This window comes from Pseudonocardia lutea (assembly GCF_042658055.1).
Classification (GTDB): Bacteria; Actinomycetota; Actinomycetes; order Mycobacteriales; family Pseudonocardiaceae; genus Pseudonocardia; species Pseudonocardia lutea.
Window position 1 is genome coordinate 1 of record NZ_JBHSQK010000073.1, and the last position, 42,150, is coordinate 42,150.

The 42,150-nt window shown below is 72.1% G+C and carries 36 protein-coding genes and 3 tRNA genes; 8 read left to right on the forward strand and 31 right to left on the reverse strand.

Annotated elements, in window-relative coordinates; genetic code table 11:
* Nucleotides 1-1,095: 1,095 nt before the first annotated feature.
* Both ACFQH9_RS24715 and rpoB read right to left on the reverse strand, forming a co-directional pair.
* The gene (locus ACFQH9_RS24715; RefSeq protein WP_379569462.1) at nucleotides 1,096-4,998 is read right to left on the reverse strand and encodes a DNA-directed RNA polymerase subunit beta'; all 3,903 of its coding nucleotides are present in this window, start codon (nucleotides 4,996-4,998) and stop codon (nucleotides 1,096-1,098) included.
* Nucleotides 4,999-5,082: 84 nt separating this feature from the next.
* Nucleotides 5,083-8,601: a DNA-directed RNA polymerase subunit beta gene (gene rpoB, locus ACFQH9_RS24720; protein WP_379569464.1), complete on the reverse strand. Its 3,519-nt coding sequence runs from the start codon at nucleotides 8,599-8,601 to the stop codon at nucleotides 5,083-5,085.
* 664 nt (nucleotides 8,602-9,265) lie between these two features.
* Between rpoB and ACFQH9_RS24725 the strand changes: the two genes are divergently transcribed.
* Nucleotides 9,266-10,240: a cyclase family protein gene (locus ACFQH9_RS24725; RefSeq protein ID WP_379569466.1), complete on the forward strand. Its 975-nt coding sequence runs from the start codon at nucleotides 9,266-9,268 to the stop codon at nucleotides 10,238-10,240.
* A gap of 9 nt (nucleotides 10,241-10,249) precedes the next feature.
* Complete coding sequence (locus ACFQH9_RS24730) at nucleotides 10,250-11,914, forward strand: class I adenylate-forming enzyme family protein (protein WP_379569468.1); 1,665 nt, start codon at nucleotides 10,250-10,252, stop codon at nucleotides 11,912-11,914.
* Between the two features lie 110 nt (nucleotides 11,915-12,024).
* Here the strand turns inward: ACFQH9_RS24730 and rplL are convergent, their stop codons facing one another.
* From rplL to ACFQH9_RS24815, 17 genes are all read right to left on the reverse strand, one after another.
* On the reverse strand, nucleotides 12,025-12,420 hold the full coding sequence (gene rplL, locus ACFQH9_RS24735; RefSeq protein WP_358203617.1) for a 50S ribosomal protein L7/L12: 396 nt from the start codon (nucleotides 12,418-12,420) through the stop codon (nucleotides 12,025-12,027).
* Between the two features lie 47 nt (nucleotides 12,421-12,467).
* Complete coding sequence (gene rplJ, locus ACFQH9_RS24740; RefSeq protein ID WP_379569471.1) at nucleotides 12,468-13,037, reverse strand: 50S ribosomal protein L10; 570 nt, start codon at nucleotides 13,035-13,037, stop codon at nucleotides 12,468-12,470.
* Nucleotides 13,038-13,398: 361 nt separating this feature from the next.
* Entirely contained in the window at nucleotides 13,399-13,842 is a 444-nt protein-coding gene (locus ACFQH9_RS24745) for a hypothetical protein (RefSeq protein ID WP_379569473.1), read from the reverse strand.
* Nucleotides 13,843-14,421: 579 nt separating this feature from the next.
* Nucleotides 14,422-15,027, reverse strand: coding sequence for a hypothetical protein (locus tag ACFQH9_RS24750; protein WP_379569475.1), 606 nt, complete (start codon nucleotides 15,025-15,027; stop codon nucleotides 14,422-14,424).
* Nucleotides 15,028-15,093: 66 nt separating this feature from the next.
* Entirely contained in the window at nucleotides 15,094-16,335 is a 1,242-nt protein-coding gene (locus ACFQH9_RS24755; protein ID WP_379569477.1) for an MCE family protein, read from the reverse strand.
* Nucleotides 16,332-17,651, reverse strand: a complete 1,320-nt coding sequence (locus ACFQH9_RS24760) for an MCE family protein (RefSeq protein WP_379569479.1) — start codon at nucleotides 17,649-17,651, stop codon at nucleotides 16,332-16,334. The genes ACFQH9_RS24755 and ACFQH9_RS24760 overlap by 4 nt, the downstream gene beginning before the upstream one ends.
* Entirely contained in the window at nucleotides 17,648-18,991 is a 1,344-nt protein-coding gene (locus ACFQH9_RS24765; protein WP_379569481.1) for an MCE family protein, read from the reverse strand. Before ACFQH9_RS24765 ends, ACFQH9_RS24760 begins: the two co-directional genes overlap by 4 nt.
* Nucleotides 18,991-19,962 carry an MCE family protein gene (locus ACFQH9_RS24770; RefSeq protein ID WP_379569483.1) on the reverse strand — a complete coding sequence of 324 codons (972 nt, stop codon included), beginning with the start codon at nucleotides 19,960-19,962 and terminating at the stop codon, nucleotides 18,991-18,993. Before ACFQH9_RS24770 ends, ACFQH9_RS24765 begins: the two co-directional genes overlap by 1 nt.
* Nucleotides 19,962-21,143, reverse strand: a complete 1,182-nt coding sequence (locus tag ACFQH9_RS24775) for an MCE family protein (RefSeq protein WP_379569485.1) — start codon at nucleotides 21,141-21,143, stop codon at nucleotides 19,962-19,964. Before ACFQH9_RS24775 ends, ACFQH9_RS24770 begins: the two co-directional genes overlap by 1 nt.
* Nucleotides 21,140-22,534, reverse strand: coding sequence for an MCE family protein (locus tag ACFQH9_RS24780; RefSeq protein WP_379569487.1), 1,395 nt, complete (start codon nucleotides 22,532-22,534; stop codon nucleotides 21,140-21,142). The genes ACFQH9_RS24775 and ACFQH9_RS24780 overlap by 4 nt, the downstream gene beginning before the upstream one ends.
* Nucleotides 22,531-23,358, reverse strand: a complete 828-nt coding sequence (locus tag ACFQH9_RS24785; protein WP_379569489.1) for an MlaE family ABC transporter permease — start codon at nucleotides 23,356-23,358, stop codon at nucleotides 22,531-22,533. Before ACFQH9_RS24785 ends, ACFQH9_RS24780 begins: the two co-directional genes overlap by 4 nt.
* 1 nt (nucleotide 23,359) lies before the next feature.
* The gene (locus ACFQH9_RS24790) at nucleotides 23,360-24,151 is read right to left on the reverse strand and encodes an MlaE family ABC transporter permease (protein WP_379569491.1); all 792 of its coding nucleotides are present in this window, start codon (nucleotides 24,149-24,151) and stop codon (nucleotides 23,360-23,362) included.
* Nucleotides 24,152-24,261: 110 nt separating this feature from the next.
* A complete protein-coding gene (locus tag ACFQH9_RS24795) occupies nucleotides 24,262-25,539 on the reverse strand; it encodes an ABC transporter ATP-binding protein (protein WP_379569493.1) in 1,278 nt (425 codons plus the stop codon).
* Between the two features lie 257 nt (nucleotides 25,540-25,796).
* Nucleotides 25,797-26,744: an oxygenase MpaB family protein gene (locus ACFQH9_RS24800; protein WP_379569495.1), complete on the reverse strand. Its 948-nt coding sequence runs from the start codon at nucleotides 26,742-26,744 to the stop codon at nucleotides 25,797-25,799.
* Complete coding sequence (locus ACFQH9_RS24805; protein WP_379569497.1) at nucleotides 26,741-27,697, reverse strand: R2-like ligand-binding oxidase; 957 nt, start codon at nucleotides 27,695-27,697, stop codon at nucleotides 26,741-26,743. Before ACFQH9_RS24805 ends, ACFQH9_RS24800 begins: the two co-directional genes overlap by 4 nt.
* A gap of 42 nt (nucleotides 27,698-27,739) precedes the next feature.
* A complete protein-coding gene (locus ACFQH9_RS24810; RefSeq protein ID WP_379569499.1) occupies nucleotides 27,740-28,846 on the reverse strand; it encodes an NDMA-dependent alcohol dehydrogenase in 1,107 nt (368 codons plus the stop codon).
* Between the two features lie 173 nt (nucleotides 28,847-29,019).
* Nucleotides 29,020-30,366, reverse strand: a complete 1,347-nt coding sequence (locus tag ACFQH9_RS24815) for a sensor histidine kinase (protein WP_379569501.1) — start codon at nucleotides 30,364-30,366, stop codon at nucleotides 29,020-29,022.
* A gap of 68 nt (nucleotides 30,367-30,434) precedes the next feature.
* On the opposite strand from ACFQH9_RS24815, the gene ACFQH9_RS24820 reads away from it, so the two are divergent.
* The 3 genes from ACFQH9_RS24820 (at nucleotide 30,435) to ACFQH9_RS24830 (ending at nucleotide 32,025) form a co-directional block, all read left to right on the forward strand.
* Nucleotides 30,435-31,094 (forward strand): response regulator, encoded by a 660-nt coding sequence (locus tag ACFQH9_RS24820; protein ID WP_379569503.1) that lies wholly within the window; start codon nucleotides 30,435-30,437, stop codon nucleotides 31,092-31,094.
* Nucleotides 31,095-31,193: 99 nt separating this feature from the next.
* Nucleotides 31,194-31,604: a sterol carrier protein gene (locus ACFQH9_RS24825; protein ID WP_379569505.1), complete on the forward strand. Its 411-nt coding sequence runs from the start codon at nucleotides 31,194-31,196 to the stop codon at nucleotides 31,602-31,604.
* A 109-nt stretch (nucleotides 31,605-31,713) separates the two neighbouring features.
* Entirely contained in the window at nucleotides 31,714-32,025 is a 312-nt protein-coding gene (locus ACFQH9_RS24830) for a hypothetical protein (RefSeq protein ID WP_379569507.1), read from the forward strand.
* Here ACFQH9_RS24830 and ACFQH9_RS24835 read toward each other — a convergent pair.
* Nucleotides 31,994-32,218 (reverse strand): hypothetical protein, encoded by a 225-nt coding sequence (locus ACFQH9_RS24835; RefSeq protein ID WP_379569509.1) that lies wholly within the window; start codon nucleotides 32,216-32,218, stop codon nucleotides 31,994-31,996. The two genes, ACFQH9_RS24830 and ACFQH9_RS24835, sit on opposite strands and share 32 nt — an antisense overlap.
* A 60-nt stretch (nucleotides 32,219-32,278) precedes the next feature.
* On the opposite strand from ACFQH9_RS24835, the gene yczR reads away from it, so the two are divergent.
* Entirely contained in the window at nucleotides 32,279-33,757 is a 1,479-nt protein-coding gene (yczR, locus tag ACFQH9_RS24840; protein ID WP_379569511.1) for a MocR-like transcription factor YczR, read from the forward strand.
* Nucleotides 33,758-33,846: 89 nt separating this feature from the next.
* Nucleotides 33,847-34,941, forward strand: a complete 1,095-nt coding sequence (locus ACFQH9_RS24845) for a CaiB/BaiF CoA transferase family protein (protein WP_379569513.1) — start codon at nucleotides 33,847-33,849, stop codon at nucleotides 34,939-34,941.
* A 78-nt stretch (nucleotides 34,942-35,019) separates the two neighbouring features.
* On the opposite strand, the gene rplA is transcribed toward ACFQH9_RS24845, so the two are convergent.
* The 5 genes from rplA to ACFQH9_RS24870 all read right to left on the reverse strand — a co-directional run bounded on the left by rplA (nucleotide 35,020) and on the right by ACFQH9_RS24870 (nucleotide 37,785).
* Nucleotides 35,020-35,736 (reverse strand): 50S ribosomal protein L1, encoded by a 717-nt coding sequence (gene rplA / locus ACFQH9_RS24850; protein WP_379569515.1) that lies wholly within the window; start codon nucleotides 35,734-35,736, stop codon nucleotides 35,020-35,022.
* A gap of 68 nt (nucleotides 35,737-35,804) precedes the next feature.
* Entirely contained in the window at nucleotides 35,805-36,236 is a 432-nt protein-coding gene (rplK, locus tag ACFQH9_RS24855) for a 50S ribosomal protein L11 (protein WP_345383506.1), read from the reverse strand.
* Between the two features lie 65 nt (nucleotides 36,237-36,301).
* A complete protein-coding gene (gene nusG / locus ACFQH9_RS24860) occupies nucleotides 36,302-37,240 on the reverse strand; it encodes a transcription termination/antitermination protein NusG (RefSeq protein WP_379569518.1) in 939 nt (312 codons plus the stop codon).
* 55 nt (nucleotides 37,241-37,295) lie between these two features.
* On the reverse strand, nucleotides 37,296-37,649 hold the full coding sequence (secE, locus tag ACFQH9_RS24865) for a preprotein translocase subunit SecE (RefSeq protein ID WP_379569520.1): 354 nt from the start codon (nucleotides 37,647-37,649) through the stop codon (nucleotides 37,296-37,298).
* A gap of 60 nt (nucleotides 37,650-37,709) precedes the next feature.
* Nucleotides 37,710-37,785, reverse strand: a tRNA-Trp gene (locus ACFQH9_RS24870).
* A gap of 199 nt (nucleotides 37,786-37,984) precedes the next feature.
* On the opposite strand from ACFQH9_RS24870, the gene ACFQH9_RS24875 reads away from it, so the two are divergent.
* Nucleotides 37,985-39,217, forward strand: coding sequence for a pyridoxal phosphate-dependent aminotransferase (locus tag ACFQH9_RS24875; protein ID WP_379569522.1), 1,233 nt, complete (start codon nucleotides 37,985-37,987; stop codon nucleotides 39,215-39,217).
* 66 nt (nucleotides 39,218-39,283) lie between these two features.
* On the opposite strand, the gene ACFQH9_RS24880 is transcribed toward ACFQH9_RS24875, so the two are convergent.
* From ACFQH9_RS24880 to ACFQH9_RS24905, 6 genes are all read right to left on the reverse strand, one after another.
* Entirely contained in the window at nucleotides 39,284-39,493 is a 210-nt protein-coding gene (locus ACFQH9_RS24880; protein WP_379569524.1) for a hypothetical protein, read from the reverse strand.
* Nucleotides 39,494-39,592: 99 nt separating this feature from the next.
* Nucleotides 39,593-40,033 carry a MaoC/PaaZ C-terminal domain-containing protein gene (locus ACFQH9_RS24885; protein WP_379569526.1) on the reverse strand — a complete coding sequence of 147 codons (441 nt, stop codon included), beginning with the start codon at nucleotides 40,031-40,033 and terminating at the stop codon, nucleotides 39,593-39,595.
* Complete coding sequence (locus ACFQH9_RS24890) at nucleotides 40,030-40,467, reverse strand: FAS1-like dehydratase domain-containing protein (protein WP_379569528.1); 438 nt, start codon at nucleotides 40,465-40,467, stop codon at nucleotides 40,030-40,032. Before ACFQH9_RS24890 ends, ACFQH9_RS24885 begins: the two co-directional genes overlap by 4 nt.
* Nucleotides 40,468-40,472: 5 nt before the next feature.
* Nucleotides 40,473-40,640, reverse strand: a complete 168-nt coding sequence (rpmG, locus tag ACFQH9_RS24895; RefSeq protein ID WP_232869006.1) for a 50S ribosomal protein L33 — start codon at nucleotides 40,638-40,640, stop codon at nucleotides 40,473-40,475.
* 48 nt (nucleotides 40,641-40,688) lie between these two features.
* A tRNA-Met gene (locus ACFQH9_RS24900) sits at nucleotides 40,689-40,761 on the reverse strand.
* A 27-nt stretch (nucleotides 40,762-40,788) separates the two neighbouring features.
* A tRNA-Thr gene (locus ACFQH9_RS24905) sits at nucleotides 40,789-40,864 on the reverse strand.
* Nucleotides 40,865-42,150 lie beyond the last annotated feature (1,286 nt).

Sequence of the window (42,150 nt, forward strand, 5' to 3'; positions counted from 1 at the left end):
GTGCGCGAGGCACGGCCCGGTGCGCGAGGCACGGCCCGGGCGCGAGGCGTCGAGACCGACGTCGCACACCTCTCCGGGCGCCCCACAACCCGTGGAACCCACCGGCACACCCACGAGGGCGCTCGCACAGCCCGTCGACCGGGTGTGGCGCGCCCAATCGGGTGTGCCGCGCCCGGCGAGGTGCAGCACGCCCGGCGAGGTGCAGCACGCCCGGCGAGGTGCAGCACGCCCGGCGAGGTGCAGCACGCCCGGCGAGGTGCAGCACGCCCGGCGAGGTGCAGCACGCCCGGCGAGGTGCAGCACGCCCGGCGAGGTGCAGCACGCCCGGCGAGGTGCAGCACGCCCGGCGAGGTGCAGCACGCCCGGCGAGGTGCAGCACGCCCGGCGAGGTGCAGCACGCCCGGCGAGGTGCAGCACGCCCGGCGAGGTGCAGCACGCCCGGCGAGGTGCAGCACGCCCGGCGAGGTGCAGCACGCCCGGCGAGGTGCAGCACGCCCGGCGAGGTGCAGCACGCCCGGCGAGGTGCAGCACGCCCGGCGAGGTGCAGCACGCCCGGCGAGGTGCAGCACGCCCGGCGAGGTGCAGCACGCCCGGCGAGGTGCAGCACGCCCGGCGAGGTGCAGCACGCCCGGCGAGGTGCAGCACGCCCGGCGAGGTGCAGCACGCCCGGCGAGGTGCAGCACGCCCGGCGAGGTGCAGCACGCCCGGCGAGGTGCAGTACGCCCGGCGAGGTGCGGCGCGCCCGGCGAGGTGCGGCGCGCCGAGCGGGGTGTGCCAGCTCGGATCACGACGGCAGCTGGGCCGGCCGAGGCCGTGCTCCCGCGAGCACTCGTGGCCTCGGCACAACCGGAAGAGCTGGCCACACCCGGTCGACGGGGTGTGCGACTGATCTTGCGGGTGTGCCGCCGGGCCAGATCGGGTGTGCGAGGCACTACCCGGTGTGCGGCGACCTGTTAGGTGCGCGGCGCGGTCAGACCGGTGCCCGGGGCGCGGCCGAGGGAGAGGCAAGTCCCCGACCGGAGGGGTTGCCCGGCCGAGTACGGCGACGGGGCCGGCGCCCGAAGGCGCCGGCCCCGTCACTGACCGCGGTGGCGACTAGCGGTAGTCGCGGCCGAAGTCGTAGTCGTCCAGCGGGACCGCGGCACCGGTGCCCGTGCCGAACACGTCGGGGCTGTAGTAGCCGTCGTCGTAGCTCGGCAGCGCGTAGGCGGCCGCGCGGGCCTCCTCCGTGGGCTGCACCTGGATGTTGCGGTACCGGCTGATCCCCGTACCGGCCGGGATCAGCTTGCCGATGATCACGTTCTCCTTCAGCCCGACGAGCTTGTCGCGCTTCCCGTTGATCGCGGCGTCGGTGAGGATCCGGGTGGTCTCCTGGAACGAGGCCGCGGACAGCCACGACTCCGTCGCCAGCGAGGCCTTCGTGATCCCCATGAGCACCGGGCGGCCGGAGGCCGGCTCGTTGCCCTCGGCGACCACGCGCCGGTTCTCCGACTCGAACTCGCCCCGCTCGGCGAGCGCGCCGGGCAGGAACTCGGTGGCACCCGAGTCGATGATCGTGACCCGGCGGAGCATCTGCCGGACGATCACCTCGATGTGCTTGTCGTGGATGTCCACGCTCTGCGTGCGGTATACCTTCTGCACCTCACGCACCAGGTGCAGCTGCACCTCGCGCGGGCCCATGACGCGCAGCACCTCGTGCGGGTCCGCCGTGCCCTCGAGGAGCAGCTGGCCGACCTCGACGTGGTCGCCGTCCCGGAGCGGGCGCTCCTCGCCGTCGACCACCGTCATGGCGAGCCACTGCCGCTTCGACAGCTTCTCGTAGACGATCTCCTCGCCCCCGTCGTCCGGGATGAGGGTGATCTTCCAGAAGCGGTCGCCGTCCTCGATGCGGATGCGGCCGTCGACGTCCGCGATCGGCGCCTTGCCGCGCGGGACCCGGGCCTCGAAGAGCTCCGTGACACGCGGCAGACCGGTCGTGATGTCGTCGCCCGCGACACCGCCCTGGTGGAAGGTACGCATCGTCAGCTGCGTGCCGGGCTCACCGATGGACTGGGCCGCGACGATGCCGACCGCCTCGCCGACGTCGACCAGCTTGCCGGTCGCCATCGAACGGCCGTAGCACATCGCGCAGATGCCGGTGGCCGACTCGCAGGTCAGCGCGCTGCGCACGCGGATCTGCCGGACGCCGGCCGCGACCAGCGCGTCGAGCGCCGGGTCGCCGAGGTCGCCGCCCTTGGCCACGATCACCTGGCCGTCCGGCCCGGTGACCTCCTCCGCCGAGCACCGCGCGTACACCGACGTGCGGATGTAGCGGTGCGGGATGAGGCGCCCGTCCGCGGTCTCCTCCGTGACCGGCATGGTGACCGCCCGGGAGGTGCCGCAGTCGACCTCGCGCACGATGACGTCCTGCGAGACGTCGACCAGACGACGGGTCAGGTACCCCGAGTCCGCGGTCCGCAGCGCGGTGTCCGCCAGACCCTTCCGGGTGCCGTGCGTGGAGATGAAGTACTCCAGCACGGACAGGCCCTCGCGGAAGTTGGCCTTGATCGGGCGGGGGATGTACTCACCCTTGGGGTTGGCGACCAGACCACGCATACCGGCCAGCTGCCGGACCTGCGTCATGTTGCCCGCCGCCCCGGACTTCACGATCGTGGGGATCGGGTTGTCCTCGGGGAAGTTGTCCTCCATGGCCTTGGCGACCTCCTCGGACGCCTGGGTCCAGATCTTGACCATCTCGTCGTTGCGCTCCTGGTGGGAGAGCGCACCGCGCTGGTACCGCTTGTTGACCTGGTCGGCCTTGGCCTCGTAGCCGTCGAGGATCTCCTGCTTGTTCGGCGGGACCACGACGTCGTCGATCGCCAGCGTGACGCCGGACCGGGTGGCCCAGTAGAAGCCGGCGTCCTTGAGGCGGTCGAGCACCTGCGCGACCTCGGTCATCGAGTAGCGCTCGGCCAGGTCGTTGATGATCGCGGCCTGGCGCTTCTTCGGCAGCGGCTCGTTGACGAACGGGTAGTCCGCCGGGAGCAGCTCGTTGAACATGACCCGGCCGAGGGTGGTCTCGGCGCGCCAGACCTCCCCCTCCTCGAGCTCGGTGCCCGGGGTCGGCGTGACGCCGGGGAGCCGGATCTTGATCGGGGCCTGCAGGTGCAGCGTCTTGCGGTCGTAGGCCATGACGGCCTCGGCCTCGGAGCTGAACGACTGGCCCGCACCCGGCGCGTCGGGACGCTCGCGGGTCAGGTGGAACAGACCCGTGACCATGTCCAGACGCGGCATGGCGAGCGGGCGGCCGGACGCCGGCGACAGGATGTTGTTGCTCGAGAGCATCAGCACCCGGGCCTCGGCCTGGGCCTCGGCCGACAGCGGCAGGTGGACCGCCATCTGGTCACCGTCGAAGTCCGCGTTGAACGCCTCGCAGACCAGCGGGTGCAGCTGGATGGCCTTGCCCTCCACCAGCTGCGGCTCGAAGGCCTGGATGCCGAGGCGGTGCAGCGTCGGCGCGCGGTTGAGCAGCACGGGGTGCTCGGAGATGACCTCCTCGAGCACGTCCCACACCTGCGAGCGGCCGCGCTCGACCATCCGCTTGGCGGACTTGATGTTCTGCGCGTGGTTCAGGTCGACCAGGCGCTTCATCACGAACGGCTTGAACAGTTCCAGCGCCATCTGCTTGGGCAGACCGCACTGGTGCAGCTTCAGCTGCGGGCCGACGACGATGACCGAACGGCCCGAGTAGTCGACGCGCTTGCCGAGCAGGTTCTGGCGGAACCGGCCCTGCTTGCCCTTGAGCAGGTCGGACAACGACTTCAGCGGCCGGTTGCCCGGGCCGGTCACCGGACGGCCGCGGCGGCCGTTGTCGAACAGCGCGTCGACGGCCTCCTGCAGCATCCGCTTCTCGTTGTTGACGATGATCTCGGGCGCGCCGAGGTCGATCAGTCGCTTGAGGCGGTTGTTCCGGTTGATGACCCGGCGGTACAGGTCGTTCAGGTCCGACGTGGCGAAGCGGCCACCGTCGAGCTGCACCATCGGGCGCAGGTCCGGCGGGATGACCGGGACGCAGTCGAGCACCATGCCCATCGGCGAGTTGCCGGTGGACTGGAACGCGGCGACGACCTTGAGGCGCTTGAGGGCGCGGAGCTTCTTCTGCCCCTTGCCGCTGCGGATGATCTCGCGCAGCTTCTCGGCCTCGGCGTCGATGTCGAAGTTCTCCAGCAGCTTCTGGATCGCCTCGGCACCCATGGCGCCGGTGAAGTAGTCGCCGTACCGGTCGTAGAGCTCGCGGTAGAGCCCCTCGTCCGGGATCAGCTGCTGGACCTCGAGCTTGGCGAAGGTCGTCCAGATCTCGTCGAGCCGGTCGAGCTCGCGCTGGGCGCGGTCGCGGAGCTGGCGCATCTCGCGCTCGCCGCCCTCCTTGACCTTCCGGCGGACGTCGCTCTTGGCGCCCTCGGCCTCGAGCTCGGCCAGGTCGGACTCGAGCTTCTGGGCCCGGGCCTCGAGGTCCTGGTCGCGGCGCTGCTCGACCCGCTTGCGCTCCACGCTCATCTCGTTCTCGAGCGTGGACAGGTCCTGGTGGCGCAGCTCGCCGTTGACCGACGTGATCACGTAGGCGGCGAAGTAGATGATCTTCTCGAGATCCTTCGGCGCCAGGTCGAGCAGGTAGCCCAGCCGGCTCGGCACACCCTTGAAGTACCAGATGTGCGTGACCGGGGCGGCCAGCTCGATGTGGCCCATGCGCTCACGCCGCACCTTGGCGCGGGTGACCTCCACGCCGCAGCGCTCGCAGATGATGCCCTTGAACCGGACGCGCTTGTACTTGCCGCAGTAGCACTCCCAGTCCCGGGTCGGGCCGAAGATCTTCTCGCAGAAGAGGCCGTCCTTCTCGGGCTTGAGGGTGCGGTAGTTGATGGTCTCCGGCTTCTTGACCTCGCCGTGCGACCACTGGCGGATGTCCTCGGCGGTGGCCAGGCCGATGCGCAGCTCGTCGAAGAAGTTGACGTCGAGCAAGATGTGTCCTCAATCGTCGTTATGGCACTAGCGCTGCAGTTGGGGGGCGCCGGGGGGCCCTGTCGAGCAGGGCCCCCGGACGCCTCAGTTCACGACGTCGTCGACGGACATCGAGTCCGAGCCCGGGCGGCTGGACAGGTTGATGCCCAGGTTCGCCGCCGCGCGCTCGAGGTCCTCGTCGTCCGTGTCGCGCATCTCGATCGCGGCACCGTCGCTGGAGAGCACCTCCACGTTCAGGCACAGCGACTGGAGCTCCTTCAGCAACACCTTGAAGGACTCCGGAATGCCCGGCTCGGGGATGTTCTCGCCCTTGACGATGGCCTCGTAGACCTTGACCCGGCCCACCACGTCGTCCGACTTGATGGTGAGCAGCTCCTGCAGCGTGTAGGCCGCGCCGTACGCCTGCATCGCCCAGCACTCCATCTCGCCGAAGCGCTGGCCGCCGAACTGGGCCTTACCGCCGAGCGGCTGCTGGGTGATCATCGAGTACGGGCCGGTCGACCGCGCGTGGATCTTGTCGTCCACCAGGTGCGCCAGCTTCAGGATGTACATGTAGCCGACGGCCACCGGGAACGGGTACGGCTCGCCCGAGCGCCCGTCGAAGAGCTGCGCCTTGCCGTCCGGGCCGACCATGCGGTCGCCGTCCCGGTTCGGCCGGGTCGAGCCCAGCAGCCCGGTGATCTCGTGCTCCTTCGCGCCGTCGAACACCGGCACCGCGGTGTTCGTGTTCGGCGGCACGGAGTAGAGCTCCTCGGGCAGCATCTTCGCCCAGTCGGGGTTGCCCTCGACCTCCCAGCCGGACTTGGCGATCCACCCGAGGTGCGTCTCCAGGACCTGGCCGATGTTCATCCGTCGCGGCACGCCGTGCGTGTTCAGGATGATGTCGACCGGCGTGCCGTCCGGCAGGAACGGCATGTCCTCGGCCGGCAGGATCTTGCCGATGACGCCCTTGTTGCCGTGCCGGCCGGCGAGCTTGTCGCCGTCCGAGATCTTGCGCTTCTGGGCCACGTACACGCGGACCAGCTCGTTGACGCCGGGCGGGAGCTCGTCGTCGTCGTCCCGGGAGAAGACCCGGATGCCGATGACCTTGCCGTTCTCGCCGTGCGGCACCTTCAGCGAGGTGTCGCGGACCTCGCGCGCCTTCTCGCCGAAGATCGCGCGGAGCAGCCGCTCCTCCGGGGTCAGCTCGGTCTCGCCCTTCGGGGTGACCTTGCCGACCAGGATGTCGCCGGGCTGGACCTCGGCGCCGATCCGGATGATGCCGCGCTCGTCCAGGTCCGCGAGGACCTCCTCGGAGACGTTCGGGATGTCCCGGGTGATCTCCTCGGCGCCGAGCTTGGTGTCCCGGGCGTCGATCTCGTGCTCCTCGATGTGGATCGAGGTGAGCACGTCGTCCTGCACGAGGCGCTGCGACAGGATGATCGCGTCCTCGTAGTTGTGGCCCTCCCACGGCATGATCGCCACGAGCAGGTTCTTGCCCAGCGCCATCTCGCCGTTCTCGGTGCACGGCCCGTCGGCGAGCACCTGGCCCACCTCGACCCGCTGGCCCTCGTCGACGATCGGCTTCTGGTTGTTGCAGGTGCCCTGGTTGGAGCGCCGGAACTTGTTCAGCCGGTACGTCTGGCGGGTGCCGTCGTCCGCCATGACGGTGATGTAGTCGGCGCAGAGCTCCTCGACCACACCCGCCTTCTCGGTGACGACGACGTCGCCGGCGTCGACCGCGGCGCGCAGCTCCATGCCGGTGCCGACCAGCGGCGCCTCGGAGCGGAGCAGCGGCACGGACTGGCGCTGCATGTTCGCGCCCATCAGGGCGCGGTTCGCGTCGTCGTGCTCGAGGAACGGGATGAGCGCGGTCGCGACCGACACCATCTGCCGCGGCGAGACGTCGATGTACTCGACGCCCGTCGGCGGGATCAGGTCGACCTCGCCGCCCTTCCGCCGGACCAGGACGCGGTCCTCGGTGAAGGTGCCGTCGGAGTTCAGCGGCGCGTTCGCCTGCGCGATGACGAAGCGGTCCTCCTCGTCCGCGGTCAGGTAGTCGATCTGCTCGGTGACCCGGCCCTCGACGACCTTGCGGTACGGCGTCTGGATGAAGCCGAACGGGTTGACCTGCGCGAACGTCGACAGCGAGCCGATCAGGCCGATGTTCGGACCCTCGGGGGTCTCGATCGGGCACATGCGGCCGTAATGCGACGGGTGCACGTCCCGGACCTCGAAGCCCGCGCGCTCGCGCGACAGACCGCCCGGGCCCAGCGCGGACAGGCGCCGCTTGTGGGTCAGGCCGGCCAGCGGGTTGTGCTGGTCCATGAACTGCGACAGCTGCGAGGTGCCGAAGAACTCCTTGATCGCGGCCACGACGGGCCGGATGTTGATCAGGGTCTGCGGCGTGATGGCCTCGACGTCCTGCGTGGTCATCCGCTCGCGGACGACGCGCTCCATCCGGGACAGGCCCACGCGGACCTGGTTCTGGATGAGCTCGCCGACCGTGCGCAGGCGCCGGTTGCCGAAGTGGTCGATGTCGTCCGTCTCGACGGGGACGGTCGTCTCGCCGGACGGGTCGGACGCGGCCTTCATCGAGGTCTCACCGGCGTGCAGGCGGACGAGGTACTCGATGGTGGTGGCGATGTCCTCCTCGGTCAGCGTGCCGACCTCGGTGGGGACGTCCAGGCCCAGCTTCTTGTTGACCTTGTAGCGGCCGACCTTGGCCAGGTCGTAGCGCTTGTCCTTGAAGAACAGGTTCTCGAGCAGCGTCTGCGCGCTCTCGCGCGTCGGCGGCTCGCCCGGGCGCAGCTTGCGGTAGATGTCGAGCAGCGCCTCGTCCTGGCCGGCGGTGTGGTCCTTCTCCAGGGTGGCGAGGATCGTCTCGGAGAACCCGAAGCGCTCCCGGATCTGCTCGGCGGTCCAGCCCAGCGCCTTGAGCAGCACGGTGACCGGCTGGCGGCGCTTGCGGTCGATGCGGACGCCGACCGTGTCGCGCTTGTCGACGTCGAACTCCAGCCACGCGCCCCGGCTGGGGATGACCTTGACGGAGTAGACGTCCTTCTCGGTCGTCTTGTCGATGGCGTGGTCGAAGTACACGCCCGGCGACCGGACGAGCTGCGACACGACGACGCGCTCGGTCCCGTTGATGATGAACGTGCCCTTGTCGGTCATCACGGGGAAGTCGCCCATGAACACCGTCTGGCTCTTGATCTCGCCGGTGGTGTTGTTGGTGAACTCCGCGGTGACGAACAGCGGGGCGCCGTAGGTCATGTCCTTGTCCCGGCACTCCTCGACCGAGGCCTTGACCTCGTCGAAGCGCGGGTCCGAGAAGGACAGCGACATGGACCCCGAGAAGTCCTCGATCGGGGAGATCTCCGCGAGGATCTCCTCCAGACCGCCGACCGGGTTCTCGTCCCCCGCGTCGATGCGTCGCTGGAACCACGCCTCGTCCCCGACCAGCCACTGGAAGGACTGGATCTGCAGGTCGAGGAGGTCCGGCACCTCGAGCGGCTCGGCGATCTTCGCGAACGAGACTCGGGTGGGTGCGCCAGGGAAGTTCGGGTTCGCCGAGACGGCGCTCCCAGGGGTCGCAGTGGTCACGGTGGCGCGGGAGACAGCCAAGATGCGTCCTTCCGAGAACTACGCTCTCGTCTGGCGGGCACCGCCCCCGAGGCGCTACCGTTCCCGTCACCGCACCGGTTCCGGTGCTTGCGGCCGATCTGGCGACGTGTCGGGTGTGGCCGGGGAGCTGAACTCGCCGTTCGTTGTCAGAACGCCACGCTCCGACCAGGTCCGCCGAGCACCCTGGCGGACCTTCCGGTGTCCGGTCTCGACGACCGGCGGACTTCCGACAGCGTGCACGCCGAACCTGGGCGGAGGCAGCGCAAAGAGTCAGTCTAGCCGCGAAGGCAGCCGCTGTCGAGACACGTCGCTCAGCTCACCACCGGAGCCAAGCACCGTGACGTAAGAGTGACCCGGCAGGCGCACCGAGTCAAGACCGTACGCGTCGGTAAGTGGTCCCTCCCGGAGGACGACCGGCAGCTCAGGGCTGCCGGACCCCCGGTGGACCGTCGGTCGGCGGGACCCGCGGACCCCCCTTGCCGTCCGCCGCGCCGGACAGAATTCACTCGTCCGGAGGAACGGAAGGCGGGTTCGGACCCCGAGCCTACGCCCCATCCTCCTGACGGGGACGCGCGGCCACCGGCCTTGACTGCCGGGAACGGGCGCGACGACGATCGACGGCGATCATGCACCTGTCTCAGGACGCCGACGAAGGGGTCGACGCATGGCCGAGAACACTGTGCCGACAATGGGCGAGCTGCTGGGCGAGGACGCCCCGAAGAACTGGGGGAAGTGGGGTCCCGACGACGAGCTGGGCTGCCTGAACTACCTCGACGCCGGTGAGGTGCTGCGGGGCATCCGGCACGTGCGGTCGGGCGAGGTGTTCACCCTGCAGATCCACATGGGCCGCACCGAGAGCCCCGGGGACCCGATCTGGCCCGGCCGCAAGGGCATGTCGCGCAAGAACGAGCTCGACGAGTCCACCTGGGACGGCGAGGACGCCCCGGCGTTCCCCGGTGGGCTGCACTACGCCGACGACACCGCGCAGATCTTCCTGCAGGGCTCCACGCAGTACGACGCGCTCGGCCACGTCTGGTACGACGGGCAGCTGTGGAACGGCTACGACGCCCGCACCACGATCGGGGCGATGGAGAAGGCCTCGGTGCTGCCGATCGCGGAGAAGGGCGTGGTCGGGCGCGGGGTGCTCATCGACATGGCGCGCCACCGCGGCAAGCCGTGGCTGGAGAAGGGCGAGACCTTCGACCACACCGACCTCGAGGCCGCCGCGAAGAACCAGGGCGTGGACATCGAGCCGCACGACATCCTGGTGATCCGTACCGGGTGGATGAAGTACTGGTACGAGCTCGACGACCCGCAGAGCTTCTACGACGGGTTCGTCGAGCCCGGGCTGACCTACTCCCGCGAGCTGGTGGAGTGGTTCCAGCAGCGCGAGATCCCCAACCTGGTCACCGACACCATCGCCAACGAGGTCACCGCCGACCCCAACTCCGGGGTGGCGCTGCCGCTGCACTGCGCGCTGATGCGCAACCTCGGCGTCACCCTCACCGAGATCGCCTGGCTCGACGACCTGGCCGAGGCCTGCGCCGCCGACAACCGCTGGTCGTTCCTCTACGCCGCCGCCCCGCTCAAGGTCGTGCACGGAACGGGCGCGCCGGTCAACCCCATCGCCATCCGCTAGGAGACCCCGGTGTCCGTCTACGACGAGAAGCCCTGGCTCGCCCGCTACGACGAGGGCCAGCCCACCTCGATCACCCCCGAGTTCCCGGACATGCTGGCCCTGTTCCGGGCCACGCTCGAGCGGCACGGCGACCGCGACGCGATCCGCTACTTCGACGGCCGCATCACCTACCGTGAGCTCGACGAGCTGTCCGACGCCGTCGCCGCCGGCCTGCTGGACTCCGGCTTCTCGGCCGGCGAGCGGGTGGCGCTGTTCCTGCAGAACGACCCGCAGTACGTGATCGCGCTGCTCGGCACGTGGAAGGCCGGCGGCATCGCCGTCAACGTCAACCCGATGAACCGCGAGCGCGAGCTGCACCTGCTGCTCACCGACTCCGGGGCGAGCGTGCTGGTCACGCTGGAGAACCTGTACCGGGACGTCGCGTCGAAGGTGGTCGGCGACACCGCCGTGCGCACCGTGCTCACCACGAGCGAGCTCGACCACCAGACGCGGAACGACGAGCGCATCCTCGGCGGGGTCGAGCGGATCGGCGCGGTCGAGGGCACCGTGGACCTCGGCGAGCTCGTCGAGCGGTTCCGCGGGCAGCGGCCGCCGGCGGTGTCCTTCGACCCGCAGGACACGGCGGTGCTCACCTACACCTCGGGCACCACCGGGCCGCCCAAGGGCGCCATGAACACGCACGCGAACCTGGTGTTCAACTCGCAGACCTACCGCGGCTTCTGCGAGCTCGGGCCGGACGACGTCGTCCTCGGCGTCGCGCCGCTGTTCCACATCACCGGGCTGATCGGGCACGTCACGATCGCCATGCTGCTCGGCGCGCCGCTGGTGCTGTTCCACCGCTTCGAGCCGTCCGCGGCGATCGACATCATCCGCGAGGAGCGGCCGACCTTCACCGTCGGCTCGATCACCGTGTTCATCGCGCTGATGAACGCCCCGAACGCCGACCACGACGCGCTGAGCTCGCTCGGCAAGATCTGGTCCGGCGGGGCGCCGATCCCGCCCTCCACGGTCAAGGCCTTCCAGCAGGCCTTCGGCCAGTACATCCACAACATCTACGGGCTCACCGAGACCACCTCGCCCAGCCACTGCACCCCGGCGCACGCCGAGGCGCCGGTCGACGAGGCCTCCGGGGCGCTGTCGGTGGGCGTGCCCGTCTACGACACGGTCGTGCGGATCGTCGGCGAGGACGGCACGGACCTCCCGCCGGGCGAGGTCGGCGAGATCGTCACGACGGGCCCGCAGGTGGTCAAGGGCTACTGGAACAAGCCCGAGGAGACCGAGCGGGCGCTGCCGGGCGGGTCCCTGCACACCGGCGACGTCGGCTACATGGACGAGCGCGGCTGGTTCTACATCGTCGACCGCAAGAAGGACCAGATCAACGCGGGCGGCTACAAGGTCTGGCCGCGTGAGGTCGAGGACGTGCTCTACGAGCACGAGGCGGTGCGCGAGGCGGCCGTGGTCGGGGTGCCCGACGAGTACCGCGGCGAGACGGTCAAGGCCTTCGTCAGCCTGCGGGCGGGCAAGGAGGTCACCGCCGAGGAGCTGATCGCCTTCGCCAAGGCGCGGATGGCGGCCTACAAGTACCCGCGGCAGATCGAGTTCCTCGACGAGATCCCGAAGACGGTCAGCGGCAAGCTGCTCCGCCGCGAGCTGCGCGAGCGCGAGCAGTCCTGAGAAACGCACGAACGGCACTTCCGCAGCCGCGGAAGTGCCGTTCGTGACCCGCCGGTGCCGCCCCGTGGGCGGCGTGGCGGCGGGGATCAGGCGGCGCGATCAGGCGCTGGTCAGGCCAGCGAGACCTTCGCGCCCGCCTCCTCCAGCTTCGCCTTGGCGGCGTCGGCCGCGTCCTTGGCGACACCCTCGAGGATCGGCTTCGGGGCCGACTCGACGAGGTCCTTGGCCTCCTTCAGGCCGAGGCCCGAGACGAGCTCGCGGACGACCTTGATGACCTGGATCTTCTTGTCGCCGGCGGCCTCGAGGACCACGTTGAACTCGTCCTTCTCGGCCTCGGCCGGAGCGGCCTCGCCACCGGCGGCGGGCGCACCCGCGGCGGCGACGGCGACCGGGGCGGCCGCGGTGACCTCGAAGGTCTCCTCGAACTTCTTCACGAACTCGGCGAGCTCGATGAGGGTGAGCTCCTTGAACGCGTCGAGCAGCTCGTCGCTGGACAGCTTCGCCATGTCTGGCTCCTTCTGTGTGTCTGGGGTGGATCGGGTGGTGGAGCCGGTCAGCTCTCGGTGGGGGCGGCGGTGTCGTCCTGGCCGCCCTCGGCGGACGCGCCCTCGGCGGCCCGCTTGTCGGCCAGGGCCTGGGCCAGGCGGGCGACCTGCGAGGCCGGGGCGTTGAACAGGCCGGCGGCCTTGGCCAGGTTGCCCTTCATGGCGCCGGCCAGCTTGGCCAGCAGGACCTCGCGGGACTCGAGATCGGCGAGCCGCTCGACCTCCGCGCCCGAGAGGGCGCGGCCGTCCATGTAGCCGCCCTTGATCACCAGGCCCTTGTTGTCCCTGGCGAAGTTCTTCAGCGCCTTGGCGGCGTCGACCGCCTCGCCTGTGACGAACGCGATCGCCGTCGGGCCGGCCAGGAGCTCGTCCAGGCCGTCGAGGCCGGCGTCGGCCGCCGCCCGCTTCACCAGGGTGTTCTTGGCGACGCGGAAGCTGGCGTTCTCGCCCAGTGCGCGGCGCAGCTGGCTCAGCTGAGCCACCGTGAGGCCGCTGTACTCCGTGACCACCGAGGCGGACGCGCCCCGGAACCGGTCGGCGATCTCCTCGACCGCCGCCGCCTTGTCGGGTCGTGCCATGTGATGCCTCCTCTCGGGTGTCGGTGTGCCACCGCGTCCCGAGACCCCTGGAGACGACGAACGCCCCGTGCGCAGGGCACGGGGCGTGGAGTGCGGGCGCGTGTGCGCACCCGGGCTGCTTGCCTCGTCCTCCTGCGCGGGCCGCCCGCGGCTGCGGGGCCTTCGTGGGCACCGGCGGGGCCGGTGACCAGACCTGCGGTCTTCGGTGGAACCGTCGACAAGCATACGCACCCCGGCGACGCCCTCGCCGCCGGGGTGCCCGCCGCTCCGCGACGGTGCCCATGCGCCGCTACGCGACAGTGCCCATGCGCCGCTACGCGACAGTGCCGATGCGCCGCTACGCGACAGTGCCGATGCGCCGCTACGCGACGGCGACGTCCGCGATCTTCCAGGTGCCGTCGACGAGCTGCCCGGTCACCGTGAGCCGGCCCGCGGCGGCGACCTGCTGGCCCGCCTGGTCGCCCGCGGCGGCCCGGGTGGCCTGCTGGTCGAGGAAGACCACCAGCACGGCGCGGTCGCCCGTGATCGACTCGACGGCCGACTGCGAGATCGTCGCGGTGACCACCGCCTGCTGCTGCGGCGCGAGTGTGCGCACCTCGCCGAAGAGCTGGTCGAACTGCCGGCCGAACTCGGGCGTGATGACCTCGCGGGCCGCGGCCTCGTTCTGGTCGAGCCGGGTGTAGTCGTAGGAGTAGACGGCCTTCACCGCGTCGCCGAGCTGCTGGCTGACCTGGGTGGTGGCGGCCACGTCGACCAGGGCGGTGTTGCGGGCCGCGGGCGTGTGGGCCATGGTCCACCAGCTCACCCCGGCCAGGGCCGCCAGCGCCAGCGCGACGACCGTGACGGCGGCGAGGACCGTCGTGCCCCGCTTCGTCGAGGGCGGCGCCGGGATCCGCAGGAGGCCCGTGAGCCGCCGGGACCGCTCCCCCGCGCCGGAACCCCGCGCCGCCGCGTCGCGCGTGGTCGGGACGGCCGCGGTGTCCGGGTCGGGCCCCGGCTCGGCGTCGGGACCGGTCGCGGCGGCCGTGTCGGTGTCGGGGGCGGTGCCGGGGTCGGCGCCGGGGTCGGTGCCGGTGCCGGCTCCGGGGGCGGCGGTTGCCGCCGTCTCCGCGGTCTCCGGCTCGACCAGCGCGTGCCGGCTGTCGGCCCGGGTGACCTCGGGGCGGACCTCGGCCTCGGCGGCCTCGACCGGGCCGTCCGGGCGGCCGGTGTCCGGCCGGCCCGTGTCCGGACGGCCGGCGACGCGCGGGCGCCGCAGGCCGGTGGTGGCGCGGCGCCGGGTCGCGGTGGTGGGGGCGGGCTTGCGGGGCTGGGGAGACAGGGTGACCTCCTGGGGCCGTCGGTCGACCGGGTTCGGACGGGGCTGCCGGGCTGCCGGAGCCGCTCAGCCGCTCTGTCCGGGGGCGCGGACGGGCGCGAGCTTGCTGACCTTCCAGCCCTCGTCCGTACGGGTCATCTCGAGCTGCAGGCGCTGGCGGGTCGGGATGGGCTGCTGCCCGTCCGGGGTGACCGTGACGTCGACGCCCACCAGCACCCGTGCGATGCCGGCCGCGTCGTTCAGCTCGCTCACCGCCGCGTCGGACACGGTCGCGGTGGTGGTCCGCTTGGCCTGGGCCACGAACTGCGCGTACTGCGCCCGGTTGGTGCGGAACTCGTCGAGGACCGGCCCGGTGGAGGTCTGCTCCCACCGGTCCAGCCCGCCGTCGACGTCGTGCCAGTCCAGGGTGTTCAGGCTGATCGCGGACTGCCGGGCCGCGACGAGCACGTCGTCGCGCTCCTCGGCGAGCTTCCGGTCCCCGCTCAGCAGGGTCGTCAGCCACAGCACGCCGAACACGATCGCCGCGACGACCGCGACGGCGGCCGCGACCTGCAGCGCCCGCGGGCCGCCGAACCGCCTCGGCCCGCCCGAGGGTCCGGTGTCGGGCCGGACCCCGGCGCGTGCCGCGCTTCCTGTCGTCTCGGTCGTGCTCTCGGTGGTGCTCGCAGTCATTGCGGGACTCCATCCGGCCGTGGGGGGCGTCGGCCATCGGGGGTGTGGCGTTCCGGGAGCCGGCCGTCAGGCCAGGATTCCGGCGGGTGTTCCGAGGGGGAGCGGGGTCAGCGGTCGCGGGTCGTCGGAACCCGCCGGGAGCGGGAGCCCCGCGGACGGGTTGCCGGTCGTGCCGGGCTTGGCGCGGGGGGTCGTCGAGTGCGGTGCCGGGGGAGCGTTCTGGGCACCGCGGACGCTCGTCGGACTCCCCTGTGGCTCGGCACAGTACGCCTTCTTGTTCACGGGGATCTCCGTGACCTCGTCGCCGGCCCGGTGCTTGGTGCTCTGGTAACCCGCGACGCACGGGAACGGATCGAAGAAGTTCAGCACCAGGCCGAGGTGGGCGGTGCCGTCGTTGGGCGCCGCGGTGTAGCCGTTGGCCATCACGCCCGGGTACGTCACCAGCAGCTGCTGGAGGTTGGACTGCCGTGGCTCGGCGATCCGGGAGACCGTCAGCAGGTTGGCGACCGTGGTCGACAGCCCGGCGCCGCTCTCCCGCAGCAGCCCGCGGATCTGGTCCGCGGCCTCCGGCGCGGTGTGGATCAGCCGCCGCAGGTCCGGGTCGGACTCCTTGAGCTGCTCGGCGAGCAGCTTCAGGCCGGCGCTGAAGTCGGCGAACTGGCCGGCGACCTCGTTCTGCGTAGTCAGCACGGTCCGGCCGTCCCGCAGCAGCGCGGTGGTCTGCGGCAGCGCGTCCGTGGCCGCCTTCGTGAACTCGCTGGTGGTGTCGAGCAGCTTCTGCAGCGGGACGCCGCTGTTGGCGAAGCCCTTGCCCAGCTCGTCGACGACGGTGCGCAGGCTCTCCAGCGGCACCGACCGCACGAACCCGTCGAGGCTCGACACGACCTGGTCCACCTGGACCGGGGTGCTCACCCGCGACACCGGGATGACGGAGCCGGACGCCAGGTCCGGCCCCGAGTCGCTCGCCGGCTGCAGGTCGACGTACTGCTCGCCGATCGCCGACAGGTTGCGGACGGCGGCCGTGACGTCCGCGGGGATCTCCGGGCCGCCGCGCTCGAGGTCGAGCCTGGCGTCGACGCCGTCGGCGGTCAGGGTCAGCGGGCCGACCCGGCCGACGCTGACGCCCCGGTAGGTGACGTCGGCGCCGGTGAAGATGCCGCCCGAGTCGGCGAGCTTCATCGTGACCGGGTAGGTCGTGGCGCCGAAGATCGCACCGAAGTTCGCGTACCGGAAGCCGGTGTACCCGACGCCCAGCACGGTGACCAGCAGCAGCGCGAGGAGCTGCCACCTCATGGTGCGGGTGATCACCGGCCACCTCCGAGGAGTCCGCCGAGGAGACCGCCGCCGCCGGACCCGCCGCCCGTGCCGCCGGCGCCGCCGCCGGGGGTGCCGCTGCCGTCCGTCGGCGGCGTCGGCACCGCGCTCGCGGTGGGCGCGCTCGTCGGCGGCGGGTTGTCCGGGTCGGCCTGGCCGAGCGGGGTCTCCGCCGGGCCGAGCAACGGCAGGGACGGCTGGTCCGGGTTGCCGCCGAGCAGCGGCGACAGCAGCTGCCCGACCGGCGGGAGCTGGTTGAACAGGGGCGTGTCCGGGGTCGGGAAGGGCTGCTTCGACCGCAGCAGGTTGTCCAGCAGGGTCGTCGCGTCCAGGTCCGCCCGGACGTAGAGGTTGGCGTAGTCGCCGGCGAACGCGTCGACCGCGGCGTCGGTGAACGGGAAGCTGCCGATCAGCTCCAGCGAGTTCGGCAGGTCCTGCCCGGACTCGGCGAGCTTCGCCAGCGTCGGCTGCAGCGCCCGCAGGTCGGCGAGGACGTCGTCGCGGCTGCGGTTGATCGTGTCGGTGGCGGTGCCGGAGAGCCGGTCGAGCGCCTGGAGCATGTCGACCAGCTGGCCGCGCTGGCGTTCCAGCTCGGCCAGGCCCGGGCCCAGGTTGTCGAGCGCGTTCGCGATCTGCGGCCGCCGGTCGTTCAGCGTGGCGGACAGCCGGTTGAGCCCGTCGAGGGCGCGGGTGATCTCGCCCTTGCGGTCGTCGAGCGCGCTCACGAGCGTGTCCAGGTTGTCCAGCAGCGCGCGGATCTGCGGCTCGCGCCCGTCGAGGGCCTTGTTCAGCTCCGTCGAGATCGTCTTGATCTGCGCGACGCCGCCGCCGTTGAGCAGCATGGACAGGGCGCCGAAGACCTCCTCGACCTCGACCGCGCGGCCGGCGCGCTCGATCGGGATGGTGGCCCCGTCGGCCAGGGTGCCGGTGCCGCCCTGGGCGGGTGCGGCCAGCTCCACGAACTTCTCGCCGAGGAGGCTGGTGGTGCGCACCCGCGCCTCGGCGTCGGCCGGCAGCGTGACGCCCCGGTTGACCGCCACGGTGACCCGCGCGTTCCAGGTCGCCGGGTCCACGTTGATGGACCGGACCGTGCCGACGCTGACGTCGGCCACCTTGACCAGGGACTGCGGTACCAGGTCGACGACGTCGGGGAACTCGATCGTCACGTCGTACGGGTCGTCACCGAGGTCGGCGCCACCGGGGAGCTCGACCCCGCGCAGCCCGCCGGAGAACACCCCGCAGCCGCTCAGCGCGACCGACGCGGCGGTCACCAGGACCGCCAGCCTGGCCGCGAGCCTCGTCCGCCTCACGACCCACCTCCGAAGAGCTCCGAGAAGAACCCGCCGACACCGCCGCTTGACTCCTGCTGTTGCGGGGCCGGCGCGGACGGGGCGGTGGTGGTCGGCGCGGCCGGGGCGGGGGTCTCTTGCCCCGGGACCACGGGGGCCGGCTGCCCGGCCTGCGGCGCCGCCGGGTCCTGCGGCACGAGCGGCACCGACGGGAGGGCCAGGCCCGGCACGGGCGGGGTCTGGCCGCTCGTCAGTGCACTGAGGACCTGCGCCGGGGTCGGCAACGACTTCACGTCCGGCAGTGCGGCGCACGTCGGCGCCAGCGGCTTGAGCGGATCCGGCGCTCCGGTCTTCAGCAGGTCGCAGAGGAAGTAGATCGGCGGCCGGCTGAGCTCGTTGATGTTCGCCCGGGTGTCGAGCGTGCCCGAGGAGCCGTTGTAGGTGTTCGCCAGGTTCGAGATGCCCAGCGGCGCGACGTCGAGGATCTCGGTCAGCGCCCGCTGCTGGTCCACCAGCACCTGGGTGACGTCGGCGAGCCGGTCGACGTTCGAGTGGATCGTCTCCCGGTTGTCCCGGACGAACCCGGCCACGTCGCCGAGCGCGACGGACAGGTCCTTGATCGCGCCGCCCAGGTCCTCCCGCTCGCCGGCGAGGAACCCGGTGACGTCGGCCAGCCGGCCGTTGAACTCCCGCACCTTCGCGTCGTCCCGGGCCAGGGTCTCGGTGAACTTCTGCAGCTCGGTCACGGTGCCGAACAGGTCCTCGCTCGAGCCGGCGAGGGTGTTCGACAGGTTGCCGAGGCCGCGGATGGTGTCGTTGAGCGCCGGGCCGTTGCCGGCCAGGTTCTGCGCGCCGACGTCGAGGGCCCGGGAGACCGCGCCGGTGGAGTTGGCGCCCTGCGGGCCGAGGGCCTGCGAGAGGTCCGTGGCCGCCTTGGCCAGGTCGTCGACGCCGAGCGGGACGGCCGTGCGCTCCAGCGGGATGGTCGCCCCGGCCTCGAGCTGGGGCGCGCCCTCGGCGACGGTCGGGAACAGCTGCACGTAGCGGCCGGTGACCAGGCTCGGCGAGACCACCGCGGCCTTGGCGTCGGGCGCGAGGTGCACCTTCGGGTCGGTGAGGGTCATGTCGACCTTCACCTGCGTGCCCTGCGGCGTGATCGAGTCGATGTGGCCGACGGGGACGCCGAGCACGCGCACGTCGTTGTCCTCGAACAGCGCCGAGGCGTTGGTGAAGTAGGCCGTGATCGTCCGGCCGCCCGCGTTGCCGACCAGCCAGATGCCGGTCGCGACGAGCACGGCGACGATCGAGACCAGGGCCGTGATCTGCAGCGCGCGGCGGTCCGCCGCCCAGGAGCCGACCATCAGCAGCCTCCGGGGTTCAGCGGGCCGATCGTCGGGATCGGGAGCAGCCCGCAGATGTAGTTGTCGAACCAGCGCCCGTTGCCGACGGCGTTGGTGAACAGCCGCACGAACACCGCCTCGTTCTTCAGCGTGTCCGCCAGGTCGTCCTGGTGGCGCTGCAGCACCTCGGTGACGCGGTCGAGGGTCTCCAGCGTGGGCCGCAGCTGGTCGGAGTTGTCCGCGACCAGGCCGGACAGCTGCCGGGAGAGCAGCCGGGTGCCGTCGAGCAGCCGGTCGATGGCGTCCTTGCGCTGCTGCAGCTCCGAGAGCAGCAGGTTGCCGTCCGAGAGCAGCGTGTCGAAGTCGCCGCGGCGGTCCGCGAGGATCGACGACAGGTTCCGCGCCCCGGCGAGGAGCTGGCGGATCTGCTGGTCCCGGCTGGAGATCGTGGTGGAGAGCCGGGACAGGCCGTCGAGGGTGCCGCGGACGTCGTCCGGGGTGTCGGAGAACGTGTCCGACAGCGTGCGCAGGCTGTCCGCCAGCTGGTTCGTGTCGATCTGGTCGATCGTCCCGGTCAGCCCGTTGAACGCCTCGACGACGTCGAAGGGCGAGAGCGTGCGGTCCCGCGGGATCGGCGTGCCCGGGTCGAGCTCCTGGTCGCCCTGCGGGTCCAGGGCCAGGTACTTCGAGCCGAGCAGGGTGGCGATCTCGATGGACGCCGAGGTCCGGTCGCCCACCCAGGCGTCGTCGACCCGGAAGGCGACGTCGACGTGGTCGCCCGCGAGCTCCACCGACGTGACCCGGCCGACCTCGACGCCGGCCACGGTGACCCGGTCGTCGGCCTGCAGGCCGGCGGCCTCGCCGAACTCGGCGTGGTAGGTCGAGCCGCCGAAGATCGACGGGGCCTGGAAGGCGACCACGGCGAGCACGGCGATCAGCACCAGCCCCGTGATCGCGAGCGGGACCGGGCGGCGCGCGCCGGTGGCGGCCATCAGCGGTCACCTCCGGTCGGGATCGGGCCGAAGATCGGCAGGGCGGGGGCGTTCTCGGGCAGGCCGTTCGGCAGCACGCCGTTCACGAGCTGCTCCACGGCGGGCGGCACACCCGGCACCAGCGGTGCCAGCTGGCCCTCGACGCCGTCTGGGTCCGGCCCGCACCGTGGTGCGTCGGAGTGGAACACCGGGATCTCAGTCCGCGGGACGAGGTCGCCGAGCCCGACCGAGCCGGACAGCCCGCACAGGTAGAACTGGAACCAGCTGCCGTAGCTGGCGGCGCGGCTGATCTTGTTCAGCTTGTACGGGCTGAACTCCAGCAGGTGCTCGAGCGTGGGCCGCGCCTGGTCGAGCTGGCCGGCGAGGTCGCCGAGCGCCCGGATGTCCGCCTGCAGCGGCGGGCGGGCTTCCGCGACGAAGCCGCCGGTGACCTGGGTGAGGTCGGCGATCGAGGAGATCGCGTCGCCGATCGGCTCGCGGTCCCGGGCCAGCCCGGAGACGAGCTGCTGCAGCGAGGTGATCAGCTGGTTCAGGTTCTCGTCGTGGCTGTTCACGGTCTGCAGCACGCCGTTGAGGTTGTCGACGACCTGCCCGACGACCTGGTCGCGGTCGGCGATGGTGCTCGTCAGCGAGGCGGTGCTGGCGAGCAGGCTCTCCACGGTGCCGCCCTCGCCCTGCAGGGTCGAGACGATCTCCTGCGACAGCTTGTTGACCTGCTCCGGGTCGAGGCCCTGGAACAGCGGCTTGAACCCGTTGAACAGCGTGGTGAGGTCCAGCGGCGGGCGGGTCTGCTGCACCGGCAGGGTGCCGCCCGGCTCCAGCCGGCCGCCGCCCCCGGCTCCCTGCCCGAGCGACAGGAAGCGCTGCCCGATCAGGTTCTTGTAGAGGATCGACGCGGTGGCCGAGGCCGGCACGGTCAGCGCGGAGTCCACGCTGAACTCGACCTGGGCCTGCCGCCGGTCCACGATCTCGATCTTGTCGACGGACCCGACGACCACCCCCGCGATCCGCACGTCGTCGCCCTTCAGCAGGCCGTTGACGTCCGTGAAGCGGGCCGAGTACGTCGTCTTGTCGCCGCCCTGGCTGTTCGCGATGGTCAGCGCGAGCACCGTGGTGGCGAGTGCGGTGACCAGCGCGAAGGCCAGGAACTTGGTGAGCGGTCCGACCGGGATGCGGCTCATGCGATCCGCACCTCCGCCCCCCGGTAGAGCGGGCCGACCAGCACGCTGCCCCAGCCGGGCACGTCGGCCGGCGCGCTGCCGGTGCGCGCCGCGACCAGCTCGGCGACCTGCTGCTGCTCACCCCTCGAGTTGGTGATGCCCATGTCGTACGACGCCGGCCTGGCGCCGGCGTGCGTGTTCGGGCTCCACTCGAAGCCGGGGACCAGGTCCCACGAGTAGGTGCCGTCGAACGTGCCGTAGTCCTCGACCCCGAACTTCCCGGGCGGGCCGATCGGCTGGCCCACCGGCGGCGGCGGGGGGACCGAGCCGTCCCGGAACGGACCGTCCGGCGGGTACTGCGGGCCGGGCCGGATGATCGGGTAGCAGCGCGGGCCTCGGTCGTCGGAGTACGCCGGCTCGTCCTGGTTGGGGACGTACTTGCCGTTGCTCGCGACGATCTCCAGCGTGATGTGCACGCCCGGCTCGTTCGTGCCCTTGCCGAACACCTGGTCCAGGTACGGGATGAGCCGGCTGGCCTGCTGGAAGAAGCAGGGGAACTCCGGCGCGTAGCGCGCCAGCGTCTCCAGCGTGGGCCGGCTGGACGCGGCCAGCCCGATCAGGTTGTCCTTGTTCGCGTCGAGGAAGGCCCGCAGGTCGTCCGACGCCCCGGTCACCGACCGGTACAGGTCCCGCAGGTTCTGCGACTGGTCGACGACCGTGCGGCTGGTGACCGTGAGGTCGTCGAGCGCGTCGAGCAGGTCCGGCGCGGCGTCGGACAGGTTCTCGGAGAAGTCGGCGAGCTGGGTGATGTCCTCCTGCAGGTCCGGGATGGCCGGCTGCAGGCCCGCGGTGAGGGTGTCGAGCTGCTCGAGCGTCTGCCCGAGCTGCTCGCCGCGCCCGGCAAGGGCCTGGGACAGCGCGCCGAGGGTGGTCGCGAGGTCCTGCGGCTTCACGGCCTGGAGCAGGGGGAGCAGGTCGTCGAGCACCCGCTCGACCTCGATGCCGGCCACGCTGCGGTCCTCGCGGATGGTGTCGTGGGCGGCGAGCCTGACGCCGTCGGAGCGCTCCGGCGGCACCAGGGACACGTACTTCTCGCCGAAGAGCGTCTTGGGCAGCAGCCGCGCGGTCACGTCGTCCGGGATCCGGTCGATCAGGTCCGGGTCCATGGACATCGTGATGGTGGCGCCGTCGCCGTCCGTGGCGATCTCGTCGACGGTGCCCACGATCAGGCCGCGGATCTTGACGTCGGCGCGCTCGTTCAGCTGCGTGCCGACCCGGTCGACCTTCAGCGTCACCGGGACCCCGGAGCGGAACGCCCCGGCGTACTGCGCCACCGCCAGGCCGATCAGCAGCGCGATCACCAGGAGGAAGACGACGCCGAGGGTCAGCTTCTTCGTGTCGTGCGTCCTCATCCGGCGACCCGCACCGAGGTGGAGGTGCCGAAGAGCACGAGGGTGAGGAAGAAGTCGAGGATCGCCGTGCTGACGATCGAGAGCCGCACCGCCCGGCCGACCGCCACGCCGACGCCCGCCGGGCCGCCCTTGGCGTGGTAGCCGTAGTGGCAGTGGATCAGGATGACCATCGTCGCGAAGATGATCACCTTGAGGTACGAGGCGAAGATGTCCCCGACCGGCAGGAACAGGTCGAAGTAGTGGTCGTACGTCCCGCCGGGCAGCCCGTTGATCACCGTGACGTTGATGCGGGCCGCGGCGAAGCTCGCCAGCAGGCCGATCGTGTACATCGGGATCACCGCCAGGATCCCGGCGATCACGCGCGTGGTGACCAGGAACGGCACGGACGGCACCGCCATGACCTCGAGCGCGTCGACCTCCTCGGAGATCCGCATGGCGCCGAGCTGGGCGGTGAAGCCGGCGCCGAGGGTCGCGGTGAGCGCCGAGGCGGCGACCAGCGGGGCGATGTCGCGGGTGGTGAAGTACGCGGTGATGAAGCCGGTCAGGGCCTCGACGCCGAGGGAGTCCAGCGCGCGGAACCCCTGCAGGCCGACCAGCGAGCCGACGAACAGCGACAGCGCGGCCATCACGCCCGCGGTGCCGAGGATGACGATCAGGGCGCCGGAGCCGAAGCTGACCTCGGCCAGCAGCCGGAAGATCTCCTTCGGGTAGCGGCGCAGCGTGCGCGGGACCCAGGCGATGGCGCGGGCGTAGAGGCCGAGCTGCTCGCCCAGCTCCTCGAGCTGGTCGACCGGCCGGCGCACCAGCGAGCTGACTCGGGCCACTTCAGATCCCCTTCGGCGGGACGAGCTCGAGGTAGAGCGCGGTGAGGACCAGGTTGATCAGGAACACCAGGACGAAGGAGATGACGACGGACTGGTTCACCGCGTCGCCGACGCCCTTCGCCCCAGGGGGCGGGTTGAGGCCCCGGTAGGCCGCGACGATCCCGGCCGTGAACCCGAACAGGGCCGCCTTGACCTCGCTGACGACGATGTCGCTGACCTGCGCGATCGCCGAGAAGCTCGCGATGTACGCGCCGGGCGTGCCGCCCTGGATGATGACGTTGAAGAAGTAGCCGCCGCCGACGCCGACCACCGTGGCCAGGCCGTTGAGCACCAGCGCGGTGGTGGCCATCGCGAGCACCCGCGGGACCACGAGGCGCTGGATCGGCGAGATGCCGAGCACCTCCATGGCCGCGATCTCCTCGCGGATGGTGCGGGCGCCGAGGTCGGCGCAGACCGCGCTGCCGCCGGCGCCGGAGATCAGCAGGGCGGTGACGATCGGGGCCGCCTGCTGCACGATCGCGAGCACCGATCCCGCGCCGGTCTGGCTCTGCGCGCCGAACTGGCGGGTGAGCTCGGCGAGCAGCAGCGCGATCGTCGCGCCGAACGGAATCGTGAACAGTGCCGTGGGCAGCGCGGAGACCTTGGTGACGAACCAGGTCTGCTCGACGTACTCGCGCAGCTGGAACGGCGGGCGGAAGGTCTGTCTCACGATGTCGACGCCCAGCCCGAACAGGCGCCCGACGGGGGTGAGGGCGCGGGTCAGGGGGCTGGGGCCGGCCTGGGGAGCGGACACGGCGTGGGGTCCTTGTCTCCACGGCAGCGGGGGGCTGCGCGGGGGCGGTGGGGAGCAGGTTCGCGGGTGGTCCGTGGGGCGGTCCACCCGCGACGGGGCGGCGTTCGGGGCTAGCGGAAGCGGTGCCGGCCGGGGCCGGAGCTCGGGCCGCCGGGGGCGCGGCCGGTCGGGGGCTGCACGTTCTGCGGTGCGTTCTGCTGCGGGAGGTTCTGCTGCGGGTTCTGCTGCGGGTTCTGCTGCGGGTTCTGCTGCGGGTTCGGCTGCGGGTTCTGCGGGGGCACGGGCTGGCCGAGGGGGGCGTCCTGCGGCGTGGACGGGGTGGCGTCCGGCACCCGCGGGATGCTCTGGGTGGGGGTGTCGGGACGACCATAGGGCGCTGCACCGACGGCCTGCTGGCGGGTCGGCTGCGGACCCGCCTGCCCGGCGGCCTCCGCCTGCGAGCGGCGGATGGCCTCCTGTGCGGCGGGCGGCAGGGTGTGCATCATCTCGGCCACCCGCTTCTGCCGCCGCGCCACGGCCTTGCGCTCGGGCAGCCCGGCGGTCGCCTCGAGCTGGGGCTTGATCGGGGGCAGCCCCGAGAGCTCGTCGACCTCGGCCATCTCCCGGGCCGCCTGGGCGGTGTCCTTCTCCTCCGACATCCCGATCGGGCCCTGCCGGCGCCCGTTGAGGAACTGCGCCACCACCGGGTCCTCGCTGGTCAGCAGCACCTCGCGCGGGCCGAACATGGCCAGGTGCTTGCGGTAGAGCATGCCGATGTTGTCCGGCACCGTCTGCGCGGTGTTGATGTCGTGGGTGACGATCAGGAACGTCGCGTCCGTCTGCGCGTTCAGGTCGATGATCAGCTGGTTCAGGTACGCCGTGCGCACCGGGTCCAGGCCGGAGTCCGGCTCGTCGAACAGGATGATCTCCGGGTCGAGCACCAGCGCCCGGGCCAGGCCGGCGCGCTTGCGCATCCCGCCGGAGATCTCCCCGGGCAGCTTCTTCTCGTCGCCCTTGAGCCCGACCATGTCCATCTTCTCCGCGACGATGTCGCGGATCTCGGCCTCGGACTTCTTGGTGTGCTCGCGCAGCGGGAAGGCGATGTTGTCGTAGAGGTTCATCGAGCCGAACAGCGCGCCGTCCTGGAACAGCACCCCGAACAGCTTGCGGATCTCGTAGAGCCGGGACTCGCTGCACCGCACCAGGTCTGTCTCGTGGATGACGATCGAGCCCTTCTCCGGCTTCAGCAGCCCGATCAACGACTTGAGGAACACCGACTTGCCCGTGCCGGACGGGCCGAGCAGCACGCTGACCTCACCGGGCGGGAGCGTGAGCGTGACGTCCGACCAGATGTTCGCGCGCCCGAAGGACTTCGTCAGTCCCTCGACCTTCACCTCGACACCGGGCACGTCGCCTCCTCGCGCACTCGAGCCTGCGGCACCGATCCTTGCCGGAGCACGCACTCGTCCTGCAGCGCCCAACGACCGCGTCGAAGTCTGGTTACTACCGGGTATTCCGCGGCGGCGCAGGCACTTCGACCGTTCCTGAGAACGACGGACACGCCCCGTGAACCGAGATCGACACGCTGTCGTCGATCACCGTCCGCGGAGCGTCGGCCGTCGCACTGTGTTACTCCGACCAGGCCCATGCCGGTACAACCCGGCTCTCAGGCTCCGGATGGAGTGACTTGCGGGGACACCACTCGATCGGAGTACGTGTCCTGGTCCGTCACCGGGCGTCCGTGGGGCACCGGGCAGCCCTGCGGGAAGGTCCCGAGCTGCCGCACGTCGAAGCCGTCCGGGTAGCTGCGGATGCTGGGCAGGTCCCGGACGAACTTCGGCCGCGTGCGCACGGGCATCGCGCGCACGACCCGGCCGCGCAGCCGCAGCGCGGCCCGCGACAGCGCCCGGAACCAGCGCGGCGGGGCCTCGTACCGGAAGGCCTCCCGCAGGTGGGCGTCCATGAGCGAGCGGGAGAAGGCGTCGATCAGCGCCGCCGGGGCCTTGTCGTTCGGCGGGAAGGTGCACAGCAGTGCGAGCGTCGAGTCGGCCACGGCGCGGCCGCCCGGGTCGTAGCCGAAGCGCTCGCGCTCGTACGCGTCGTGGACCTCGCAGAACTCCCGCCAGGTCGCCGGGATGTCCTTGATGCCCATGTGCCGGCCGAGCTCGCGGTAGTAGTTCGCGCTCGCGACCTTCTCCGTCTCCGAGAACGGCCGCCACCCGTACGCGTCCATCCACCGGATCGGCGAGACGACGAACGTGCACAGCGTGTACCGCATGTCGTCGTTGCTGATGGGATAGCTGCGGTGCATCTGGTTCATCCGCCGCACGGCGTCCTTGCCGGTGCCCGTGAAACCGTGCTCGAGGACGGCCTCGAGGATCAGTCCCGTGTCGTCGTAGCGCTTCTGGACGCGCTCGGTGAACTCGCCGGTCTCCGCCAGGAGCTTCCCGATCGTGGGCACCGCGTACGTGCGGAACAGCGCGAACGAGAGCGCCTGGTTGATGTCCCAGGGGAACTCGTACAGCGACATGAGCCGGTAGATCTCGAGCCAGTCCGTCTCCGGGTCGAGCAGCTCGATCTCGCGGAGCCGGTCGTAGCGTCCCGCGCGGGTCATCCGGCCAGCTCCAGCTGGTCCTCGGCGTGGAACTTCTCCTCGAGCGCCTCGGGGGAGGCGTCGACGTCGATCGCCCGCAGGTCGGCGCCGCGGGCGGACTCGATCGCCCCGAGCCGGCGGCCCAGCTTGTCCATCGCGTACTCGGCCATCTCCGAGATGTCGACGCCGAAGGGCGGCTCGCCGCCCTCGTACTTGTCGAAGGTCGCGGTGACCACGCCCATGGCCGGGACCATCAGCTCCTGCATGCGCTCGTCGACGACGTCGAAGAGCGCGTCGTCCGCCGCGACGTGCCGGCGGCAGGTGAAGGTGCCCCAGGCCATGTGACGGCGCTCGTCGTCGCCGATGTGCTTGATCACCTTCTGGATGCCGGGGAGGATCCCGCGGCTCGTGCAGATCTTCTGCCAGGCGAAGTAGCCGGTCAGCGCCAGCGTGCCCTCGACGATGTGGTTGTAGGTCACCGAGGCGCGGATCTGGTTGCGCGGCGACGGGTCGCGCTCCAGCGCGTACAGGCTGTCCGGCAGCTGCTTGGTGAAGATCTCCATGTACGCGTCGTTGAACTCGATGTACTCGTGGAGGTCCCCGCTCATCCCGACGGCGTCGAACCACAGCCGGAAGGCCTGGGTGTGCTTGGCCTCCTCGTACACGAACTGGGTCAGGTACATCTCGTCGGCGAACCGGCCCTCGGCGGCCATCGCCGCCACGAAGGGCTGCAGGTCCTGGGTCACCGACTCCTCGCCCGCCATGAACTGCGCGGCGAGCGCGCAGGTGTACCAGCGCTCCTCGTCGGTCAGGGCCGCGAAGTCCTTCGCGTCCTGCGAGAAGTCGATGTCCGCCGGGTTCCAGTGCCGCGCGGCCCCCTTGGTGAACAGGCGGAGCGGGAAGGACTCCTGCTTCAGCCCGCCCGCGTCGAGGGAGGCGAACCCGTCCCGCTTGCCGTGCTCGATCGTGCGCATGTCGGCTCCTTTGCCTCGCGGCCGGTGGTGGGAGGTGGGGAGTCAGAAGCGGATGAGACCGCGGATGTTGCGGCCGGACCGCATGTCCTCGTACCCCTCGTTGACCTGGTCGAGGGTGTACTCCTTGGTGACGAGCTCGCGCAGCTTGAGCCGGCCGAGGTTGTGCAGCTCGAGCAGGCGCGGCACGTCGTGCTGGCCGTTGGAGCTGCCGAACAGGGCGCCGCGGATCTGCTTCTCGTAGAGGGTGAGCTCCAGCAGGGACAGGCTCGCGGTCTCCTGCTCCGCCTTGCCCAGCGCGGTGACGACGACCCGGCCGCGCTTGCCGACCAGCTGCAGCGCGGGCTGCAGGTCGTCGCCCTCGGCGATGCCGGTGGTCAGGATCGCGGCGTCGGCGAGCTGGCCGCGGGTGAGCTCGGAGACCAGCGGCCAGGCCTCGTCGATGCTCGCGGCGGTGTGCGTGGCGCCGAGCTCGATCGCCTTCTCCCGCTTGAACTCCACGGGGTCCACGGCCACGACGTACCGGCAGCCGGCGTTGACCGCGCCCTGCACGGCGTTGGCGCCGATCCCGCCGATCCCGATGACGACGCACGAGTCGCCGGCGCGCAGGTCCGCGGTCCGCACGGCCGAGCCGAAGCCGGTGGTGACGCCGCACCCGACCAGCGCGGCGAGCTCGAGCGGGAAACCCTCGTCGATCTTCACGACGGACTTCACCGGCACCACGGTGTGCTGGCTGAACGTCCCGAGCAGGCACATCTGCCCGACCTCCTCGCCGCGGGCGTGGAAGCGGTAGGTCCCGTCGAGCTGCGGGCCGAGGGTGGCGCCCGCGCCGTCGTCGCACAGGCTCGTCATGCCGCGGACGCAGTAGCTGCAGCGCCCGCAGCTGGGCAGGAAGGTCATCACCACCGGGTCGCCGACGGCCACCTCGGTCACGCCGGGACCGACCTCGCGCACGCGCCCGGCCCCCTCGTGGCCGCCGACCATCGGGTAGGCGACGGGGAGGTCGCCGGTCACCAGGTGCTCGTCGGAGTGGCAGAGGCCGGACGCCGCCAGCTCGACCAGGACCTCGCCGGGGCCCGGCGGGTCGAGCTCGACCTCCTCGACCTCCCACTTGCCGCCCAGTTCCCACAGCACCGCTGCTCGGGTCTTCATGGGCGTCGATCATGACCCGCGTCACGCGGGCCCACAGCGGGCCGCGAGTTCCCGCCCTGTCCCCCGCGTGCCAGCCCGGTCCCGCGAGTCGGCGGTCCCGGGCGCCTGAGTTGCACATCTCCGGTATCCCGGGATGTGGGGTTCGGTGAAGTGGAAGTGCCGACTCGCGGGAACTAGGCGGGGGCGAGGGGGAGGGTGAGGCGGGCGACCAGGCCGCCGCCCTCCCGGGGCAGCAGGGTGAGCTCGCCGTTCATCGCGCCCACCAGGGCCTCGACGATCCACAGCCCCAGGCCCGCGGTGCCGCGCCGTTCCCCCAGCGCCACGCCCTTGGCCGTCACCAGGCCCTCCTGGCCGGGCGGCAGGCCGGGCCCGCGGTCGCGCACCTCCGCGACCAGCGTCCCGTCGGCGTACGCGAGGTCGAGCTCGACGGGTTCCTCGCCGCTGTGCCGGGCCGCGTTCTCCACGAGGTTGGTGAGCACCCGGCGCAGCCGCTGCGGGTCGCAGCGCACGGCCGCCCCCGCCGGCGCCACCGCGCTCCGACGACGGGCGGGCGTGACCGCGGCCGCGTCGAGCACCGCCTCGGCGAGCTCGGCCAGCACGACCCGCCGGTCGGTGACCCGGCCCAGCGGGCTGCCGTCCCGGACGGCCAGGTCGGCGAGGCCCTCCAGCATGTCCCGCAGGTGCACGGCGTGCTCGGCGAGCAGCCGGGTCGCGGTGCGCGAGGCCTCCGGGGACAGCGCGCCCTTCGCCAGGTCGGCGGTGAGCGCGGTCAGCGAGGCGACCGGGGTGCGGAACTCGTGCAGCACCACGCGGACCCCGTCCAGCCGGGCCTGCTGGGCGGCGACCAGCCGGGCCCGCAGCTCCCGCTCCGACAGCAGCTTCTCGTGCTCCGCCGCCGCCCGCGCCCGCGAGTCGGCGGCCTCCTGCAGCTGGCGCTCCAGCATCCGCACCAGCACCCCGACCAGCACCGCGCCGGCGACGAGGAACCCGCTCCACCACGCGCCCGTCAGCAGCCGCTCCGCCAGGGGCACCCCGGGGTCCGAGCCGAGCAGGCACGCGACCGTGAACCCGATGCCGACGCCCAGCGCGCCGAGCCGGCCCAGCACGGGCCCGCTGCGCAGCGACATCGCGATCGCGATCAGCGGCAGCACCGCCACGAAGATGCTGTCCGCTCCCCCGGTGAGCCCGCAGGCGACCAGGACCAGCACACCGTCGATCACCGTGATCACGGCGGGCCGCACGGGCAGCTGCCACTCGGCCCACTCGGCGACCACCAGCGCGGTGGCGTAGAGCGCCGTGCCGATCACGATGCCCCACACCACGAGCGGGCGGCCCCGGGCGAGCTCGGGCCCCACGGCGAGCGCCAGCCCCACGGCGACCACGACGATCGCCCGGATCACCACCGCGGCCCGCTCCTCGGCTGAGTCCGAGCGTCGCGTCCAGGGGTCCCAGCGGAGCGCGCCCGGGTCCGTCATGGCCTCCGCGAGCGGGTCCACCCTGCTGTCCGTCGGGCTCCTCACCGGGCCTCCCGTCGCCGTCGGTGCAGGTCGTGCGAGTCCGGAGACTAGATCCGATTAGGCTCCGGTCCGTGCAGGAGGGGCCCCACACCGTCGTCATCGTGGACGACCACGCGCTGTTCGCCCAGGGTCTCGCCCTCCTGCTGGAGTCCCGCGCGGGCGACACCTTCCGGGTCGCCGGCTCGGCCACGGCCGGCGAGGAGGCCGTGGCGCTCGTCGGGAGGAACCGGGCGGACATCGCGGTGGTGGACCTCGCGCTGCCGCCGCTCGGCGGGGTCGAGACGATCCGCCGGATCAAGGCCGCCTACCCGGCGACGAAGGTGCTCGCGCTCTCCGGCACCGAGGACCTGGACCTGGCCGCGGCCGCGCTGCGCGCCGGGGCCGACGGGTACCTCGCCAAGTCCGCGGACCCGGCGGTGCTCGTCGCCCCGCTGCTGTCGCTGCTCGCCGGGGTCAAGGTCGTCCGCGGGGAGCTGCTCGACGCGCTGCTGGCCTCCGCGGACCGCACCGCGGACGGCGTGCTCGACACCCTGTCCGAGCGGGACGTCGAGCTGTGGCGGCTGCTCGCCCGCGGCCTGGAGACCAGCGAGATCGCCCGGCCGATGCTGGTCAGCGAGCGCACCGCGAAGCGGATGATCGCCTCGCTGCTGCACAAGCTCGGCGCGGCCAACCGGATCGAGGCGGCCGCGCTGGCCGGCCGGGCGGGCCTGCTCGACGACCGGCGCCCCTGAGGACCGGTCCGTGCGGGCCAGGCATGGCCCGGCCGGGGAGTCGCCGCCGCGCCCCGGGCGGGCCAGACTCCCCGGCGAGCGAGCGAAAGGGGCTGCGACGTGGCGGCGTTCCAGAACGAGGCCGAGGTGTACGAGTACCTGGGCGGGGTCTTCCGGTTGGGCATGGAGGACGCGGCCCTGGTGGAGAAGCTGAAGCCCTCCGGTGTGGTCCTGCGCATCACCTACTCCGGCCCCGAGGCCGTGCTGACCGTGGACATGCCGAACTCGGAGATCCACGAGGGCGCGGGCAACGGCCCGGAGCCGAACGTCGAGCTGTTCATGAGCGCCGACACCGGCAACCGGTTCTGGCTCGGCAAGGTCGTGCTGCCGGTGGCGCTGGCCAAGGGCCAGGTCCGGGCGAAGGGCCCGGTTGCCAAGCTGCTGAAGGTGCTGCCGCTGGCGAAGGGCCTGTTCGGGCCGTACAAGAGCATGCTCGAGGAGAAGGGCCGCGCGGACCTGCTGGCCGCGTGAGCCCGGCGTCGCACGATCCGGTGAGGTCCGGGCGCCGCGCGGCGCCCGGACCTCGGCGGTGATCGATACTCCCTGCGGGCCCACCACGGGCCGCCCGGGGAGGCGTGACGTGAGCGGAGAGCGGACCGGGTCCGGCGAGCGGACCGCGGGCGGGCTGCCCGAGACCCTCTACCTCGACGTCCGGATGTGGACCTCGCTGCGCGGCCGGCTGCACGACTTCACGACCGTGGTGTGCGACGCCCCGGACCCCGCGCCCAGGGACGCCGACGAGTGGCACCGCTGGGCCACCGAGTACCTGCAGGTCGTCGCCGAGAAGGACGGCTGGCAGCCGGGCCGGTACTACTACCGTGCCGAGATCCGGGACGACGCCGACCGCACGGACCAGGTGCTCATGCAGAACCACTGGGAGTACCGGACCTGAGCCGCCGGACCGCGGGTCCGGCCCGTTGTGGCCGGGCCGCCGCCTCCTCGAGCCGGCGCAGGACCTTCTTCACGTCGCCCCAGGGCGTCGCCGTGTAGTGCGGCCGCTCGCGCAGCGAGCGGCTGTCGGCGCCGTAGCGCGGCGCCAGGATCGCGATGAGGGTCAGGACCGAGAGCAGGATCGTCGCTGTCATGGCTCCACTCTGGCACTATTGGCCTGATTCTCTAGGGCCAATTTCGCGGAGGTGGACTTGGTGGACCCCTTGAACCCCGGCACCCGCCGGATCGGCGGCTCGAGCTTCGCCCGCCTGCTGGGCACCTGGCGGCCGGACGACCAGCGCGGCCTCGCCGCCGCCCTCACCGAGCGCGTCCGGCTGCTCATCCTGGACGGCCGGCTCCCGCTCGGCACCCGGATTCCGGCCGAGCGCGAGCTCGCCGCCGCCCTGGACGTCAGCCGGACGACGGTGGCCGCCGCCTACGAGGCCCTGCGCGCCGACGCCTTCCTCGAGAGCCGGCGAGGCTCCGGCAGCTGGACCCGGGTCCCCGGACCCACCGGCGCGGCCGCCGCCGAGACGCCGTTCTCGCCGCTGACCGGGGGCGGGCTGACCGACCTCGCGCACGCGGCGCTCCCCGCCCCCACGGACGCGATCCGGCGCGCCGCCGCGGCGGCCGTGACCGAGCTCGACGGGCACCTCTGCGGCCACGGCTACACCCTCCCCGGCATCGCCGTGATGCGGGAGGCCGTGGCGCGGCGCTTCACCGAGCGCGGTGTGCCCACCACGCCCGAGCAGATCCTGGTCACCTCCGGTGCGCAGCACGCGATCGCGCTGGTGCTGACGCTGCTCGCCGGGCCGGGCGACCGGGTGCTCGTGGAGCACCCGACCTACCCGAACGCGCTCGACGCCATCCGCAGCCGCGGGTCCCGCCCGGTCCCCGTGCCGCTGGCCCCCGAGGGCCAGGAACCGGCGTGGGACGTCGACCTGCTCACCGCGACGGTCCGGGACACCCACCCCGCCCTGTGCTACCTGGTCCCGGACTTCCACAACCCCACGGGCGCGGTGATGCCGCCGGAGATCCGCCAGGGCGTGGTCGAGCTCGCGCGGCGCACGCGCACCCCGCTCGTCGTCGACGAGACCCTGGCCGAGCTGCCGCTCGACGTCCCGGCCCCGGAGCCGGTCGCCCGGCACGCGCCGGACTCGGCGCTGCTGATCACGATCGGGTCGGCGAGCAAGGTGTTCTGGGGCGGGCTGCGCATCGGCTGGATCCGCAGCTCGGCGTCCCTGGTGCGGCGGCTGGCCGCGCTCCGCCCGTCGATCGACCTCGGCGGGGCGGTGCTCGACCAGATCGTCACGGCCCGGCTGCTCGGCGAGGTGGACGCGGTCGTGGCCGAGCGGCAGGACACGCTGCGGGCCGCGCGCGCCGACCTGCAGCGCCGGCTCGCCGCGGACTTCCCGCAGTGGCGGCCCAACGACCCTGCGGGCGGGCTGAGCCTGTGGGTGGACCTGGGCGAGCCGGTGTCGAGCCTGCTCGCCGGCGCGGCCCGCCGGCACGACGTCCTGCTCGCCGCCGGGCCGCGCTTCGGCGTCGACGGCGCCTTCGAGCGGTACGTCCGGCTGCCCTACACCCTGCGCCCCGAGCAGGCCGCGGCCGCGCTCGATCGGCTCACGGCCGCGTGGCAGGGTCTGCGGCACCAGCCGGACCGCGCGGCGGCGGACCAGATCGCGGTGGCCTGAGGCGGAGTGCGGATCTGTGGTCCGGACCGCTGACCCGCGGCCGCCGGACCCGTAGAGTCCTGAACGATCGATCGATGAGGAGGATGGAAGTGGGCACTCGCAGCGGACCCCTCGCGGGCGTACGCGTCGTCGAGCTCGCGGGGATCGGACCGGGGCCGCACGCGGCGATGATCCTCGGCGACCTGGGCGCCGAGGTGGTCCGGATCGACCGGCCGGGCGGACTGAGGATCGGCGGCGAGGTCGACCCCACCCTGCGCGGGCGGCGCCGGGTGGCCGCGGACCTGAAGACCCCCGAGGGCCGCGAGACGGTGCTCAAGCTCGTCGAGAAGGCCGACGTGCTGCTCGAGGGCTACCGCCCGGGCGTCACCGAGCGGCTGGGCGTCGGCCCGGCGGACTGCCACGCGCGCAACCCCCGGCTGGTCTACGGCCGGATGACCGGCTGGGGCCAGGAGGGCCCGATGGCCGACCGCGCCGGCCACGACATCAACTACATCTCCCTCACCGGCGCGCTGCACGCCATCGGCCGCGGCGACGGCGAGCGCCCGGTCCCGCCGCTGAACCTGGTCGGCGACTTCGGCGGCGGCTCGATGCTGCTGGTCATCGGCGTGCTCGCCGCGCTGTACGAGGCCCGCGGCTCCGGCGAGGGCCAGGTCGTCGACACCGCGATGGTCGACGGTGCCAGCCTCCTCGTGCAGATGGTGTGGGGGATGCTCGGGCAGAAGTTCTGGCAGGACCAGCCGGGCAGCAACATGCTCGACGGCTACGCGCCCTTCTACGACACCTACACCTGCGCGGACGGCAAGTTCATGGCCGTCGGGGCGATCGAGCCGCAGTTCTACGCCGAGCTGCTGAAAGGCCTGGAGATCGACCCCGCCGAGCTGCCCCCGCAGATGGACATCCCCTCCTGGCCGGCCATCAAGGAGCGGTTCACCGAGGTCTTCAGGACGAAGACCCGCGACGAGTGGGCCGCGATCTTCGACGGCACGGACGCCTGCACCACCCCGGTCCTGGCCTTCGGCGAGGTCGCGCAGCACCCGCACATGGCCGCCCGGAACACGATCGTCAGCCCCGACGACACCCCGCAGGCCGCCCCCGCCCCGCGCTTCTCCCGCACCACCACCGAGGTGCCGGGCCGCCCGGCGGAGCCCGAGGCCGTCGAGCAGATCCTGGCCGACTGGTCCTGAGCACCGGGAACGACGAAGGCCCCCTCCGATCCGGAGGGGGCCTTCGTGCGCCGGACGACCGGCGCGCCGATCAGGTGCTCAGACGGCCTCGTCCACCAGCAGGTTGCGGGTGCGGTTCGGGTCGACCGGGATGCCCGGGCCCGTGGTCGTGGAGACGGTGATCTTCTTGATGTAGCGGCCCTTCGCGGCGGACGGCTTGGCCCGCAGGATCTCGTCGAGGGCGGCGCCGTAGTTCTCCACCAGCTTCTCGGTGTCGAACGAGGCCTTGCCGATGACGAGGTGCAGGTTGGCCTGCTTGTCCACCCGGAAGTTGATCTTACCGCCCTTGATGTCGCTGACGGCCTTGGTGACGTCCGGGGTGACGGTGCCGGTCTTCGGGTTCGGCATCAGGCCACGCGGGCCGAGGATGCGGGCGATGCGGCCGACCTTCGCCATCTGGTCGGGGGTCGCGATCGCGGCGTCGAAGTCCAGCCAGCCGCCCTGGATGCGCTCGATCAGGTCCTCGGCGCCGACGACGTCCGCACCGGCGGCCTCGGCCTCGGCGGCCTTGTCGCCGACGGCGAACACGATGACGCGGGCGGTCTTGCCGGTCCCGTGGGGCAGGTTCACGGTCCCGCGGACCATCTGGTCGGCCTTGCGGGGGTCGACGCCCAGCCGCATGGCGACCTCGACGGTCGCGTCCATCTTGCTGCTCGAGGTCTCCTTGGCCAGGGTGGCGGCCTCGAGCGGCGAGTACAGGCGGTCGCGGTCGATCTTGGCCGCCGCCTGCTCGTAGATCTTGCTGCGCTTTGCCATTGCTGTCCTCTTGGGTCAGGTCGTGGTCCGAGCCGCGCCCGGCTCTCCCACGCTCTCGATGTGGACCGTCAGTTGACGGTGATGCCCATCGACCGGGCGGTCCCGGCGATGATCTTGGCGGCCTGGTCCAGGTCGTTGGCGTTGAGGTCGCGCATCTTGGTCTGCGCGATCTCCCGCACCTGGTCCATGGTCACCGAGGCGACCTTGGTCTTGTGCGGCTCGCCGGAGCCCTTCTCCACGCCGGCCGCCTTGAGCAGCAGCTTCGCGGCGGGCGGGGTCTTGAGCTCGAAGGTGAACGAGCGGTCCTCGTACACCGAGATCTCGACCGGCACCACGTCGCCGCGCTGGGCCTCCGTGGCGGCGTTGTAGGCCTTGCAGAACTCCATGATGTTCACGCCGTGCTGACCCAGCGCGGGGCCGACGGGCGGGGCCGGCGTGGCCGCGCCGGCCTTGATCTGGAGCTTGATGATCGCGGAGAGCTTCCGCTTCTTGGGTGGCATTGAGATTCCTCAGTGATCGACGTACCCGCCGCGGACCTGCCCGCCGCGGCGGAGAACCGTGCGCGTCAGATCTTGGAGACCTGACTGAAGGCCAGCTCGACGGGCGTCTCGCGACCGAAGATGCTCACGAGCACCTTCAGCTTCTGCGCGTCGACGTTGACCTCGTTGATCGTGGCCGGGAGCGTGGCGAACGGGCCGTCCATGACAGTGACCGACTCGCCGACCTCGAAGTCGACCTCGACCTGGGCCGTGCCGCCGGTGCCGGCGGTCGCGCCGCCCGCACCCGCGGTGGCCGCGGCCTTCTCCTTCGGCGCCTCCTGCTTGGGCAGCAGGAACTTCAGCACCTCGTCCAGGGCCAGCGGCGACGGCCGCGAGGTGGCCCCGACGAAGCCGGTGACGCCCGGGGTGTTGCGGACGGCGCCCCACGACTGGTCGTTGAGCTCCATCCGGACCAGGATGTAGCCGGGCAGCACCTTGCGCTGCACCTGCTTGCGCTGGCCGTTCTTGATCTCGGTGACCTCTTCGGTGGGCACCTCGACCTGGTAGATGTAGTCCTCGACGTCCAGGGTCTGCACCCGGGTCTCGAGGTTCTGCTTCACCTTGTTCTCGTAGCCCGCGTAGGAGTGGACGACGTACCAGTCGCCGGGGGCGCGGCGCAGCGCCTCCTTCATCTCCTCGACCGGGTCGACCTCCTCGTCGGCCTCCTCGGCGGCACCGGCGTCCGCGGCGCTCTCCGCGCCGTCGCCGTCGGCGCCGGCCTCGAGGTCGCCCGGGTCGGCCTGCGCGTCCCCGGTCGGCACGGCCGCAGCCGCCTCCGAGCCGAAGTCCACCGCGGCGTCCTCCGCCTCCTCGGCCTCGACCGCCTCGGCGGCGGTGTCGGTGTCGTCGGCGGGGTCGATGCCGCTGTCCGAGCTGTCGGAGGCCTCGGCGCCGTAAGCCACCTCGACGTCGGTGTCCCGCACCGTCGTCTCGTCCTCGGCCGGCCGGCCGTCTGGGGAGGTCACGTGCTTCTCGCTTCCTTCGTCAGCGTCGTGCTCGATCGGGGTCCCGGGTACAAGGTTAGGCGCCGAACAGGGCCTGCACGCCCAGCCCGAACACCCAGTCCAGCAGCGACACCAGCGCGACCATGAAGGCGACGAAGACGAGCACGACGATCGTGTAGGTCACCAGCTGCTTGCGCGTGGGCCAGATGACCTTGCGCAGCTCCGCCACGACCTCGCGGAGGAAGCGGACCAGCCTGGCGACGGGCGACGCCTTGCGCGGCGCCCCGCCGCTGCGCGAGGGCGTCGGGCGGCCCTTGCCCGGCGTGGTGACCGCGCCGGTGCCCGACGACGACGAGGACGACGCGCGCCGCCCGCGGCGGTCCGCCGCGGACGTCGGGCGCTCCCGCCCGGTCTCCCGCTCGTCGCTCACGTTCGTCCTCACCGGCGGGCAGACGCCCGCCCCCTCGTCTCGTTCCCGATGTCGTCCAGGTGGCAGGGGTGACAGGACTTGAACCTGCAACCTGCGGTTTTGGAGACCGCTGCTCTGCCAGTTGAGCTACACCCCTACGCTGCCCCGGCCCGTCACGTCGGGGACCCGACGGGTTCGGAGCAGGCACACCGGAAGATCCGGTGCGCCCGGCGAACCGAGTGTACGGCACCCGGTCCGGGCCCCTTCACCCGCGGTCCCCCGGGGAGCTCGGACGGGGCCTGCGGGGTCGAAACCCACTCGCGCGAGCGTACGCGCGGTGCGCGAGGATGAGGCCCATGTCCGCACCCAGTGCAGCCTCTTCAGCGCAGAAGCCCCGGATCTCCGCCCGGATCGGGGGGATCGCCGAGTCGGCGACCCTCGCCGTCGACGCGAAGGCCAAGGCGCTCAAGGCCGAGGGCCGCCCGGTGATCGGCTTCGGCGCCGGCGAGCCGGACTTCCCCACCCCGCCGGCCATCGTGGCCGCCGCGCAGGAGGCGGCCGCGGACCCGCGCAACCACCGCTACTCTCCCGCGGGCGGGCTGCCCGAGCTCAAGGCCGCGATCGTGGAGAAGACGAAGCGGGACTCCGGGTACGAGATCGCCGCGAACCAGGTCCTGGTGACCAACGGCGGCAAGCAGGCCGTCTACCAGACCTTCGCCACCCTCCTCGACCCGGGCGACGAGGTCATCCTCCCGGCCCCGTACTGGACCACCTACCCCGAGGCCATCGCCCTGGCCGGCGGCGTGACCACGGTCGTCGTCACCGGGCCGGAGGCGGACTACCTGCCCTCGGTGGAGCAGCTCGAGGCCGCGCGCACCCCGGCCACCAAGGTGCTGCTGTGGTGCTCGCCGTCGAACCCGACCGGTGCCGTCGCGCCCCGCGAGCTCACCGAGGCCGTCGGCCGCTGGGCCGTGGAGCACGGCATCTGGGTCGTCACGGACGAGATCTACGAGCACCTGGTCTACGACGGCGCCGAGGCCGTCTCGATGCCGGTCGCCGTGCCGGAGCTGGCCGACACCTGCGTGGTGCTCAACGGCGTGGCCAAGACGTACGCGATGACCGGCTGGCGGGTCGGCTGGATGGCCGGCCCCGCGGACGTCGTCAAGGCCGCCACGAACCTGCAGAGCCACCTGTCGTCGAACGTCGCGAACGTGTCCCAGCGCGCCGCGATCGAGGCGCTGACCGGCCCGCTCGACGCGGTCGAGGAGATGCGCAGCGCGTTCGACCGGCGCCGCCGCACCATCGTCGAGCTGCTCTCGGCCATCCCGGGCGTGCAGTGCCCGACCCCACGGGGCGCCTTCTACGCCTACCCGGCCGTGGGCGAGCTGCTCGGCAAGCAGATCCGCGGGCAGAAGATCGAGACCAGCCTGGACCTCGCCGCCGCGGTGCTGGAGCACGCCGAGGTCGCCGTGGTGCCGGGCGAGGCCTTCGGCACCCCGGGCTTCTTCCGGCTGTCCTACGCCCTGGGCGACGACGACCTGAGGACCGGTGTCGAGCGGATGGGCGCGCTGCTGCGCGAGGCCCAGTAGCGACCACCGACACGCACGAGGGGCGGGCACCGGTCGCGGTGCCCGCCCCTCGCGTGCGTGGGGGACCTACTTGTCGAGCTCGGCCAGGGCGGCGAGCGCGGACGCGCGCTGGAAGTACTTCCACTTCGCCAGGTCCCCGACCGACTTGATGCCGAGGGCGGCCAGCGCCTCGTCGTGCTTCTCGGTGAGGCCCTCGAGAGCCGACGGCGGGGCCTTGAGGACCTCCGCGGCCGTCTTCTCCTCCCAGGCCTTGTCCACCAGCTTCCCGAACTTCACGTTGGTGCTCCCTCCGTGCGGTGCGGGCCCTCGCGGACCCGGGACGCAAGGCAGCATCGACCCCGGCGACGATCACGGCAACCGGAGACGGCCCGCGACTCAGTCCGGGAGGACGACCTCGGCGGTGGCGCGGCCCAGCACGGACCTGCCCTCGAACACGGCCTTGACGTCGATGCGCGCGACGCGCACGCCGTCCGTCTCGGTGACGTCCGCGACGGTCCCGGTGATCTCGACGAGGGCTCCGGTGTCGTCGTCCGGGACGACCACGGGGCGCGTGAACCGGGTGCCGTAGCTGCGCACCAGGGCGGGATCGCCGACCCAGTCGGTGACGACCCGGCCCGCCACGGCCATCGTCAGCATCCCGTGCGCGATCACGCCGGGCAGCCCGGCGACACCCGCGACCCGGTCGCTCCAGTGGATCGGGTTGAAGTCGCCGGAGGCACCGGCGTAGCGGACCAGGTCCGCCCGGGTGAGGTGCACGCGCAGCGGCGGCAGCTCGTCGCCCTTCTGCGCGCCTGCGGCGCCCTGCGGGGTGCTCATGCCTGGGTCACCAGCAGCGAGCTGGTGGTGGCGACGGCCTCACCCGCGGCGTCGGCGACCTCGCAGCGCAGGGTGAGCATGTGGCTGCCCGCACGGGTACGCAGCTCGTCGACGTGGATCGTGGTGAACAGCTCGTCGCCGCCGTGGATCGCGCGGTGGAAGGTGATGCGCTGGTCGCCGTGGACCATCCGCGTGTAGTCCCAGCCGAAGCCGGGGTCCCGGAGGAACGCCTCGATCAGGGGCATCGTGAAGGTCGTCGAGAACGTCGGCGGCGCGACCAGGTCGGGATGACCGGCCGCGCGCGCGGCATCGACGTCGCGACTGAGCGGGGAGGTGTCCCCGATCGCCGCGGCGAACTCGCGGATCTTCTCCCGGCCGACCTGGAAGGGACCGGCGGCCGGGAGCGAACGGCCGACGAAGGACTCGTCGGGCACTGCGCTCAGCGGGTCTCGCGGTGGGCGCGGTGCGTGCCGCAGTTCGGGCAGAACTTCTTGATCTCGAGCCGGTCGGGATCGTTGCGCCGGTTCTTCTTGGTGATGTAGTTCCGGTGCTTGCACTGCTCGCACGCCAGCGTGATCTTCGGCCGGACGTCGGTGGCCTTCGCCATCGCGGGTGCCTCCTGCTGCTTTCCTGCTTCGAGCTCGGATCGTGTGTGTAGCGGTGGCCGGACTTGAACCGGCGACACAGCGATTATGAGCCGCTTGCTCTACCGACTGAGCTACACCGCCTCGCGAAGCCGGTCACACCTACCTCGCTGGAGCCCCTTTACGGAATCGAACCGTAGACCTTCTCCTTACCATGGAGACGCTCTGCCGACTGAGCTAAAGGGGCGGCACGGCCCTCCGGAGACTTCCCCGTCGGACCTGCAGAACTCTACACAACCCCCTCCGCGGGCCGCCAACCCGGGGGGCTCCCTCCCCGTTTCCGCAGCTCCGCCGCCGGTGGGTTCGTGGAGAGGAGCGGCGGGGTCGTGACCGGCCCGGTGGGGCCGGCGGTGCGGTCGCGCCCCCTCCGCCCCGCACATCCGGTGAGGCTCCACAGGCCGTCGACGCGTCGCACATCCGCCGAGGCGCCGGACATCCGCCGAAACGCCGCACATCCGGCCCGGCGCGTCTCACAGTCGCCGGCGCGTCCGACAGCCGCCGGCGCGCCGCATAGCCGCCGACGCGTCTCACATCCATCAGCGCTCCCACAGCCGCCGACGCGCACATCCGGCCCGGCGTGGCGGAACATCCGGAGAGTCGGCGGCACAACCGGTCGACGGGCGGGGTCACGCGCCGCCGGGTGTGCGGCGGGCTCGGGCAGGCACGCCCGCGCCACCTCACCGCCGTCGCGCGCAACGGCGACTGCCCCGGCGAGGACGGCAAGGGGCGCCCCGAGGCGACCCGCCGCCCGGCGAGGAAGCCGGCGTTCGATCCGCGACTTTCTCGAGTCCGCACACCCATCGGAGCGCCGCACAGGCCGTCGACGGGGTGTGCGGCGGGTCCTGCGGGTGTGAGGGGCGGCAGGAGCGGGTGTGCGACGCGCACCCCGCGAGGACGGCGCGCAGCGCATCCCCGCAGGGGCCGGCCCGCGACGACTTCGGCGTTCGATCCGCGGCTCTCTGGTCCGCACACCCATCGGAGCGCCGCACAGAGCGTCGACGGGGTGTGCGGCGGGTTCTGCGGGTGTGAGGGGCGACAGGAGCGGGTGTGCGACGCCCGACGCCGCGAGGAGGGCGTGCAGCGCATTCCGAAGCGGCCGGCCCGGCGAGGACAGCCGGCGTTCGACCCGCGGCCCTCTCGAGCTCGCACACCCGTCAGGGCGCCGCACAGGCCGTCGACGGGATGTGCGGCGGGTCCTGCGGGTGTGAGGGGCGGCAGGAGCGGGTGTGCGACGCCCCCACCGGTCGCAGGGCGAGAGGAATGCGGCCGCCGCGCCCGGAGCGACGCCTCGCGCACCCGCGACCCGGGACACCCCTTGAGCCGTCACACACCCGTGCGGGCAAAGCGGCACATCCGACAGGTCGGCGGCACACCCGGTCGACGGCTCGCGTCGCGCACGTCCGGGTGTGCCGCGAGATCCGGACGCGCTGCGCCGCACCCGCCCGCGTCATCCCCGCCCGCGTCATCCCCGCC

Excerpts from the sequence above, each read along its gene's own strand:
- ACFQH9_RS24725 (WP_379569466.1), top strand. The coding sequence starts at position 9,266 with ATGGCCGAGAACACTGTGCCGACAATGGGCGAGCTGCTGGGCGAGGAC.
- rplL (WP_358203617.1), bottom strand. The coding sequence starts at position 12,420 with ATGGCGAAGCTGTCCAGCGACGAGCTGCTCGACGCGTTCAAGGAGCTC.
- rplJ (WP_379569471.1), bottom strand. The coding sequence starts at position 13,037 with ATGGCACGACCCGACAAGGCGGCGGCGGTCGAGGAGATCGCCGACCGG.
- ACFQH9_RS24750 (WP_379569475.1), bottom strand. The coding sequence starts at position 15,027 with ATGACTGCGAGCACCACCGAGAGCACGACCGAGACGACAGGAAGCGCG.
- ACFQH9_RS24765 (WP_379569481.1), bottom strand. The coding sequence starts at position 18,991 with ATGGTCGGCTCCTGGGCGGCGGACCGCCGCGCGCTGCAGATCACGGCC.
- ACFQH9_RS24770 (WP_379569483.1), bottom strand. The coding sequence starts at position 19,962 with ATGGCCGCCACCGGCGCGCGCCGCCCGGTCCCGCTCGCGATCACGGGG.
- ACFQH9_RS24775 (WP_379569485.1), bottom strand. The coding sequence starts at position 21,143 with ATGAGCCGCATCCCGGTCGGACCGCTCACCAAGTTCCTGGCCTTCGCG.
- ACFQH9_RS24780 (WP_379569487.1), bottom strand. The coding sequence starts at position 22,534 with ATGAGGACGCACGACACGAAGAAGCTGACCCTCGGCGTCGTCTTCCTC.
- ACFQH9_RS24800 (WP_379569495.1), bottom strand. The coding sequence starts at position 26,744 with ATGACCCGCGCGGGACGCTACGACCGGCTCCGCGAGATCGAGCTGCTC.
- ACFQH9_RS24805 (WP_379569497.1), bottom strand. The coding sequence starts at position 27,697 with ATGCGCACGATCGAGCACGGCAAGCGGGACGGGTTCGCCTCCCTCGAC.
- ACFQH9_RS24810 (WP_379569499.1), bottom strand. The coding sequence starts at position 28,846 with ATGAAGACCCGAGCAGCGGTGCTGTGGGAACTGGGCGGCAAGTGGGAG.
- ACFQH9_RS24835 (WP_379569509.1), bottom strand. The coding sequence starts at position 32,218 with ATGACAGCGACGATCCTGCTCTCGGTCCTGACCCTCATCGCGATCCTG.
- rplA (WP_379569515.1), bottom strand. The coding sequence starts at position 35,736 with ATGGCAAAGCGCAGCAAGATCTACGAGCAGGCGGCGGCCAAGATCGAC.
- rplK (WP_345383506.1), bottom strand. The coding sequence starts at position 36,236 with ATGCCACCCAAGAAGCGGAAGCTCTCCGCGATCATCAAGCTCCAGATC.
- ACFQH9_RS24875 (WP_379569522.1), top strand. The coding sequence starts at position 37,985 with ATGTCCGCACCCAGTGCAGCCTCTTCAGCGCAGAAGCCCCGGATCTCC.
- ACFQH9_RS24885 (WP_379569526.1), bottom strand. The coding sequence starts at position 40,033 with ATGAGCACCCCGCAGGGCGCCGCAGGCGCGCAGAAGGGCGACGAGCTG.
- rpmG (WP_232869006.1), bottom strand. The coding sequence starts at position 40,640 with ATGGCGAAGGCCACCGACGTCCGGCCGAAGATCACGCTGGCGTGCGAG.